This is a genomic window from Brucella pseudogrignonensis (assembly GCF_032190615.1).
Lineage (GTDB): Bacteria > Pseudomonadota > Alphaproteobacteria > Rhizobiales > Rhizobiaceae > Brucella > Brucella pseudogrignonensis_B.
Genome location: NZ_JAVLAT010000004.1, coordinates 1 through 57,517, shown reverse-complemented (window position 1 = coordinate 57,517; position 57,517 = coordinate 1). Strand labels below are relative to the sequence as shown.

Here is a 57,517-nt window from a genome sequence, read left to right as displayed (position 1 = left end):
GTGCCGGGCGCACCCCGAACGTCGCGCAAATCACTTTGTTTTCTGGATTTTCCGCACTTTTTGTGCTAGGGTTTATCTTAACAGGAGTTTTGAAGATGAACTCTCATGCCCCCCGTCCGGATCGATCTCCGGAAGCTGTTGCCAAGCGCAAAAAGGCTACCGATCAGGCACGCGCCGCAAATATGCGTCAGGGTTATGTTTACGATCCATTATTGGAAGCGGCAACCACTGCTTATGTCGCTGGCGATATCACGCGTGACGAATACAAAGAGCGCGTTGTCCGCAAACCGCAATAGTTCAAGCTCGTCCTTGTTAGTTTGATGCCGCCTGCCCCGGGCAGGCGGCTTTTGTTGGTCTTCGCTATGGCTGAAACGGAACCTAAAGGCTCCTATATCTATCCGAACACATCGGACGATCCCGACCGCAGGAACGTGCTGCACAACAAACTCGGAATCCAGTCCCATAAGGAACTGCGCGTCGAAGAATATCGCGCGGCAGCATTCCGGATGGCTGAAATTGCCGAAGGAGACGGACCGAAAGGCGCTTTCGACGCGAAACATCTGAAGGCCATTCATGGTTATATCTCCCAAGATATTTACAAATGGGCCGGTCATACCCGGGATGAAAGCCCAGTAGTTGACGGCCAGAGAGTGGAGCCGATTGGAAATCTGTCGAAAGGCGGAACCTCGTTCCTGCACGGTTCGCGCATCGAGATGGGCTTGGACGAAGCCTTTAGACCAATCAGGAATCCCGAGATATTGCGGGGGCATCGGTCGAACAGTTCGCCGAAATCGCCGGTAAAGTTTTGGCAGAGTTGAATTATGTGCACCCCTTCTGAGAAGGTAACGGGCGGGCCCAGGAGGCACTGCTAACAGCCATCGGTCGCGAACATAGTCATGAGGTTGACTTCACGGTCATTACCAAGCCGCGCATGATCGAAGCGTCGATAGCGACGACCAACGATCCCTCCAGTCCGGCGATGAAACATATCTTTAAAGACGCGATCGATCCAAACCGGCAGGAAGCCATAAGAGCTGCATTCGTCGATCTGGAAATGCGCGGTGAGAATGCTTTCGAGCACAACGTGCGCACCGCCAGGCTGGGCGAACAGATTTCAGGTCAGGTTCTCGGGCACGATACACGTGTAGCCAGCCTTGTTACCGACCACGGGATTGTCGCCGTCGATCGCACCGACCTTCCAGAGCGGTTGCCCGATGACGATACCGTAATCACATTTACGGCACGTTCTGACTTCTCCCGCCTGTCGCGCCCGGATCAGGTCAGAAATGCAGATAATCCCGCCGTCGAGCGAATGTCACCAGAGCAGAAAATAGCCGCGGACCCATCCCGGCTTGCGGAACTATCGGCGCAAATGCAGCCCGAGCGGGATTCCGACGACCGCGAACGATAAGAGATGCAACCCTCTGCGCAGAGAGCCAGTCTGTGAGCTTCGGTGAGTGACATTTGGGCCACCCCACTCGTTGGCTGATTGACGGACAAGCTGCGATAGCCTCTCCCCCATGCAACCGCTTCGCGGTCCTCCACTTCTGTTGCGGCCCAAAGGGTGCATGGGCTCGTCTCGGCTATCTCCGTTTCTTGCCGTCAACCAACGAATGGAGACGGCCATGAACAACGTCAGCGACACCTATCAGCGCATCACAGACCTCATCATCGAGCAGCTGGAAGCCGGCACCAAACCTTGGGTGCAGCCTTGGCGCGGAAATACCCGCCCGACCTCCATCATCCCCCGCCGATCCAGCGGCGAAGCCTATCGCGGCATCAATGTTCTCATGCTCTGGATTGCATCACAGATGAACGGCTACGAGGAGACCAGCTGGATGACCTATCGTCAGGCGAAGGATCTCGGCGGTCAAGTCCGGAAGGGCGAACGTGGATCGCTCGTCGTCAAGTATGGCACCCTTACGCCCAAGGATCAGGACACAGATGACGACCGTTCAATCCCTTATCTCAAGGGCTACACAGTATTCAACGTAGAGCAGATCGAGAACCTGCCTATCGAATATTACAGCCCAGCTGAACCAATGCCGACGACGCCCGTGCCGCACAATGAAACCGTCGATACCTTTGTCCGCCAGGCGGGTGCTGTCATTCACTACGGCGGCACGAAGGCTTGCTATCGTCCTGGATCTGACGACATTCTCATGCCCGACCGCGAGCGCTTTTTAAGCGGCGTCCACCTTTATTCGTCACTTCTGCACGAAATTGGTCATTGGTCAGGCGCAAAACATCGCCTTGATCGCGACCTGTCAGGCCGCTTCGGTACCGACGCTTACGCGGTCGAAGAGCTCGTCGCAGAACTGTCTGCAGCATTTCTCTGCGCTGACCTCGGTGTTTCCCATGATCCTCACGAAAACACAGCCGCCTACGTTGATAATTGGCTGGCCGTCCTGAAGGCTGATAAACGCGCCATTATCACCACTGCAGCCAAAGCCCAGGCTGTTGCCGATTATCTGCACAACCTCGTCTCGGACCAAACAAAAGAGGTCGCTTAGGCGACCTCCAAGGTAATGAACGGTCGTATCATTGTCCATCCTTACCGCCCCATGCAAGCCGGACAACTTCTGGAGAATTTATTGGGTCCTGGAGCGAGCGGTATTATAAACATCGCCACGCTCACGTTTTCCAACGGCCACAACCAACACCGTCACAGTGTCGTCATTGACGGAGTAAACAAGTCGGTAGCCCAACTGGCGAAGCTTGATCTTATAATGATCGGGCATACCATGAAGTGAAGCACTCACGACGCGCGGCGTTTCCAATCGTTCGCGTAGTTTCTTCTTCAATTGCTGCTGGATCGTCGCGCCGAGTTTATTCCATTCTTTGAGAGCCGATGGCAAGAATTCAAGCTTATAAGGCATCGATATCGACCGAAATTCCTTTTTCGTCGGCTCGTTTCCGGATTATCTCAGTGAGGCGAATATCATCCAGCTGTTCGAGCATGGCTTCATAGACGCTAGCTGGAACCATATAAGCCATAATTCGATTATGATTAAGAACAGCCACAGCCTCGCCGTTAGCCTCGTCCATTACTGCGGACGGACTTTTTTTCAGGTCAGAAACGCTGACCGCTATATTTGCTTCCACACGTTGCATAACAAGTCCATATCAAATTAGGTATGAAATTTAGTACCATATTAAGTGAGGGAGTACAATAGCGAACCCGATCCTCCAATTGATGATTGGTTCTTAGATCGCGCATTTCGAGCAATTGTCGGCCATTCGCAATAGCCATTGCTGGCTACGACTGTTTAATTCACTCCTTGCTTTGCGGTTTGGCGTCGACTTGGCTTTGTAGGTCAGCCATTTTCTTAACCAACGAAAGCAAGTCACGCGTTGTACTATGCGGGAGATTAGCTACGAGTTTCGCAAGTTCGACGCGATCCTTGGCTTCCTCCTCACTTTTGCCCCACAAATGAGGTGCTGCCTCGTAAAGCATTTCGATGGGCATAATGTTCAGCACTTCGCAAATATGCACCAAGCGAGTGACATGCAGCTTTGAAAACGCGCGTTCATAGCGACCATAAACCGGCGTAGAAAGTCCCATGAGCGGAGCAAAATCGGCTTGTTTCAGGCCTGCCTTATCGCGTGCTTCACGCAGGTATTTCGCAAGCCGGTGATCGATTTCTTCAAAGGTACTTATTCCGTTGAAGCCTGGACGCCTAAAGACTGGCTTATCGATCTCGGGATCATTGGTTTTTTCCAAAGAATGTTCATTAGCGAAATCCAATGCCTCACTGTTCACGCGGAAACCCCTTTTGCCTACCGTGCCACAACAGCGATCATTATCACATTTTCTGAAAATAGCAGCACTCCAGAGGTGGTGTTCGCTAGTTTCAACGCGCGTTTATATCGAAATAAAGTAGGAGAACGATTTCGGCGTTATGTGTTTGGGACGCCGAATGCCGACGTTGTCACATCGGTTATCTGGATTTCACCGCCACAAGGCGCCAATCATTGTCCGCGCCCTCGAAGACTGCTTCGATAACTTTGGTCTCGTTCAGCCAGCTTAGCGATGCTGACAATTCGCATGCAGCGGTCTGCTCTTTGATTAGAATGCAACGTAGCACTGACACTTTGGAAGAATGACCGTATCCGGCGTAATTCCAGTTCGATAATCGAAATAGCTCTGTCTTGGCTGTTTCGTCATCAGGCCAGATGGCATCGTAGCTTTGCTTTGCCACACGAGCGATCATCGGTTTGTCATTATGAAGATCTGGTTTGGTCTGTAGCGATGGAGCAATATAGATTCCAATGGCAATTCCGAGCGCTATCCCGATGAGAAAACTTCGGCCAAAAACGGTCAGTATCCATTATCTTTAAGATATTGATCAATGGCATCACGAAGAATGACCGTCATCTTCAGACCATTGTCATGAGCAGCGTTCTCAAGACGACGTTTGGTCTCATAATCAAGCGATACGTTGACGAAATGTTTGCTTTCACGTTCACGGGCCTTGCGAAGCTCGCGCAGTCGGTTACGGGAGTCTTCTCGACGGTTGGCATTTTCAATTGCACTTGCGCGGTGTTGTTCCGGCGTTGTCTCGAGATGCTTATCCTGCTTTTTCTGACTTGCTGTCGCGCGCGCCGATTCATTTCCAACGTTTGCAGCGCCATCTTCTTGCACGTGAGGAATAGGCGGGGTGGCAGTGTCTTTATCCAGATCAACTGAACGTTTTCGACGTTCCGCGACAGGGAAATCAGAAAGAGAGATTTTTCCCTTAGCCATTGATAGTCTCCCTGCGGTTTTCGTTTTTAAGTTGCTCCAACTCCTCGACGAATGCATTCACCTCCGCTCTGGCCTTGAGAACCGGTTCACTCGGTTCCAGCATTTGTAGTGTGCCAAGACCGCTGCGGATTTCTCTATAGCAATTTCGTTCGATTAATTCCGTATCGAGAAGTACGGAATTGTATCCGTGTTCGCTCAAATTTTGGACGAAAGGGCGAATGATCCGGTATTCTTCGAGGTGCCGATTCACGATGGTGATGCGCGTTCGCAGAACTGCTTGAGGGATACTACGGTCAAGAAGGTCCGTTCGTGTCGCAATTGCCTCTGCTGCTTCACCAACTGCTTTAATTTCATCCTGGGCGGGCTGAATGGGCGTGATGACGATATCTGAATGGTCGATTATCGTATCCATCACAACACTATCGACGCCCGGCGCGTCGATCAAAATGGCGTCATAGTTGTCCTCCTGTGACGCCATTAACTTTTCTATATTGTTCTGACGAAGTGCCGTCGCCAGTGAAATCGACGCCGGTACATTGTCCTTTGCCTCGCACCGCTTCCACCACTCGGCTAAGTTCTGTCGTGGATCGGCATCAATTAGCAATACTCGTCGATTTTTGAGTGCGAGTTCACCTGCAGTCAAAATGACTGCGGTCGTCTTCCCCGCTCCACCTTTGCCGCTTACCGAAGATATTCGAAGTGTCACGCTGGCCCTCCAGTACCTGGATAATGCTGGTTTTCTTTGTGTCGATTTATTGCCCGAAGCGTCGGCAAATGCTGCCCACACGACGCAAGAATAGATGTCAAGATAAGGTAATTTCACACGATGTGACAACACTCATTGCAGCATCTGACACACCATGTGTTCACATCAAATAATCACATCACTTAATGATTAGAGTTTGGGAACATGTTTCTCCCAATCGAGTGTGAACCCCGGAGCCGCGCAAGAGCCGTCTGTGCCGCTCGCACGCAGTCCGGCAAGGGCGAAGAGCGTAGCGTCCCTTGCTGGCGAGTACGAGGTGTACATAAAGGCGATTAAGGCGAGTCTCGAGGTGAACCCTGGTGAGCGCAGTTCCTTTTAAACGCCGGGGCGTAGCCTCGGCGTAAGGGGTGAGCGGAGCGAGGCCATGTTAGACGAATATTTGATGGTTCTCTTCGTGTTTTGTTAGGCAGGATACGGAAAAATGTGCTACGCTTTTCCTGATCAATCGCGAAACATGTCCGCGATTGTCGATTGCTGCGCTGAACTGGAGCTAACAAAGCCTATGAATGAAGCAATTTCTGATGATGTGGCGGCTGTAAAACCCAAACCGCAAACCATTCATAGCCGGGTGTCCGCAGACGAGTATGATGCAATCGATGCAGCCGCAAAGGCGGCTGACATGACGATGAGCGCATTTTTCAAGGTGGTATTGCTGCAAGGGTCTGGGGTGAAGCCGGTCTTTAATGCCGAAGACAGAGCGCTTTTGTCCCTTTTGCTTGAGGACATGCGTATGATTGGCGTCAATCTCAATCAGGTGGCGAGGGCGCTGAATAGTGGAAAGTCGGTTTCCGATAGCGAGATCCGCATAGTGGTGGGTGACGTGCAAAAGATGCAGGTTGCGGTTCTTAGTGAGTTGAGGCGCGTGACCAAACGGTCTGGGTATAGACACCGCAGCAAGGATTAGCGGCTATGGAATTCTTTCTCGGTGCCTTTGAGAGCGAATGGGAGCAGCGCCGTGCGGCGTTGCTGCATGAGCTTTCGCTGGGTTCGAGTGCTGCAAGCAGCGCCGAGGAAGAAATGCGGCGGAGGTTGCGCGAATTGCAGATTGCGGGTGGGTCGGCCGGAGCAAGTGGTTTCTCAATGCCAAAATTTCGCACGCGATCCTCAAGAGCGCTGACAAGCGCAGGTAGTGCGTCAAACAAACAAGTTGCTATCGCCAGGCCGATGGAAACACGTTTGGCCGCAGTGGCAGCAGGTAGTCAACCGGCTGTAGTCAAGATGGCGTCGTATGGTGGCGGTGCGCGGTTCGGCGCGATGGTCAATTACGTTTCGCGAAGCGGGGAAATACGCGTCGAAAAGGAAAACGGTGAACGTCTTCAGGGTCGCGAGGAGCTGGCACGGTTGCGCGGTAGTTGGGAGCCATTGTTTCAAAATCGGGCTGAGAGCAGGGATAGTGGAACCTTCCGGGTGACGATCGAAGCTGCCGGGTTCGCAACAGAAGAAGCTTTGCACCAGCTCGTGCGCGATAGCCTATCGAGCGCATTCGGTCATCGCAGCTTTGCTTATGCCGTTTCGCAACCATCACATGGCGTTTTAAAGGTTGACGGTGTGGTGGTGTTGCGCAGCATGGAAGGGGAGCGGTTGACCGGCGACTCCAAGGCGGCGGACATTATTCAGAGGCGTTACAACGAAAGCGCAGCGTCCGAGCTCGGGAGGGCGCGGTTCCGTTTTACCGGGTATGGAAATGGCGTTGAATATGGCGCCGCCAAGCTGAGAAGTCTGGTCGAGGATCATAAGGGCGACGTTCGTGATGATAAGGGGCGCGTTGTCTCAGATGTGCGTTCCGCCGGCGACCTGGTGCAAAAGCAGTGGCGTCGGGAGTTGCACAGCCGCAAGGGCAGGGATGTGATGCATGTCATCATGTCTGCCAAAGCTGGCACCAACGTTCAGGCTTTTGAAAGTGCTGTTCGGGATTTTCTGGCCGCGCAGTTTGAAGGACACCGCTACATATTTGCGATGCATGATCCATTCAGCGACCCGAAGGAGATGGGGCAGGGCGGAAAGCGACCGCATATCCATGCCCATGCCATTATCGCTATGCGTTCGGATGCCGGTGATCGGGTAGAAACCTCGCCACAGGTTTTTCGCCAATGGCGCGAGCTGATGGCTGAAAAGGCGCGCGAGCACGGAATCGCTATGGAAATGACGGACAGGCGCGAGTTTGCAAATGCTCCAGCCTACACGCGCAATCAGGTGCGGCCGGTTAGTTGCGATGGACGAACGGAACATGAGGGGACGAGTGCGGCAGCTCAGTCGCGCTATGACGCAAAGCGCTCAGGTCGGCGGAGTATGGCGCGAAGCGTCCGAAGTCGTGAATATACCGTAAAGGTAACTCATAGTTGGGAGAAAATAGCAATGGCTAGCGGCGATCACCAGATTGCCTCATACGCCATACAGCAGAGAGATATAGTTGTATCAACCAGTGCACCTCAATCTGAAGTTAAAACTTCTAACATCGTTCATGCAGATTTCGGGTCACATTACCGTACCAATTTGGTAAAGTTGCAAAACATCATTTTGGAGGGTGATAAAGTGCGCGAAATGTCGAGAAGCGATTTTGAGACATATGAGAAAGAAGTTGAAACAGCTTTGTTCCGGCTTGGCCGCAATCTCGGACCGGAAGAGAAAGCCGATCTGGATCAGGTAGCGCAGTATACGCGCGAGCATGTCAATCTAATGCGCGAGCATATGGAATTGACTGAACAGCGTGGATTGACCATTGAAACCTCATCTCGTGAAAGCGAGCAAGATAGCTCGTCAATGCAGATCGCTCGCGAAGCCGATTCCGAAATTGCCAAGCCAGCGCATGTTATCGTGGAAGCAGAGCAGGGTCAGCCATCGGCAGATAATGCCAACGAACCTCGTTCAAGCATGGATGACGAGGAGAAGGCAGCTGCAGCATCCTATCAGGCCGAAATGGATCGTTCATTCCCGGATGAGATCATGAGGCGATATTATATTCGTGAGGATCACGGGGGGACGCAGCGAGTCTTTGCCGATTCAAAGGGTGAGCGCGAAGTGTTCCAGGACAATGGAGAGAAGCTGCGCGCTAAATCGTTCGATGCTCAGGGCGTTCGGTTGATGATCGAAACAGCAGCGCATCGAGGCTGGACGAGCATCGAAATAGCGGGGAGCAAGGAGTTCCGCCGTGAAACTTGGTTGGAGGGCCAGGCGCACGGTATTTCGGTCAAGGGCTATCAGCCGACGGAACTGGATTGGCAAGAACTGGCGCGGCGCGAACAATCATATTTGCGTAATGAAATTATGCCGATGGAGGGCAGGGCGCTGGATGCGGCTCAGCGGGATCAGGAGCAATCTGCAGGTTTGGACCAGTCGAGCAAGGTCGTTAGAGAGCCCAAGAATGCAGATAATTCTGTAACGTCCCACTCCAAGATCGTCGACTATAACGAGGGGGTGCAGGGCATCCTCGTTGAGACGGGCGAAAAGCCTTATCAGGATAATGAAAAAAATGAGCCTTCGCCATTTGTCGTTATTGAAACGGCCAATGGCAATCGCACGGTATGGGGTGTCGGATTACCGGATTCGCTGCATCATGCTGGCGCTGAAATCGGTGATGAAATTCATTTGCGGTCCACTGGGACGGAACGCGTTTTGAAAACCGTCATTCAGGAAATCGATGGTCAGAAGCAGCGTGTCGAACAAATGGTCGATCGCCGGGCATGGGAAGCAAACGTGCTTGAAGAGAAGGATCGGCCAGATGAAAAAGGTGAAGGTTCCAAACAGCTCGACAATCAGGTTAATATGGAAGTGAAGGGCATGGCTCGCGATGGAGAAACCATGCGCACCGATCCACCTCAGCAACAAGTTCCGCGATTGCAGGAACTAGAACAAGAGCAGCAGCAAAAGAAGGAACGCGACGAAAACGAGCGTTAATCGGCTATGCGACACGATTACATTTATAACTCACCTCCCGATCCGAAGGCCGACGATGCTTTTGCAAAATTCTTTGCAATTTTGTTCTGGCTCGTGCTTGGACTGGTTGCAATCGTGTATGTTGCTACTGTCATTCAAGGTTGGTTTAATGCCGCCTTCGCATGGATAACTGATACCATCAGTTTCATCGCTAGTTTTTTGCCGTTCTGACTGGATCGTTGAAAATAGCCGAAGCCCTGTAGTTCGGCTGTATTACAGGTTAATGCTGCGATGCAGCTAAATTTTTGCGCGCCGCTCAAGGGAAGTTTGGAGCAATTCGACCAGAGCAGAGCGCTGATCATGTTTGAGTTTGTTGAGATTGCGCTGCCGCCAGCGAATTGCCGGAAGCTCTGCCACATGAGTGATCTTCAGCAAGGACCAATTCGGTTCACCACGCTCGAACCCGATGAGAAATTCGCGGTGCTCATTCGGCATTCCGCCGATGAGGCTATCAATCATCTGCTGCTGAGCTTCGATGAGTTCCTCTATGTGAACTTCCTCCTCGGTCATGCCTTCGAAACCATTGCGGTATTCATTCGCGAGGTCTTTGACCCGGCCCGAAAGCACCTCGCCCATGGGGCGATTGTGGCTGAGGAGATAAATTAGAAAAGCTTCGCGTAACGCGTCGCTCAGCCCTTCATGGGCAAACAAACCGCGCACATCAAAGAGATCGCGTGGATGCTGGCGATCAAGCGCTGCAACCAGCTTTCCTGCAAATAGGTCTTCAAAGGAAACGACGTTGGTTTCGGCAAAACCGTAGGCCTCTTCGACCGCTTCGGTAACAGGGATCACAGAAGGTTCGTGCACTACACCGCGCAAGACAGGAGAGACCTCAATCTTCACCTGTGTTCCCTCGGCCATGACAAGAAGCCGCAAGATCGCGCCATCGTGGACGTTTTCGGCGACGCGAGCGCCAGGCACTTGCGCTAGAACTTCCGCTCTAATCCGCTTCATGGCTGCATCAATCTCGGCCAGTGCCTCTGGCCTGTCGTTGACAGGTAAATACATGAGGTCGATGTCAACGGAGAGGCGTGGCAGGTTGCGTATAAATAAATTGATCGCGGTTCCACCCTTGAGCGCGAAACACGTCTCGCGCGCCACAATAGGAATCAGGCGCATAAGCAGCCTGACCTGGCTCTGGTACTGATCACGAAATGGCATCGAAGTCCCCCGGTACGGTGATGAGATAAACGGGATCAAGCTTGCCACCGGGCACAAGCATGCGCTTACCCTTCCCGAGATCGATTGCGGTTTTGTCCAGTCGCTTAAGCCACGCATGGCCATGACGATCAGCGAAATAAAAGAACAGACGTTTAACCTTCACGCTTTCGCAACCCAGAAGCAGTTTTTGCAGCCGCCTCGGGCTGAAATTTGCCGCACTTTGCATAATCATATCGGCCTGGTGGAAACTTTCATGGCGCGGCAGTTCATCGAGCATTTCGAGATAAGCGCGCTCTGGCTGTGAAAGCGTCATAGGCCAGTCCCACTGCCCCCATGCGACGCTGCCAAGCCCTTGTGCGGTTGGTTCATTACGAAACAAGGTAGCGCTGTTGTGATAGACAAAGCGCTGTGGCAGTTGCAGCTTGTTCAGCCATGCAGGCGGTTTTTCTGGTCCGTAGAGATGAACAATTCTTGTCTCGTTAGTAAGGTAATGCGCAAAGCCCTGCAATTCTAACGCCGTGCGTCCGCCGACACTAAGCGGAGCGTGTGAAAGCAAGGTCTGAAGCGATATGATGACTTGCTGCCAACTCAGAGTGCCGCGCGGTTTTTTATAGATGCTACGTACCGGCTGTTCCAGCCATCCGTTCTTAACGTAGTAAGCGCGCAGGTTACTGGCTATGCCGCGCTCTTGCAGCCAGGCAGCGTCCACGACTAACCCTTCTGGCAGGTCTCGCTCGAGTTGGTTTAACAGTGAGGCGTTTTGCTCAGTCATGTTGAGCATAATAAACAACTCTTAAACCGCTATCAAGTTTGAGTTCACCATCATTTACTCAGCGGAATTGAGTAAATAGAGATAAATTCAAACCTTCCCTATATATTTGCTGTCGCTGCTGGGATGCCTGACGTATGTCCCCAGTCAACCTTAACTCTCTAACATCAGCATGACCGGCAAATATCCATTCCACGCTGCACTGCCATAAAAGCAACCTTATCATCGACGGTTCTCGTGCGGTTTAAAGACACCAGCCAGAACGTCTGCGCGCCGCGGTTATTTTCATAATAGGACACTGCTTATCAGCCCAATATCCTCCGGATCGGGGACAGTAGCATCAAATATGTCGAGATAACTTTTCCGCTTACGAGGCGATATGCCAGCGGCTTCTACTTTCTCGTTAACGGCATTCAATAAACGTTCCGCGCTTGGTTTTAGCTTAGCTTCGACCTTTTCTATGTGGTCATCGATATCCGCGGGTTGAACGTTTGATCTGCTCGCTGTTCTTACTGGTAATTTCACACTCAGGCTGACTTCTTTGGTGAGCGGGTCTTCTCGTCCAGTTGTTCTTCCATTCAGTGCTGAACTCGTCGATTCAGTTTTCGGTCCGCGTTCCTCATATAAGCTCGATGGCGAGGGTGGGCGAGTAATGACATGTTTAACGGCTTGTTGTCCGCCACTCGCATATTCGTCTGTCAGCGCCGGAACCGGCCTATGAGGTATATAATCAATCGTCGGCACATCAGGAACGTGCGATTGCGAATAAGCTTCAGCGGCTTTGAAGGGTTGGGTATTGAAAAACCGCAGCTTGTCGCCATAAATTGGCCGTTGTCCTTCGACCAGCAAGATCATCTTGCTTTCTGGCATTTGCCGCACTTCTTGCGGCATCATCAAATCACGCTCGCGGATTTGCTCAACCTTTGTACGACGGGGGAAACCGAGAATTTCGATGGTACGGGATTCCGACTGGTAGCGGATAGTTCTTTTCCCGAGTGCACGGGATGCATATTCCGCTGTGGCTTGGTCGTTGGCACCCAGCACCAGCTGATAACCACAGTTGCCAAGTAAGGAGTGGCGCGAAGTCTCGCCATAAATCTCATCGAGATTTTTGAGATCCTGAATGATGATAGCAAGCTTGATATTATAGCCGGCCACATAGGGAAGCTTGGTCATAATCTCGTCCATTTTTTTAAGCTGTCGAAATTCATCCAGCAAGAAATAGACGGGAAGGGAATTGGCATCGTGTTCCAGTGTCAGAATGTTCATGACCTGCTGCACGAACAATGTGAGAAGTGGGCGCAGGATCGTAATATCGGTAATATTGGGTGCGAGATAGATCGAGATAGGCCGCCGTTTCATGGCGCCGATATCCATGTCGGTTACTTCCGTTGCGGCAACGATACGTTCATTTCTAAAGGGTCTGAGCGCGTTTTGGATATCGAGCAGCGCGGATGCTGCGGCGCGCTCTGACAATGCCAGAAATGCGTTGAAGCTTTCGACGGTATATTTTGAAAGGTTCGGCTCTTTTTCTTTGATCAACTTGATCTGCGCCTGAAAATCAACGCCACTGTTCACGAAAGAAACGACTTCGCCGAGGTTGCGCCGTCCATGATAATAAGGGCTCTCCAGAACATAGCTGATAATCCCGGCTATGACCTGTTGAGCCATGCCCTGCCAAACTGAGTTTTCAGAGCCAACATTTTCGGGAACCAGAATGCTGGCGATATTCTGAATATCCGTCGTGCGATTACCACGTTCGGGCCGCACAAAATCAAGAGGATTATAACGATTGGTCCTCTCTGCACCGGGGGCGAAGAGGAAGACCTGACTACCGTTTTGCTTCCGATATCCTGCTGTCGCCTTGAAAATCTCACCCTTCAAGTCGGATACGATCATGGACCCTTCATGCTTGAGAGCGTTTGGAATGACATAGCCCGCTCCCTTACCCGATCGTGTAGGACCGATAATCAGATGATGGCGACTGTCTGCCGCTCGCAGCACATTGCGGCCGAACCGCCCGAATATGTGCCCGTTCTTTCGGAACCACTTGCCGCGACGAAGGCCCATGACGTCCTGAAAAGCCGCATCCCCCAAGGGGTTCTCATGACGCCTGAGACCAAGATAGCCCGCAAAAACGGCGGCGGCGATGGCAGGTAACAAGGCACCGATGGCAACTCGTTTCAGAGTTGAGTTGGTTGCGTAGGCCCAGACTTGCTGAAGCGGAGCAAAAGGATTTTCGGTGATGGTGATATTCAAAATTCGGCTGTCTTTATAAACTACCCCGAGTACGACCCCATAAGCCAGGGTCCAGACAAGGAAGGCTATGCCGACACAAAATATCAGATAGACCGCTTTGTAACCCTTGCTCATGGCTCTTCACTTCGTGCAAAAAATATCTCCGATACGCCACGTTTTCCGCCGTCGCGACGCAACTGGATGACGATGGGAATGACCATCCGGATATACGACATGAGATCATGCTTTGAGTATCCGCCAGATAGCCCCGCTTGCTGCATCATCATGGCGAGCTGTTCATAGGCACCTTGCGGCGTATCGGCATGAACCGTCGACATAGAACCGGGATGACCGGTATTAATTGCGCGAAGAAAAGCAAACGCTTCAGCGCCGCGGATTTCGCCAACGAATAGACGATCCGGCCGCATACGAAGGGATGATTCAAGCAAGTGCTGAATTGTGACGTCAGCGGTGCCCTGCCCACCTTTCGAAGCTACCAGATGAATGCGGTTTTCCTGGGGGGGAAACAGTTCGCGGGTGTCTTCCAGCGTGATAATCCGTTCCTTCGGATGAACCGATTTCAGGCAGGCATTCAGAAAGGTTGTCTTTCCCGATGACGTGCCGCCGCTGATCAGGATCGACACTCGTTGCGTGATTGCTGTGTTGATGAAATCGAAAATTCTGTTTTGCTTCAGATGTTCGATCAGCAAACGGTCAATGTCGCTCAGTCCTCCAACAGCAACAGAAACCTTGTCCAGTGAACCGCTATCCCTGTATTCCTCCAAGCTAAAATTGCTAACGACCTGCTTGCGGATCGATATCGATCCGCCGTCCGGTGCAGCGGGTGGAAGAACGACCTGAATCCGCTCGCCAGTCGGTAACGCAGCGCTCAGGATGGGCGCGGATTTACTGACGAACTGATCGGTCGCGCCCGCGACCCGTTCACCGATATTCTGAATATCTGCTGCTGAAAGCGCATGAACCTCGTGGAATTCCATGTGGTCAGCACCAAGTCGCTCAACATAGACGTGATCTGGTTTATTGACCGAGATTTCAACGACCTTTGGATCGTTGAGAAATGGCCGCAGAGGCTCAAGTGCCCGATCAAGAAAGTAATATCTGCTTTGTGTGGCTGTTGCCGCACTATTTGCCCCTGCGTTCACGTTGAATTTCCTTCATCGCCTCTGTTACAGGATCGTCGTACATCGCTGAGAAATCGAGGTCCTGACGCACAAATATGAAAATACGTTCGCCTTGATGGACGCTGATTGTCGGCTTGATGCGCAGGTTCTCGTTCAGAGCGGTATTTGCCATCTGAGAGAAAGTGTTGGCGATTGTCTCGCGGGCTAGTTCTTCTCCGCGTTTTGCATCATCATTATTACGACCGAAGGCTTCAACGCTGCCGAAACCTGTCAGATAACTTGCGCCGGCGCCCACCACGGACAACATGATGGATGCATCGAACCGTTCACGCCATTTTTTATCGACGATGCCAGTGAGACCTGAACGCCCCAAGCTGTCAGTACCCACGGAGTTCAGGCGCACGCTTACACCATCATCACGCAGTAAGCGGGTCCAGACTACGAAAACGCGGGTCTGGCCTGTCATTACGTCGCTTTGATATTCACCGATGAGCCGGGTGCCGATCGGGATCAGAATGCGACGGCCATCAAAACTGTAGACATCTTCTGACGTGATGGCGCGAACCTGGCCTGGCAGATCGCTCACAATCGAGGTTTCGAGAATACCGGGTATCATCGTGCCTTCAGGCACAACCGCGTCGATGCGCTTGATTTTCGTAGCCTTGGCATTCCGATCCGCCATCACCGAGGCCGTCGCCAGAAACTTACTGTTTCGGTCTTCGCCAGCAACATTCGGTGTTCCATCGCCATTATCGACACCCGGACCGCCATTCGCTCCGCCTGATCGCGCGTGATCCATCTGGATCAGCTTCGATTTGAACCGGTCTGGAAATTCTTCAACAACTTCCGGCTCGGGTGCCTGAGTGGGTTCGTTCACGGCGACCGTCGGTGGAGGAGGGGGAGGAACACTAAATGTCGTGGTGTCGACCTGCTCCGGCTCTGGTGGCGGTGGAGGCGGAGGAATGTTGATGATATTTGGTTCGAGCTGTGTAGGCGGCTGATCCTGATCGCGCACGAATGACGGCGGTCTGAACGACGTCGTGCTAAACTCCTCATCACCCCTCACGAGATCTCGCGGCTTCTCGGAGGGCTGTTTTAGAACAAAATAAGCCATAGCTACACCGGCCAGCAGAAAGACGGCCATCGCAGCTGTTTGATTCCGTTTTGCATTCTTGTTGCTGACGCCGGAGTCATCAGCCGCCGCCAGTGCTTCCAATTCGGGAGACTGTTTCATCCGTTGCCGCTCCCTCTTCTCTTGGTTGCCGCTTGATCAGGTACGGGGCCCATGATGTCAGGATCGGGTGCGCCAAAATCTGGCTTTCGAAGATTGAAAATGCAGATCCACTGATCGCCGTCGCGAAGCGTGTATTGTGTTGCCGTTCCGTCCACGACCAGATACTCGCCTTCTTTGCGGAAGTTTCGGAGTGTCTCGGAAAAGTCACCGTTTACTGCAAAGATTGCAGGTGTCCGACCGGGGAATTTGAAGAAGGTCTTCTTGCCGTCATCGAAGATCATCGAGGGTTTGAGTTTCGTATCTCCCGAAAAAGAATAGTCAATATTGACGTTGGCCTTGTCTATTTTGGAGACATTGGGATTGGCAGCACGATATTCGGCCTCTTTGAGCATCGCTGCATTCAGATCCTTTTCGGGATAGATGAAGCGAACGCCAAAGACCTTCTTGCCAGCATCTGGCGCGTAGTCGTGCAGCTCCAGAAAATAGATGCGCTTGGTCGTGACAACGTTCATGTTGGTGACGACGTTCTTAGCCGTCGGCTTAACGAAGAGGATGTTTCCTTTTTCGGTTGGAGCAACCTGCCAACTCTCTGTATCCCCAAGCGAAATGGTCTCAAATTTTTCATCCTCATCGAAGATGATCATTGTCGATATACCGTACGTCGCAGAGATTTTGACGACATTGTTGGGTTGATAGACGACACTGGTCACACGTGAATCCAGCGAGCCAGCCCTGGGCGTCTGGGCAGCGTGGGCGTGTGAAAGGAGGACGGCCGAGAACGCCGCCGCTAAGTGCAAGCGGTTTTTCATCCCTTGCTCCCTTCCGTGACGGTTTCCTGATCCCGCCTGTAATTATAAACCTGGAATCCGAGTGGATTTTCAAACCGCCATTCATTGGTGGCTGGTTCGTCCGTATAGCGATAACGCACGACACCAATATAGTGTCTGGTGATGGCATCGGTATCGGACTTTTCAGTCGTTGAAAAACGGACGAGAGCGGTGGAACTGTTGGGGAAGGTGACAGACTTCACATCGACAAGTACACGCTTGTTCTTGCCGTAAACCTTAGCCGGATTTTTCGGGTTGGCAGTGCTATATTGCTCCTGTAATTCGCGAGCGGCATCACCTGTCGATAACAGTGCTGCCGTGCCGAAGTTTGCATCAATCGCGTAAGGATCATAGCCTTCACGTGTCCTGATATACCGAACGACGTTTGCTTGGGTAATTGCGCGTGAATCCGTCAGATTTTGCGCTTTTGTCAGGCCGCTTTTGGTTTCGATGTAACCCGTAGCCTTGTCTACGATGACAATCACAGGCTCGAAAGATTTTAACGGAACCAGCATAACGAGTGCCAGCAACGCGAAAAGCGCGACGAGCCCGAATATGATGGTTACGAACCATGCCACGGCTTTTGAACGTTTTGCTTTCCGGACGATTTCGTTCTCCCAACGATCACCGTCCTGAAAATAACTTCTCAATGCAGCTTCTTTGGAATCGGTCATGATCCAACCCTTTACCTCTTATGAACCTGCAGCATCAGCGAGGCAGGCTGTTGCTGCTTATTCGGTTTTGCATTGCTTCTTTTGCGCCCTGACTTGTCGGGGAAATCGAACCTCCATCGCGGCCGCCGCCAAAGCGATTGTAAAGTGATCTCCCGCCATGGTAGCTCGCACCGATCCCCTTGAAGCTAGCTCGCGCAATTTGCGTTGGAGTGGTGACACCTGTCATGTGAGAAACCCGTGTCGCGGCAGCGCCAATACCAAGGGCAAGACCACCTGCGATGCCCTGAGCAAGGACCTGGATGTTCAACAGCACAAAAGCGCCTGCGAAACAAAGCAGAAGGAAGGCTGAAATATCACTCAGCGTAAGGCGTCGCTCTATAGCGGCAGCGGATACCTTCGTCAGCTCAGGGTCCATTGCGGCGATAAGGAAAGCGGCGACGACAAACACGAATAACGGGATCAGAGCGTATAGAAGAACTTGTTGGAACCACGCCTGCCCAAGGCTGCGCGATTGTTCAAACAACATGCAGGCGATGAAGATAGGTGCGGTCCCGATCAGGACCCATAGCATCACCTTGGCAAGCACAAGTATTGCGAGAGCAACAGCGATGAAGATTGCCACGCAGGCCATGATGAGAAAGCCCACCATAGAAGGCAAAACGGAAAAATAGCCGGATTGCTCGGCAAACGCAGAAGCCGCCTCATTCGCGGTTTTCCAGATCATGGAAAGACCATTTGTCGGTTCGGTAATTCCCGTCCCGGTAGCGGTCAGGATGGCGCGACCTACATCTTCGGGGGTATTGTTCAGCCACTTATAGAAAAAATCGTTGAAGTATCCCCAATTGCTGATCAATGCCAGAATGAAGACCATGCGGAATACGCGTGTAACAATTTCTGCCACGCTAATCCGCGAAGTCCCCATTATTACCTGGATGCCGTAATATCCAACATAGGCGATGAACATCACCTTGAGCAGCGGCGTGATTTCAGAGCCAATAATATTGTAAGCCTGCGATGAAAAATTCTCGCCTGAATTATCTATTCTCTGTAAAAGATCGCTCAGGAAATCATGCATAGCGGCCCCCGATTATTCCGTTGCTATCGAATTGATCGCATCAATGGCAGTCGCTTGATCGCCATTAACAAAGGCCATAGGTCCACAGTCTTGCCGAATGTCTTCGGCAAATGACGTGAGATTTGCGGGACGTTTGCAAGGAGCAGTCTTTTCCTTGACCGTTCCACAGCCGGCAACGCAGGCTGTGATGGCGGCAAAGATAAAACACTTCAGGAAGGTGATAGCGATGTTAGTTTGCACTGTACGTCAACACCTTCTTGGAATTGGAAATGTCGGTCAGGCGGCGCTGATTATCGGCCTGTAATGACGACACCGCACCGTTCATCACGCCGATAAGTTCGTTGATGGTCAGTCCTGCCTGCACTTGCAGCTGCGTGTTTTGGTCGATGGAACCTTTAATGTCCTTTGCCTGACCGATACTCTGGCCGGCCTGTTCAAAAGCACTTCGCCGCGTCGTTACCGCCTGTTGTGAACCATTTACGAGTGCGGCGACACCAAGGACAGTGTTGACCATCTGTTCATAGGACTTGTCTCCGCTGAAGCTGCTATTAGCTTGCCCAGACAAATTCTTAACGAGCTGAAGCCCGTTGATGAAAGTGGACGCCACCTTGGCGATGTCACTGCCCATACTTCCAAAATTGGGCACTCCGCCGGACATAAGGCTGTCAAATGAGGGCATTGACGATACGCTAAAGCCATTCCCGACGGCCAGGTTTTGCATCTGGTTTGCATCGCCGCCGCGATCACCGGTCACGGCCTTCAATGTCTCCTCGACCGTTGTCAGGATTTCTTTGTTTGTCCCAAGGATTTTCTCCGTTGTTTCGGATGTTTGCTTGGCCACTTTATAATTTGATTCATCGATTACCGGCACGCCTCCTGCCGCATGAGCAGCAATGGAAGCAAACGATGATAGAGCCACGCCAGTCGCTGAAGCCAAAATGGTCAGTCGTTTCATGTTAGTCTCCCTTATTGCGGATTTAGCTTCAACTTGATGTGCGCCTCGCGTTCACGCTTTTGAACGCAAGCCTTCTCTTCAGCATTCCATTCCATGCCGGTACGGGGATCGCAGACGCCGGTTGTTTCTCGTGGCTTATCGTCATTTTTCTTAAACGAAGCCGATTGAGACGCGCCCGAACTAGCGGTGGCTGAAACTGCATTGCGGCTGTTGAGCAGGTCGGCAAACGAATTGCCCAACAAAATCGCCTGATTGACCATTTCGAGGTTCGCGTTTCGAGCGGCAGAGTTGTGATCCCAGCTGTCTTGAATGGTGTCGGACTGCACACCGCCGAGCTGGGTGAGCCATGAGGCGACGTTGGCTGTGCTTTCTTTTGTCGCCTGCGTGTTCGCCATTGAATTAATGGTGGAATCCCGCATGCCGGAATATGCAATATCACCACCGCCGTAGTTCATGGGCAGATCATTTGAACCGCCGAATGCTGGAGTCCATTTCTGCGTGATATTCCGCACGTACCCCTGCGTTTCTTTGAAGGGTGGAATGCCGCCGTATTTATTCACGTTGCCTGCGCCCGCATTGTAGGCTGCAAGGGCGTGGTTAGCGTTGCCGTTATATCGCTTGAGCTGTTGTTTCAGATAACGAGCACCACCGCGCAGGTTCTGTTCAATGTTATGGGGATCTACGCCCAACTCTTTTGCGGTATCAGGCATCAACTGTGCCAAACCGATAGCTCCCACGCCCGATTTCGCGCATGGATTAAAGCGGCTTTCCTGATAAACGAGTCCCAGAAACAGATTTTCGTCTACACCTTCTTCGCGCGCCACTCGTTTGACCAACCCGGAAATTTCCGGATTGGCTTTGGCGGCTGCGACTGGGTCGTCTTTTCGCCCCGGTCTGTAGACGGCGCATGTTACGCTCTTATTGAGGGAAAACCGGTTTTTATCCGTCTTCTCGATATCTGACGTTTTTTGGTCACGAACCGTTCTTTCGGACAAATTCGACCCGTCAATGACAGGAACGCCACCCGCCAATGCTGATAAAGGCATGGTAGCTGATGCCAAAAATATGCATAGAGCAGTTTTCCTATGCATTATGGCTCTCCCATCCGCAGAATTCAGCCAACCAGTTTTCAGGCTCATCGCCATATCGCTCCCGCAGCACAGCACATTCTTCGATGGTCTCTTTTCGACCCGATAATACTTTGACGAGATCAGGCATTTTAGAGAGATCAAGGCGGGCAATGACGGAGTCGTTCCCGTGTTTGATTAGAAACGTGCGCTTTTCAGGCGGGGTGTTTTTGATGAAATTGAATTCCTTAACGCTCAATCCAAAGCGTTTGATGTAGCTCTCTTCGTCAGCTCGCGGGTTTGGGAAATGGATATTCGTGGCTGATTGCTCAATAAGGGTGTGAGACGCCTTTGCTTTGGCAATATCGGCGGCTGACTGCGTTCCAAAGCCTACAATACCGTTGAGCTTACGAATGGTTTTCATCTTATCGATGATAAAATGACTGAATGTTTCGTCCGTGAGCAGTTGCCAGCCTTCGTCCATGAAGAACATGACAGGATCGCCGTTCAGAAGTTCATCGAGACGGTGATAAAGGTACATTAATGCAGGGGTTCGAATATCCTCGTTGCCGAGGATGCTGGTCATATCGAAACCGAAGACACTACGTCCGGAGAATGAAAGCACATCATGTTGTGCATTGAACAGCCAGGCTTTCTCGCCGTCGATCCAAGGACGCAGTCTTGATGCCAGGTCGTTCGCATCTGCCCGCGATCTGCCTAACAGGAGGCCCGAAAGGTTGGGTAAATTGCGCTGAGCTGCCGGCTCTTTCATAATACGCGCAATCGCCCGTTCCAGCGTATCTGCGTCCTCCTGGCTGAAGTCGCGGTGATCGCTTGATCGCAACATTGATTTCAGAAGACGAAGCAGAAAATCACGATTAGGGCCGGAGTTTTCTAGCTGAAGCGGGTTGAAACCAGTAGGTGTTCCCGGTGAGAGGACTTCGTAAACTCCTCCCATCGCCCGCACGAAGATCTCGGCACCTCTATCTTTGTCAAAAAAGACAGCTTTCGGCATTGGACTGACACGCATTGCCTGGGCTAGCAAGAATGTCAGAGCAACGGTCTTGCCGGAGCCAGTTGGCCCAGTGACCAAAAAATGGCCAATATCGCGACGGTGAAAATTGAACCAGTATGGTGTTTGCGAGGTCGTTTCGAGTATCGTTATCGGCAAGCCCCAATGAAGATTATCCGATTGCCCAGTCGCGAAATTATGCATCGATGACAAGCCGGAGAAATTAGCCGATGACAGCATGGCCTTACGCGCACGATAGCTGTGGTTGCCTGGCAATTGCGCCCAGAAGGACGCTTCAAGGTTTATGTCCTCCCGAAGCCAGTTGATGTTCATATCGGTCAGGCAACTACCGAGTTCGGAAACTGACTTGCTCAAACCATCAAGGTCGCGTGAGAGGCAAAGCAAAGAGAAATGGTGGATGCCAAAAACAGCCTCCTGGTTCATGAGACTATTGAGAGCAAAGTCGATATCGTTCTCGACTGCACTTCCGGATTCATCGGAGGCGGCAATCTGGCGCTGAAGTCGGGTGATACGCTCCTGCGCTATCGGTTTGTCGGAAATTGTGAAGCTCTGCGTGAGGATGAATTCATGGTTCACCTGCAGTAGTCCATCCAGCATTCCCGGACCGGTGTATGGCGGATACTCTTTGATGGAGAGCATCGCGCCATAGCGATTGTCGTCATCGGTGGCAGCTTGCGTTTGCATCGCTCGCTTACCGAAATGCAGGCGTGACGTTCCTACGTAATTTCGAATTCCCATCCGCGGCAGGCGCATTTTGCGCGGCACGCCGCAGGTCAGGATTGTGTTGATGAATTCGCACGGTTCGGAATATGGCTCCCCATTGCGATAGGTTATACCGAGCTCGCGCGCCCCATATTTCTGCAGCTCACGGGTCACGTTGGTGGCGAGCTCTTCGAGCTCGGTTACTATTTCCCCCGTTTGCTGATCTCGAACCTCGGTTCCGCCGGATAGCGTGAAAGCACGGCTTACCACGTCGCTTAGGCCGAGGGCGCCGCGCATATTGGTTCGCACGATGGAGAGATAAATTTCGTTGGCGAACATGCGTTTATGACGCAATTGGCTCATATACCGGCTGTTTAGTTGATCACAAAACGGGTCATCGAAAGCGCCACCAATTTCGGAATCGACCTGTCGGCGAATAACAGTCGACCAGACAGAAAAACGGCTCGATCCAAGCGCTCGAATGATCGTATTCTGAACATTCGAGCGCATATTGAGTTCGGCTTGATCTTCTGTTTGGAAAAAGAGGCCATCTAGCTTAATCACCGACATTAGAGCGCCGTTTTCCAAGCCAATCACAGTATCGGACAGATGCCGCAGATACGGGATATGTGTTGCCATAGGCCGCTCATTGTGAGCGACCTTGCCAAATCCGAGTTCTTCCCTGACGACTTTCAACATTTGCTATGGTCCGTACGAATTCGTTCCCCAGAAGGACTTGTTGCGTGTGCGGGGCGTTTTGCGCGCGGTGACTTCGAATACATCGAGGATTTTGTTGTCCCAGGCGCAAAGGGAGAACAGAACCAAATAGCTGATCGGAGCCAGAAGCAGCGTCCAGAACGACTTGCTGACCAGCCATGCGATGATTGTGATGCCGATAACAACGACGACTGCCATATACGGAACGCCCCACATGGTCGGAGATCGGGTCAGCCCGATTACCAACGGGGTCAGTTGCGGCTTTACATCCTCGTACTCAGCCATCGCTAGTTTCCAACCGTGCTAATCAGCTCGTCGACGATTGATGGAGCGCCGAAAACAAGACCGATTCCGAGGATCACGCCGCCAGCAAGAAACCAGGAGAGGCGGCCAGCGAATGCGAGGAAACCGAGCGCCATCACGGCTATGATTGCAAACAGACGGCCAATAGGGCCGCTAATGAAATCAACGATAGCTTGAAATACTGTCTGAACCGGCGCGAAGGCACCACTAACGCCACCTGACTGTGCTAATGCCAAATCCGCACTGACTATTTGCGCGGCAGCAAGCAATCCAAGGAAAATTGCCAGCTTTGAAGCGCTGATATGCCAAACCTTATTCTGTGCGCTGATCATCCCTCTCTCCTTAAAAATGCATCACGCCACCAACGAAGGTGCCGGATTTCTTGACTTCAATGACCCCGGATTGAGTTTTAGTCGCTACCACCGGCGAGGATCTCTGACCGCCGCCAACGAGCTTCTTTCTCAGTGCTGGCCTGGTTACACCGAGCTGGTAATTGACGACCTTAGCGATGTATCCGACGGTTTCCTTAAACGGTGGAACGCCGCCGTACTCATAGATGCGGCCTTCGCCTGCGTTATAAGCAGCCGCAACAAGCAGGGGGTTTTGGAACTCGTCCAAAAGCACCCGCAGATACTTAACGCCGCCTTCAATATTTGACGCCGGATCGCAGACGTCGAGGACGCCGAAGCGCTCAGCGGTTCCCGGCATGAGCTGCATCGGCCCGCGTGCGCCTTTGTCTGAGTTGCGAGAACGATCGAATTGGCTTTCTGCCCAAGTAATGGCGGTAGCAAACAGAGCATCAACTTGATGTCGGCGAGCAGCCTGTTCGACCAGAGTTTTGATTTCCTCTGGTGTTAGCGGGGAGGGGCCGCATTCGGGAGATGCAGGGGCCTTTTTGTTGAGAGGTAAATGACCAAAAGGGATATCTTCACTCTGATATAATGTATCCGATTTGATAATATCAGCTAGTGAGCCCGTGGATATAGAGGCGCTCATTGTATTACCAATATGATTATCCACTCTAGTATCGCTTTCACTTTTATCCTCAGCTGCAACGACGCCATCAGTACCCACGACAAATTCTTTGTTTTCGCTTGCCAAGCGGCTGTTGAATACTGTCACACCCGAAGGCGAACCGGATCGGTTCTGGGTCGTGGAATTGCTGTCGCTATTTCTCGAAAAAGGCTCGATTTTACCTGTTTCATCTGCGCACGCGACGGTAATCCCAAATGGGGCGAACAGTGTGGCGGTAAGCAATAGCGTTTTGACTGATAACTTTTCCATTCTAGCCCTCCAGCACCTTTCGCAGGCCTCAAAAACACTGTTGAGGTTGCAGCGAAAACAGATTAAGTTCGCAAGAATATAATACCGATTTGGCTAAGTCATACATGCTTTTTTGCAAATCAAAAACCCCTTATTAATAAGGTGAGTGAATTATCAATATGGTTAGGGTTAGAAATTGAAGAGAACCATAGCAATCGCAATGAGCAGTTGTTTGTTGGCGACATCTGCAATCGCAGCGCCTGCAATCAATAAGGATTACATAAAGTCGCTGGCGTCACCAGGGAAGACCGTGCTTGTCATTGAGTATTATGACGGAGACGGAAAAGTTACGGCTCGAAAGGGGTTCGCATCGGCTTCCGGCTATAAGGCGACTTCACCGACCGAATTTCGGGTTGATGATAAGACCGTCCTTAATCTGTATGGGCTGGAAGCCTGCAAAGGCGAAATGGTCAACCGCAAGGATGATTTTGCTGGCTCTTGCACAGACTACGCCAAGCAGCAGCTGCAGATCATGTTGCAGTCACCGAAGGTTCTCTTTTGTCGGGCATTTGTAAGTGAAGAGAGCGCACCCAAACAAAATGTGACGTGCTACGGCTATTACAATTACCCTGGGAGCCTGGACACCGTTGATATGCTCGAAGAGCAACTGCTTTCTCTCGGCGCGCTGCGCATTGCGAAATCGAAAGACGGGAAGCTGGAGCGTCCCGATCTGGAGAACGCGCAGAAGATTGGAGAAGACGGCTCCTATGGAATGTGGGCCGATCCGCGGGTGAAGGCCCAATGAAGCCAGCCCTAATATCGTTATGTATGGTCCTTTTTTCGCCAACGGCAATTGCTGCGCCAGAGGGATATTTCGACCTCCAGCCGGGCGTTACTTTGGAATCTGGCGATACGTGGGTCTTAGAAGGTCGGCGCTATCGTCTCTATGGTGTTCAGTCATGCCTTCGGGGAACTGCTTTCACTGATACGACCGGAAGAAAGAAGGACTGCGGCGAGGCATCGCTTGCCGTACTCGCCGCTTACATCAAAGACACCAAACCTCTGTGCGCTCCGGTAGCGCACACAGCCGATACTTCTTATGTCATTTGCTACGCCACAATCGGCGGAAATCGTCTCGATCTAGCGACAGTGTTGATAACGAGCGGTTATGCATTTGCCGCGCTGAAGGCTGACGGTCTCCCCTATTACCCCGCATACGCGGTGGCCGAACAGGAAGCTCGTGAGAAGCGGGCAGGCCTCTGGCAATTCGAAGACGTTCAGCATCCTGCCATCCTGTTGAGCAAATCGGCAAACGAACGGACGAGGAATGCCCAACAATGAAATATCTGATCGTCGCAATGTCATTTGCCCTCGCATCGACACCAGCATTCGCAGCTGATGCTATTAAACACGCGTCCGCTGCCAACCTATCGGTTCAACCTAGCCAGCCGGAACCGCTTCCAATCTTCAAGGGTCGTGTCGCGGTTATTGATGGTCGAACTCTTTGGTTTCCCGTTTATGCCCAACGAGTTCGGCTCGCGGATATTGACGCGTGCGAATTGCCTCAATGGGCACTTGATCCGAATTGGACCAACAGGGACGTTACAAAAGCACCGCCGCCTGTACCCTGTGGCCCCATTGCAAAAGCCTGGCTCAAAAGAACGATCGGGGCGTCGGCCGTCGCCTGCGGTGTCGTCGGCTATGATGCTGAAGGCATGGCACGAGCAAGATGCACATCACGGGGACGCGACCTGGCTCTCGAAATGCTTCGCGTGGGTTGGGCGAGGGTGGATTCACCCAACCTCAGCCATCCTCAATATATAGACTATCAGCGCGCCGCAATATCTGCGCGATATGGCATGTGGGCGACCTATGTCCTGGACATGAACGAGTGGCGGCGAAGGGCCGTCGATAAAACGCTCGATCGTCAGCCAATTGCAGATTTCAACTTACTAGTAGAGCGGAAAAGCGAGATATCTCCCCCGTTTGCCGACGCGCACAGAAAGCCAAAAAGGACAGACAGATAGTTGTTGGAGATCGCTCATATGGTGCTCAATTTCGCGCGCGATCCCATGGCCTGTCTGTTGCTGACCATCTTGTTATCGTTTTTGCTTATCATCCCGTCGTCCAAAATCTGGTGGGTCCACGGCATAATCGCGGCGCTGTTAATGACGACGTCGCTCTTTTCCACGAGCAGCGGCAAATGTCAGTCGACGCATTCTTGATCGGCGTTTTTGCTTATCCCGCGGTATGCCGCGACATTCCAAATCAGCTCCTGGTCTATCGCGTTGGAATCTACTGGTTCTGCGCATTCACACTTATCGCCCTGTGCAGTTATGCGGCCGGAGATCTCGTCACAGGGTCGCCCTTACACGATCAAGCCATATTGCCCACACGGCACCATTCAACCGCTACAATATGAGGATGATTTGATATGAAACAGCTTCTGTTTGCGCTTGCTGGCCTGGGCACCGTCGTCATGTTGCCATCCAATGCTCTTGCACAGGACAAGGGAGGGACGCCATCGTGGGGCTGTCAGGTGCTCTTGTGCGCAGCATCATCAAACCCTTCGTGGCATGGTGTCCCTTATTGCGTCCCGCCAATGACCAAGTTGATCAAGGCCATGGCAGAACCGGGTTTCTCATGGCCAATTTGCATTGAAGCTAAGTCTGGCAAACCCGGATATCAGCCATACGAGAATTGCCCATCTGATTTCAAGGAAGCCAGCATTATGAGTGATCGCGGCGCGTTGCTGTCCAACCGCTGCGAAAAGACAATCAACACCTGCACCAACAAGATCAGGGAACAGAACAAAGAACTTCAGCAGTACAAGGATGTTCAGTTTCGTGAGCTTGGCAATTCGGATCGCGGAAATAGTTGTCGAAAGGTGGTCTCCATTGCTCGTCCAATGCGAAAAGCCCCCTACTTTTTTGACATTCCCGATTATCAAGGTTTGAAGGGGCGCTATTGGTTCAACTTGAAACTTTAAGCAGCTCTAATGAATCAGAATGCACTTCTCCCACTGGCAGCAAGCGCCGGCATCGCAGTCGTGTGGGCGGCACTTGGTTCCCGGTCTCCAAAGTTTCGATAAACGTGAAAGCAGTCCAAAGGGCAATATCGTTGCAGTCAAAGCAATCCCGTCACGTTGTCTTGTCCCCGATGATCCAGAGCTGAGCGCCAATCTCGATATTCCAACCCAGGCTGAAGCAAAGGATGGTTGAATTTGCCAAAGATCAATCATCCAGCGAATGGATTGCGACTGACCGGAAACAACAGAAGCCCAGTCACGGGCTTCTAATGCAATCAGATTTTCTTATCAACGCTTTTCAGAACAGCCACCACTTCGCATTTCGTCAGCGTTATCCGCCCGGAGATAATGGAGGCCGCGAGGTAGACCAGTTTTCCTATAGCGTCATCAACATCTTGCGGCTCATAATCGACCAACTTGCGTGGGTCTCCCGTCAACGTGGATAGTTCCAGCAGCCGTGTGGTCGGGCTAGCGTCGCATGACTCATCCGCGCCTTCTCTATCCCGCCAGTTCACCTCATCACCAATGACAACCATATTTACCTCCAAAAATAATTTTCAGAAGATAAGGGACGATTTGAAATGCAAATATTTAAGCGGATGCGAATGATGGTAGATCGAATAAGGATATTCACTAGATCCTTATGATGAGCCGACCATCGTTCGTTTTTTCCCTCCTCAAAGCGCTATTAGTGCAAAACTGTCATCCCAAAATCTAACCGATAAAAGCATTGATTATCGGATGACGTGCGTTAGGATACGAAACACTACGAAGAGAAACGAAATTTAAATCGATAAGATATTGATAAAAAACGGAAAGTTTTTTCTCGCTCCTCCAAATGATGGGAGTGATTTAAAAGAATTATTCAAACGTATCGTCGCGTCAGGTGCTGGTCGCCGGCTGGGCGCGGACGATTTTCCAGCAGGTCCATGGTCGCCCGAACTTCTTGCCGAGGCAATTACCCTTGTCGATCCCAAGCGAATGGGCGTTGATCTTCGAACGGTACAGATCTGGTTTCAGGAAAATGAAAAGGGAATTAGCACTACCAATATCGGATTGCTGGCGAGGGTTTTAAGTTGCGGTGATAAGTCTGCAACAAGTGCATGGGTTATTGAGCTCAGCGCTGCTCAATCGCGTTTGGTTGCCAGAAGGCGTGAGCTGAAAAAAGCGGATGTCATTACAGCGACCGAGTTTACCCAAGACGTCGCCGAAATCGCCCCCGCTCTAGTAAAAACGCCGATCAAAGGCGATAACCAAATTCAGCGATCAACACTTGCAAGACGAACGGAGAGGCTTTTTAGCGAGGGGTCTCCTCTCAATTTGGCTGCTTTGGTTTTTGCTGGAATGTCCGCTCTTGGGTTCCTCTCGTACATCATCGGCATTCACAACGTTAAATTCACCCGGTCCGATGGCGTCATCAAGCAGGTGGGCTTCCTTTGGACGGCGAACTGGACACTGGTGTTCATGGTGTTCCTCCCGCTATTCCTGGCCTTCGTATTTGAGCTCATACATACGTGGAAGAACGAAGAACGAAGGCGGCTTCTCGATGACGCACACGAGGACAGCAATTGTGCTTGGTGGCAAATTATAGACACCTCATCAGGTTCTTTTTGGGCGGTATTCCTAATTTGCCTGCTATTTGCTGGTGTGTTTCAGTGGATCGGCGTTTGTTTGGTACCCCTAATGAATGGGGGCGCCAATTACGCAACTGATTGGGACACTATCGCCATAATACGACCTGAAGTATTGACGATACCTGTCGCGATCGCTTTTACATTATTTGCTTATCTTTATATGTGTCTTTCGTTTTATCTCTTTTTCGCCGGTCTCATTTTGCTTTATTCCGTCATAAATGATTTTGGGAAACTGAGCGAAGCTTCAAAAACACAGACACATGCTGGACATGATACCGACTTAAACAAAGCCGCTTTCTGGGTCATGCGTTGGGTTTTTCGCTGCTCAGTTTTAGGAATTTTGATCGCGACCGTGATGAAACTACAGAGCTCCTATCTTGCCTCAAATGGCACGAGTGTGGTGGCTTGGGTAATAAACGATCTGATGTCAGGTTTTTCCGAGCGCGCCGATGTGCGAAGCCGTATTAGTTATAGAATGCCTACGCATTTCAGCAGCTTACTTATCGTATTATCGACCTGTTTTGTCTATTTTTATGGATTGATCCGTGTGCGAGCGGGAGGTCAGTACCAAGTGCCTTTGTTGAAGATGACTGCGGTAGTAATGCTTTTACTTGTAAGCTATTTGTCGGTTGATGCATTCACCGGCTTCTCGGTTCTGATGTTTTCCGGACTGCTAATTGCTATTTATGGCCTTTTTGATCCAGCCTTTGGGCCGCGTCGCATGTGTGAGGGAAGAAATCAAAGTGTTTCATAATTTGCTCGACCGATGGGATGAACAGCGGGTACGACGCGGAGAAGAAGCGAAGAAGATGACTGCTGTCATTCTTGATGCAGAACGTGCATTTCCGAATGCTGCCAGCGTTCACAGCATCGATCAATTTTGTAGTCTTGCTGAACAGACTGCTGTCACTCCATCATTCTATAGAGCACCAAATAGCATCGATAATCATTTTGACAGGCTAGGGGATTTCCTAAAATTTTCATCAGACATATCAACTGACATTGAGCAAAATACTCAGGTAACGGCTAAGATAACCGATAGCGGCTCACGCAACAAAGTCATGGTGATCTTTCACCATTGGAATGCAACAACGCGAAATCGACAAATCGCAAAGTATTTCTCGAAGAGAGGAATTACTGTTGTCGAGATCGCTATGCCTTATCATTTTGAGAGAAGCCGTCCGGGATCAGACTATGCTGATCATATGCTAAGCGCAAATCTTGGACTAACAATCCAATCGATTCGACAGGCCGTTTGGGATGGACAGAAACTCATTCGATGGCTGAAAAGCGAAGGTTATCAAGAAATCTCGGTACTCGGAATGAGTCTTGGTTCATGGGTCGCAGGATTAGTCGCTGCACATGATATCAATGTATCGAAAGCCTCTCTGTTTCTCACAGCTGGAAGCCTGGCCGATATGGTCTGGACCGGTCGAGCAACGCGAACCATACGCGAGAGCCTAGAGACTACGATTGACCTTACTCATCTTCGTAAGGCTTGGGCACCGCTTGATCTTGGAAATTATACTTACAGTCTTGCACGTGCTAATTTAGATATTCAAATTGTCTTGGCAAAAAGGGACAAGGTTGTGCTCCCTGAATTATCGGCTGTGCTTTTGGAGAGACTTTATGATGCAGGCGCGCAGCCCAATGTGTTGCAATTAAACTGTGGTCACTATTCACTGGCGATCCCACCGTACATATTAATGGCAGGGATAAATCTGCAGCGATTTGTGGCTTTACCATCGGAAATTGATCCCTAGTTTTAACAAGCTCACTCCGCCTGACGTCTACTTGGGACACGTCCACACCACTTTATTACCACGTCAAAGGATCAAACGAGACTGGATTTCCCCTTCAAAAGTGGAGGGCTTTAGTTAGATAAAATCTGACAGAAGACCTAAAGTTGACCCATAGGTATAAACAAGGGGTCCGACAACGGTGATCAACGCTTGATTGACGGTGATAGCTGTCGATAAGTGTGCCATCGCACCCCTGCGAGAACTCCGCGTTTAGAAAAAGGCGGAGTATGCTGCGCACCAAGCTGGGTCTCAACCTGTAGGTTGTTTCGGCCGTCCCGCTGGATACGTTGTAACTGATCAGGGCCTTGGTAGTGGTTCTGAGGCGAAGAGACCGCCTACAAAGTCGATCCCGTCGCCTCCGCTCAGCGACTCCAAGGGCCTGAAACCAACGGCTCGGTTCCCGCGCGAATGAGAAATCGGCTCGTAGCCAATCTGCGTGGTCGGCCGACGCGCAAGAAGCGGTTGATCGCTGTTTGAAACGCCATTCACAATCTCATAATTCAGATCTGTAGCAGTCATGCCCTGATCGACGAGCGTCACGAGGTCTTGTCCGCTGATCCATATCCGTTCACGCCTTCCATCGACGATTTTTGGATCGGCATTGCCGATGCGGATAACTAGCGTACGGATGCCGAATTTCAGCGCGTACATAGCGCAGGCGGCTTCGCCGAACGCTTTGCTGAGGCCATAGAATCCATCGGGTGCTAAGGTCGCATTCTCATCCCATTCTTGATTGGACGGATGCATGCCCACGATATGGTGGCTGCTCGCGAAGATGAACCGTTCAATGCTCTTCGTCCGGCATGCTTCGAGAAGGTAGAGGAGCGCGTTGTAGTTCGGTCCAATCGTTTCCTCATATGTCAACGATTTTCCCACAGCGCCCGCCAGATGAAGAATCCCATCAACGCCGTCCGTAATCCGATCGACGAAATCCCGCGAGGTGATGTCACCTGCCACGGCATCTTCGCCAACTTCTGTCTCTATAGGCTTTCGGCCGGTGAGGATCAATTCGTACCGCTCGCGAAGGAGTGGTCGGAGAAGAGTGCCAACGGCACCGGTAGCTCCAGTTATGAGAAGTCGTGGTTTTGGCATTTTCTCGTATCCGTTATATTGTCGGCGAGGATCTCTGACCCGCATTGTGGGTGACGATTTAGGCTTCAGAGTTCGACCAGTATCCCCTTGTCTGCGGTGACGCGTGCAATCGCTCTTTCGGGTACGAAAAGAGACGTGAGACGGTCTTCGATTAGAGCTGGGCCACGGAATGCGTCGCCGGGATTCAAATCGGTGCTTGCGATCAAGGAGATGGATGTTTCGGACCGCGTAACAGGATCAATCGTGGTTCGCTTCCGGTTAAGACTGAGCAGATGCAGTTCGTCACTCTTTGAGGGTATTGTCCGCGCGCTCTCGGTTGAAACGCCTACCGCTTCCACTGACCACGCCACGAATTCGATCGTATCCTCGGGCGCATGTACCGAGTAATTTTGCTGGTGCTCGGCATGAAATTCCTCAACGAGTGTTTTCAATCCAGCCGCATCGCTGGGGTAGGAGGGGACATCGACGGTCAGATAAGAGACCTGTCCCTGGTAGTGAGCGTCGACGGTGAAGCGGAGTTCCCTCTGAAAAGGATCGACGCCCATGCGATCCAGAAACGCCGTTCCTTCTTTTTTCAGGTCGTCCAACGCAATGCGGACCGCGTTGAAATCGAAGCTTCTGCTACTCGTAACGCGGGTCACTGAAAAGTCGAACTTGATGTCACCTGTCGCGGTCCCATAAGCGCAAAGAACACTTGCCGCATGCGGGAACAAAACCTCCCGCATTCCAAGTTCGCGAGCAAGACGTGCCGCATGCAAACCGCCGGCGCCACCACCGGATACCAAAAGAAACTCGCGGGGGTCGAAACCACGTTTAATCGCGAGTTCCTCGATGGCTGCTACCATATCCTGCTCGGTAACTGCCGCTATAAGGCTGGCTGCTTCCTCGATGGAAACGCCCAACGGCGTCGCAACGTCTCGTTCGATCGCTGCGCGCGCTTTTTCCACGCTGAGCGTCATCTGTCCGTCCGCGAAGGTCGTCGGGTCGAGAAGGCCGCGTACGAGATTTGCGTCGGTCAAGGTGGGGCGGTCGCCGCCGCGGCCGTAACAAGCGGGTCCCGGGAATGAACCCGCGCTTTCAGGTCCGACGCGGAGCATCCCGCCCGCATCGACCCAGGCGATGGAGCCACCGCCAGAACCCACGGTCGCTACATCAATGGATGGCACGCCGAACACGTGTCCGGCGATGGAGCCTTCACGGTGCATCGCCACACGGCCACCGCGTGCAATACTGGCATCGAGGCTTGTGCCCCCCACGTCGATGGTGATGATGTTACCATGCGTTACACCAGAGCGGGCCGCAAGCCGACAAGCGGCGGCCGGTGCTGTCGAGGGTCCGGATAGACACAGGTAGACAGGCTTTTCGGTGATTTCCTTGCTAGACGTGCGTCCGCCATTCGAGCAGACGAAGGTCGGTTGCCCGGCAAAGCCGTTCGCGGAGAGCCGGTCTTCCAAGGCAGAAATCTGAGTCTTGAGGACAGGCTTGAGAGAGGCGTCAATCGCGGTGGCAGATGTCCGTTTGTACTCGCCCATGACGGGATTGACTTGGTGGGAAAGACTATAGGGAACGCCCGGCAGAATGTCTGCGATAAGCATGCCGAGCGCGCGTTCGTGCTCCGGATTGATGTGGGACCAGAGAAGAGCGACAGCGACTGCTTCCGGCTGATGTTTCGCGCATGCGGCCAGTTGTTCTCTCGCCTGGCCAAGGTCCAGTTCGACCTCGACCTGACCCTCTGCATTCACCCTTTCGCGGATCGGGAAGGTCAGGGATCGTGGAATGTAGGGCAGGGGAAAGTCTTCCTGGATCGAGAAGCCATGCCGTCCGCCTGACCGGATGGACAGGACGTCACGGAATCCTTCGGTACATAGCAGTGCGGTCTTCGCGGTCTTACCCTCAAGGATGGCGTTCGTCGCAGCGGTCGTCCCACAGGCAAAGGCCGAACATGCGGCGAGCATCTGCTGGATTGTCATACCGACGGCCTTCGACATCAAGTCGAGGCCGTTGAAGATGCCCTCGGACAGGTCGTTGGGGGTCGTTAGCGATTTGAACAGAAGCGTCTCGGATTCGCTATCGCGCAGTACGAGGTCCGTAAAGGTGCCCCCGACGTCGACGGCGATGTTGAAGGGAGGTTTCGAGGACTTTGTCATCTTAGTTTGCCTGATAGGTTTTCGCTGAACGCAGAGCGCGCGTGGCGTCAATGTCAATTGCGAAGCCGGTGCTCGTTGCGGTGATTTCGACAAGGTAAGTTTCCCTTGCGCTCTCGACCGTGATCAATCCGTCCTCAACGGATCTTAATACCTTTGCTGGATCGCGTTCCGTGGGTCGTCCGTAGCCGCCGCCACCGCATCCTTCCGAAACGAGCCGTTCGCCCGGCTTGATCTCGACGTCGAAGAATATCGGCAATTCAACCAGCTGTCCGTCGCTCGTCTGCTTCCAGGCGAGATTGGGTGCTCCAGCCTTGCCTCCGGCAGTGCCGGGTGGTGGAAACGCACGAGCTCCACTGTTGCAGGTGAAACGCAATGTGTCCGCTCGAGCACGAAGAACACAGGAAGCGCCTCCCCCTCCAATCCACTTGCCAGGCCCAAACGAGTCAGTACGGATTTCGAGCTTCTCGACGATAACGGGTTGCTGATATTCGACGACCTCTACACTCGATTGCCACAGCATTCCCTGCGTTGTGCCGCTGCCGTAGGTGAGCCAGCCGTCGTAACCGGACGACGCCGGGCCGCCCCAGTAGCCGAGCATAATCTGATTCACGAAGGTTCGATGTTCGAAGCGAGAATCCGAACCAGAGACGACGGGTGCGGAAGCCGGATGACCGATCGTGCCATAGGCAGTACCAAGACCAGGACGCAGGTCTGCGAACATGGACTGCAGATGCTCGATCAGAATATGTGCCAGATTGGTCGTCGATGCGCAGGTTGCGGCCGGAAATTTTGGCTTTCCGATCGCACTGCCGTCGCGCATCAATATGGTCACGCGGCGTAGGGCGCCGGCGCACCGCGGAACTTCTGGGCCGAGAATATTCATGATTGCGGTCGCACAACATGCGAGGACTGTCGCCTCGTTCATGTTGATCCCGAGCGGCAGGTTGTCGATGTTATCGCGGAGATCGATTTCGATCTGCCTATTTTCAGGATCCACCGACAATTTCGCCCGCACGGGAATGCCGACGGGATATTCGGGAAGCACCGAGTCATGGAAGAACTCTTTTGAGACGCATCCGGCGGGCAGCTGAGCAATTGCCTCACTGGCCATCGCGTCGGCGTAGTCCTGGTACTCAGTCAAGAACTGCTTTACGACCGAGACCCCGAACTCCTCGCAGATCTCAAGGACACGACGCTCGCCCGTCCGAACGGCGCCCAGTGTGGCGAGATAATCTCCATAGAAGATTTCGGGCGCGCGAATATTGGCTTGGCAGATGTCGATGACCTCGGGAACATCGACGCCTTCCTTCTGAATCCGCACGCAAGGAAGCATAAGGCCTTCCTGATAATAATCCTGTGCGAGTGGGGCGTAAGTGTCGGGAGTCGGGAAACCCATGTCGCTGAAGTGGGCCCGCGCGATCGAATAGAATACGATCTCGCCGCCATAGAAGACAGGCGAGCAGAGCGTGAAGTCGGCGCAGTGCGTATTTCCGTGATAGCTGGAATTGTTCACGAAGCAGTCGCCTGGCTTCATGTCCTCGCCGAACTTGTCGACGACAGCTTGCGGGATAAGGTGGATCGCCCCGGTATGAACAGGCAAACCTTGTCCAGCGCTCAGCGATTGGAAGCGACTGTCGGTCACGGTGCAAGAGAAATCGAGGGCCGTGTTCAAAACGCCCGATCGGCCGGTCTTGGCGAGTGTGTTTGACATTTCGCGCACGACCGACTCGAACCGACGTCGCAAGACGACGACTTGGAACATCGAAAGTTTGGTAGCTGTTGAATATGCGGTGGCGTCCACGACATTCTTTCCAGATTTTGGATGGGATGACGCCCCCAGGCAAACGCTGACCTGGGGGCCGCTTCTTACTTGCGAGACCAGAGGTTCTCGAGCTTGTCGACGTTTTCAGGCGTGGCGATGCGTCCAGCGACCAGACAGCCTTCAGGACTGCACTTCGGGTCTTCCTTCTTGATCAATGCGATCGTGACGCGGATCGCTTCCTGGGCATGCTGGTACGCGTCGAAGGTGGTACCCACGTCGATATACTTGTCTTCCATGGCCTTTACAGCGTCGGGAAAGAGATCCTGGGTTGCGATGTAGACGTGCTTTGGGTCGCCAGCCGGAGCCCATTTGTCCATGCTTTCAAGCGCAGATTTCACTGCGGTTATGGCGAAGTCGCTGCCTAGGAAGATGCAGTTCGCGTTTGGGTTGGCGCGGAAGGCGTTGACCGTGCCGGATCGGAAAAGCTCCGGGTTCCACTCGGTCGGGACGGTCTGAAGCGTGGTGACAACTCCCGACTTGTCAGTGACTTCGTGCCATGCCTTGGAGCGGTTGACCGCGTTCACGTCCTTGAGCGCCCCTTCGAGCTCGATGCACTGGCCTTTGACGCCCTTCTCCTTCAGCAGTGCGACGAATGCCTCCGCAGTGGTCTTTGCCTGATTGTAGCTATCACCAGATACGTGCGCGTCCGGCTTCTGCGAGCTGGAGGAGTGGTCGAATGTGACAAACGGGATCCCGGCCCGCTTGGCAGCGCGGATTGACGATCCGATGGCTGCCGAATCCTCGCCGCGGGCGATAATCGCATCTACGCCCTGATTGATCAGATCCTCGATGTTCGCAGCCTGGCGCGTCGGATCATTGTCAGCGACGTTGATGATGAATTTGAAGTTGATGTCGGCTTCCTTGCCCTGCTTTGCTGCTTCACTTTGCAGGTATTCTTCCCACTTGCCGACGATCTCGTTCTCCTTGGAATTCCAAGAAAGGCCGATTGTTTTGTCCTCCGCGTGTGCCGCCGATGACAGTGCGGCGGTAGCAAGGATAGATGCGAATGCCAGTTTAAACCTCATATCTGTTCCCCTTTTCGGTTTGTGAGGTCGACGTCTGAAGTTGGGGTCAGCGGGTAGCAGGACGCTTGAAGGCGTCCATGTACATCGCGACGAAAATCACTGCGCCCGTAACGAGCTGGTAGATGTAAGGGTCAGCGCTGATTTGATTGAGACCATTGGAGATCACTTGGAAAGCTGCCGCGCCGATCAGAACGCCCGGCACGATCTTCCCGCGGCCTCCGGCCAGAGAGATCCCACCCACAACGGCGATTGCAATTGCGTTGAACTCGAGGCCTTTACCAAGAAATCCGCTGATGGATCCGACCTGAATGAAGCTTGTGGAAGCGGAGCAGGCTGCCAACAAACCGGCCAGTGCGAACGTGGAGAACACGGTGCGTCGAGTATCGAGCCCGATCTTCGCCGCTACGTCCTCGCCATTGCCTACCGCCGTCAGGGTCCGGCCATAGCTTGTCAACCGATGGACAATGTGCACTGCGCTAACGATAGCGAGCATGATGATCGTCTCAAAGAAGATTGGCCCGATCATCAGATTCGAAAGAGGGCTAACGGACTCGGGTAGCGCAATCACACGAGCGTTGGTGAGCATGAGGCCCAGCCCCCTGAACGCCATCATGGTGCCGAGAGTGGCGATGAGTGAGTTGATACGTAAATAAGCAACGAGAAAGCCATTGATTGCTCCCAGCAAGGTGCCGGACGCCAGGATCACAGCGAATGAAAGGAGGGGCGAATATCCTGCCTCCATCATCAACGCGCCGAGGGATGCAGATAAAAATGCATTGGAGCCGATCGAGATGTCGATTTTACCCGTGAGGATGACGAGTGCCATGCCAACCGCTGCAAGTGTCGACGGACCCATTGCATGCAGCATCGCAAAGAGGTTGCCAGTCGTCGCGAAGCTTGGAGCGGCCAATGCGAAGCCAGTTCCGACGATAATCAGGGCAATAAGAAGGCCGTAGCTTCGATGAGCTTGTACGATCCGGCTCAGAATGGTTCCCGTTTCCATCAGGCTACTTCCTGCTCTTTGATCTCTTCCGAAACTGCGTTCATCAGCTCTTCGTGCGTCGCCGATCCTGAAAACTCGTGCGTGATGGCACCTCGGTTGATGACGACGTACCGGTCGGCAACACGCATTAACTCTTCGAGCTCCGATGAAATGAACAGAACTGCCGCGCCTTCTTCGGCGAGCCGCACGGTGAGTTTCAGAATTTCGCCTTTGGCCCCGGTGTCCAGTCCACGCGTTGGTTCATCGAGAATGAAGAATGTCGGCTTCGCCGGAAGCCACTTGCCGAAGACGACCTTCTGCTGATTGCCGCCTGACAAGGTACCTGCGGTTTGAAGCGCTGAAGTCGATTTAACCCCTAGTTCTGCCGATAGACGCTGCGCAAGCGACAGTTCGGCTTTACGATCGATGACACCGAGACGGTTACTTAGAGAGCGGAGGTTCGGCAGTCCGATATTCTGGGCGATTGAAAATGGAAGAATGACGCCTTCCTTTCGCCGATCTTCCGTAACGAGACCCGTCATGGCACGCAATTCGGCTGGCTTTGCGTTTTTAAGCCCGTGCGCTCCGGCAATCTGCAAGTTGCCGGCGGAGAGATCGTCAAGGCCGATCAATGCCCTGACGAATTCAGTCCGGCCCGAGCCAAGGAGGCCCCAGAGTCCGACAATTTCACCGGGCCTGAAGTCGATAGAGACACGTCGCACCAAGTTGCCGGCAGTCAGGTCACGGGCAGTGACAAGCGGCGTGAGTTCGCACTTCTGGGGTTCCCGGATCCTTTCGGTCGCAGTCACACTTCCCAGCATTTCATGAACAATTTCCGACATGCTGGTTTCGGTTGAAAGCCAGGACCCCACGGTGCGTCCGTTACGCATGACTGTTATCTCGTCGCAGATACGGAATACTTCGTCGAGGAAGTGGCTGATGAAGACGATCGCGGCGCCGCTTTTCTTCAAATTATCTATGACGGCGAAGAGTTTTTCGCGTTCAGGCCCGGATAAGGAGGATGTTGGCTCGTCCAGAATGATGATGCGCGGCGACTTGCGGATGGCTCGAGCAATTTCGACCAACTGCCGATCACCGGTGCTCAATGTTTCGACAAGCGTGCGGGGATCGATTTGGCATCCCACGCAATCAAGTAGAGGCTTGGCCTGTGCGTTCATTCTGCGACGATCGATGAGGAAGCCGCGCTTCGGAAAGTCTCCAAGGAAGATATTCTCGGCGACGCTGAGCGTCGGCATCGTTGTGAGCTCCTGGTGGACGAAAGCTATGCCGAGGGATGCCGCATGAGCGGCATTGCCAATTTCGACCGTCTGGCCGTCGATGGCGATTGTTCCGCCGTCCTTGCTGAGAACGCCACCCAATACATTCATCAGGGTGCTCTTGCCGGCGCCGTTCGCGCCCATCAGCGCATGGACTTTACCGGGCTGGAGGGTGAGACATCCGTCTGCGAGTGCAACGGCGCCGCCGAAGGACTTGGAGATGGATTTCATTGCGAGACGCTCGGACATCCTACGCGCTCCTTCTGACGAACTTGTCGAGATAGACGAAGAGGACGATGATCCCGCCCTTGATGACCAGGCTGGCAAAGTAGGAGACGCCCAACTGATTCAAGCTGTTGCTGATGATCGTTACTGCAATCGCACCGAGTGCGGCTTGCAGGGGGCTTCCGACGCCCCCGTAAATGCTCACGCGACCGATGACGCATGCGCTGATGATGTCCAGAAGGAGGCTGTCGCTGGCCAGACTGGCAGACGCCGAACCAAGACGGGCGACGAGGAGGATCCCCGTCAGGGCAGCGAGCAGGCCGGAGAGCGTATATGTAAAGCACAGCACTCGTTGAACTGGAACCCTCGCCAGCGAGGCTGCCACGGGGTTGAATCCAACGGCCCGTACGAAGCGGCCGAACACGGTGCGTTCCATGACGAAGTACCCGATCAGCGCAGACGCCAGGAAGAGCCAGACAGAGACAGGTAGTCCAAACAACTTGACGAGGAATAGGTCTTCGAAATCGAGCGGGTAGTCTGAAATGCTTTGCGAGCCAGTCACCCAGACCGCGGCTCCGCCAACGATGGTCATGGTGGCAAGTGTGACGACGAAGGGCGCCATTCTCATGAAGGCGACAGCTATTCCGTTGAAGGTGCCAATGACTGCGCCAGAAGCCAACATGACGAAAGGGCCAATCCAAGCGCTCTGCGTGTACTGCATGGCGAGTGCCCCGAGGATGCCGCTCAACGCCAGAGTTGCGGGCATCGAAAGGTCGATTCCGCCGCCGATCAGTACGAAGGTCAGTCCGATTGCCAGAATACCGACGATCGAGGACTGCACGAGGATATTGATCAGGTTGTTGAACCGGAAAAAGGTCGGTGCATGCGTGTACAGAGCCAGGAGGAGAACAGCGACCACGGCTGCCACAGCTGTTGCTATGATCATATTATAGGATAGACGCGACCCGCTCGGGAGCTTGCCACCGGTTCCGTTCGAGATCTGACTTGTCAAGCGACCCTCCTTCCATCGCTGAATGAGCGACGCAAATGTTCATTGCGTGAGCACGGATGCACTCCCGTCGAACATGTTTTTGAACTGGACTGTCGGACATATGAGCGTAATTGCTGCTCACGTCCCCCATTTATCTTTTTCGTTGACGGGTATGTAAGCGCAATTTTATTGGTATTGCAATACTCCAATATATCGCGAACGAAAAAAGTTTGCTCGCTATTATTCGAAGACCAAGAATACAGAAAATCCCGGTCAGTTTCCTGGCCGGGATCGTTCAGAAAGTCCGTTTGGTTTGGTTATTCCACGGTCTCGCCGGTCACGAAACGATAGAGGAGTTCAAGCTGTCCATCGAGCATCTCCGTTCCGGAGTGGGTGATGGCGCCCAGCTTCTCGGCCGCTGCCATAAACGGCGTCACGGCAGGGTTCGTTATTACGTCGGCCACGAGCGTTCCCGATTTCAGGGTTTCAAGGCTCATCGGGAGAGGGTCGCCAACTCGAAGGCCTGTCGAGGTCGCATTGATGACGATCTGGAACTGCGACAGTTCCGGCTGCTCTTTGGCGTGCACGACGCGGCGTGGATAGAAGTCGAGAAGCCGACCCACGAGTCCTTCCGCAACCTCTGTTTTGATGTCAAAGATCGTGAGCGTATCCAGGCCGCTGTCCAGCATGCTCACTGCGATCGACGAACCTGCCCCTCCGGCCCCGGCCATGAATGCCTTCTTCCCTTTGATGTCGTGACCGCAGTTAGTCAGTCCGTGTACGAAGCCAGGTCCGTCAAAATTGTCTCCGTACCAACCGCCGTTCCCGTCCCGCCTCATAACGTTTATAGCGCCAAGCTTCTGCGCACGGGACGACAGCGACGTGCAATTTGCCACGCAGGCGATTTTGTGGGGCACCGTGATGAGGACGCTATCGAGATTCTGGATCGAATCGAAGCCGGTCAACACCTGCTCCAGATCCTCTGCGGCGACATGGAGAGGCAGCATGAGGCCATTGTAGCGGTTCTGAGACATACGTTCGGAAATGAGCGTCGGCCCGATTACCTGCGCTATGGGATCGCCTATCAGAAAGTGAACTCTCGTGGAGCTGTCGATGGTGGTGCTCATTTTGTGAACCTTAAGATGGAGAGTTTGTTCGTATCGACGTTACATCTCGACGTGGGAAATAGTGAATGGCTTCAGGATATCGTGATTGAGCGCTAGTCCGATACCGGGTAGATCGGGAACCTCGATACTTCCGTCGTTCCCCGGTTGGACAGCGCCGAAAATGTCCAGTAGGCGGTTTGGTGTCGGGTCGATCTCGAACAGGGGGAAGTCGAGGTCGTAGCCATGCCGAGCTGGAGTCATGGACGCAAGTTGGAGTGATGCTGCGTGGATGATGACGGAACTCCAGACATGGGGTATCACGTCGACGCCGAAGGCCTCGCCGAGACTGACGATGCGCTGATATTCTGTGACGCCGCCGCAGTGAGCGACATCAGGCTGAACGATCTGGAGAGCGCCGCTTGAAATGAAGTCTTTGAAGCGGCGGATGCCGGCCAGTGATTCCCCACCGGCAATAGGGATTGAGCTGAATTGCGCGAGGTCGCGATATCCATCAATGTCATCCGCCTGAAGCGGTTCTTCGACGAAACGGATACCATAATCTGCTAGCTCCTTCACCGCTAGGCGCGCCTCGAGCCTTGACAGACCTTGGTTGAAGTCGACCATCAAAGGGACTTCCCCGAACCGCTTTCGAATTGACGCGACCGCATTCAGGTCTTGTTTGACTGTTTTTCCGAGTCGCAGCTTTAGAGATTTGAACCCGCGTTCGAGATAGCTCTCGATCTCGGCGATCATATCAGAATACGGGTCGTCCTTGACTTTAAGAAACGGTCCGCTGGCGTAGGTCGGCAATCGATCGTTAAGAGCCCCGCCAAGCTTTCTTGCTAGGCTTACTCCGTCAAGTCGGGCACTGAGGTCCCAGACTGCCATATCGATCGCCGATGCCGCCATGTGGGTTATGCCGCTACGGTCGCGGCCCAGGCGGTTCATCATGGCGTCCCAGATGACCTTTGGGGTCGATGCGTCGGCGCCCAGCACAACGGGTGCGAACTTTGTTTCGATGATCGTTTGGGATGCAACGGGCTCCGCCCAACATTCACCCCAGCCTGTCACGCCTCCAGAGGTGATTGACACGACAACCGTCGCCCGCTCCCGGAAAACGGAGATTGAGTTTGCGAGCGGCTCTGGCATAGGCCAACGAATCTGTCGGCATTCCAGCCGTTCGATCGGCGCAATAGGACGCATCTGATTTCCTCCCGAGAAATCGAGCTATCTGATATCTTTGATCCCTATGTCGGTTTCCCCTGCAAGAAGATCGGGCCTTTTGTCGAGAAGGATGTCGATTGACGAGAAGGTGCTGTCCAGCTGCACTTGGAATATCGCAGCGACGCCATCCTCGTCGTTGATCTTCAACGCCTCGTACATCTGGCTGTGCTCTTCGTAGACGACATCGTAGTGTCCCTCCAACGGGAACGCTTGCCGACGAACCCGGTCGAGCTGACCGGTCGCGTTGTGGATGGTCATCCACGCATCGGGAAAACCCGCGCAGGAGCAGATCAGCTTGTGAAATTCATTATCCAGCGCAAAGAACTCGTCGACGTCGCGGCGCTTTGCTGCTGCGTGCTGCTTGAACAATGCTAGTTCGAAATCCTTTTCGAACTCAAAGCGAAAATTCCTCGCAGCGAGGCGGGTAAGGCGCATTTCGATCGTGTCGCGAACAAGTTGTCCTTGCAAAACCTCGCGGACCACGATCTTGTTGACGAACGTACCGTCGCTGGGCGCGATTTTGACCAAGCTCTCGTTTGCGAGCTGAAGAATGGCTTCACGAAGCGGAGTACGCGAAATCCCGAGTTGGGCACAGATCTCTTTCTCGTTGATTGCACTCTCGGGCTGAAGTTGCAGTGAAATGATCGCATTCCGCAACAGCTCATACACCTGTGCGGACTTGGAACCTCTGGCGTCCAACTGATTCGGACTAAACAATGCTACTTGGTCCATCGGTAATCCCCGAAAAGTCGCCCATTGAGAGGGCGCCGCGCTCAATATACCAATACATTGGCATTCCTTCTCATTTGTAAACCAGCGACTCTCGTAGGAAAACCCCTAACTAAAAAAATAATTATATACCGGTATATCGCGACAAGGTTTGTAAGGCCGTCATATCCAGCAGGTTCACAAATCGTCCGTTCGTTGCGCTCTATCTGCCAAGTCAGAATAGACTGTGGCAGAAGAAGCGGTGGATCATGCCGCTGCAGCGGAATGCCTGAAACCTTGAGGGGGAAGTCGACTGGCCGGTATGTCTCAGGAACCCATGGGAGCAATTACTGGGCTTGACGATGCCTTGTTCGCCGCAAGGTTGCCTTTCAGCTCTGCGCGCGCCTTCCACAGGCGTGCGATTATCTAATCTGTTCGACGCGGATGCCTGCAGAATCGTCGATAATGTCGGAAGCCTCTTGACGGAGTTGCTCGAAGACGGGGATCACGGCATCAAGTTGAATCTGGAACGCTGCAGCGGCAGCTGCTTCGTCGCCCGCCTTAATGGCGGCATAGATTTCCTGATGCTCTCTCGAAACGTCGTCGAAGTGCGATTTCATCGTGTAGGAGTGTCGACGTACCCGATCAAGCTGACCGGTTGCGTAGTGGATTGTTTGCCAAATCTTCGGAAATCCGGCGCAGAGGCAGATCAGCCTGTGAAATTCATTGTCCAGCGCAAAAAAATCATCAATGTTCGGGTTGCGGGCCGCCAGTTCCTGAGTGAAAAGCTGTAGCTCGAACTTTTTGTCGAACGACGGATCGTAGTTGCGCGCCGCCAAACGGACCATCTTCATTTCGAGGGTCTCGCGCACCATTTGTCCCTCGAGCACTTCGCGCAGGACCATTTTGTTGACGAACGTACCTCCGCTTGGAACGATGGTGACGAGACTTTCGTCCACGAGCTTCTTTAGCGCATCTCGAAAAGGGGTCTTCGAAACCCCGAAATGCGCACAAAGCTCCTTCTCCGGCAACGCTTCTCCTGGGACCAGCTTCATCGAGATGATCGCAGCGCGCAGATGCTCATAAAGCTGATCCGATTTAGGAAGGCGGACGTCAATTTTAGCGTTATCGAATATGTGTTGCATCTTCGCTCCCAGAGGCTCCCTGGAAAAGAGCTTGGCTTGTACGCCTATCGTCGTTTTCTCCAATGAGCGGCCTTCCAAGAAGGTTGAGAGCTACACGCAGTTTTCGAGACTTGGCCATTTATGCGACCTCCTTTGGGTCCGCGAACTTTTTCATAAGCATCGTCGGTTTATTGCGCGCATCCGGGAATGCAGCTTCGATCGCTGCAGCAACCCTTAATACCGAAATGTCATCAAAAACACGACCGATGATCTGACCGCCGACTGGCAAGCCGTTAACGAAACCGATTGGCACCGATGCCGCGGGCTGGCCAGTTAAGTTGAAGGCGAGGGAGTGTCCGGCCCAATCCAGCCAATCAGCGAACGCGTCGTTCGGGACCGTAACCCCGGCGGCAAACGGAAGAACCGCGACGGCCGGCGAGAGGATCACATCAAAATTCTCATAAACACGGTTCATCGCCGTGCGAAGGCCAATCCGATGCATCTGGGCATCAAGATATTCCTCCAAAGGCACCTTTGCACCTTGGTCAGCAACAGCCACAAACCCTTGGTCGACAAGGGCCCGGTCGTCCCGAGACAGTCGACGAAGGGACTGATATGCGCCGACGCTCCATATGCTCCGGTAAGCAGGACGCCAGTCCTCGAAGGCGGGCAATTCTTCTACGACGGCACCAAGTTGGCGCAACACGTCGGCGGTTTGCCCAATTAAGCGGCCGATCGCGATATCCGTTGGCATAAAGCCGAAATCTCTCGTTACCGCGATGCGCATTCCTGCAATCGGGTTGGATAGCTCATTATAGCGGCCGCCATCAATGGCAGGGATCGTGTCAGGATCGAGGCTATGGGTACCGTCCAGGACCTTCAGTATCAAGGCGGCGTCTTGCACGCTGCGCGTCACTGGCCCTTGATGAGAGAGGTTGCCGTAGTGAGGACCGAGCGGGAACTGAGGCACGCGACCATATTGCGGCTTCAATCCGAAGATGCCGGTAAAACTTGCGGGAATGCGTACGGAGCCGCCGCCATCGGTGCCGAGCGCCAGCGGCCCCGCTCCGCTTGCGACAGCTGCCGCGGCCCCACCGCTGCTCCCTCCTGGCGTAAGCGACGCGTCATAGGGGTTTCTGGTAATGCCGGTTCGGCGGCTATCCGTCACGGCCTTCCAGCCACCCTCGCATGTTGTAGTGCTGGCAAAGAGAACGGCGCCAGCGTTTCGCAACCGCTCGACACTCGGTGCGTCTGCCGGTGCAGGCGGGTTGCGATCTGATAGAAGCGAGCCTCGACCGAGTTGCCAGCCCCTCACGGCTACGACATCCTTGATCGAAACGGGAATGCCCTCCAAGGCTCGGACGCTGTCGCCAGCCATCCAGGCCTTTTCAGAAAGGCGTGCCTGCACCAGGGCACCTTCGTCGTCGATATGGCAAAAGGGATTAAGTTCGCCCTGAATTTCATGGGCACGTTTGAGAACCGCTTTGGTCACATCTACGGGCGATACCTGACGTGTCGCGTAGAGTGGCAGCAATTCGGATGCGGTAAGATCGCATAGATTATTCAACTTTTATGCTCCGAACTTCGAATGAAAAAAACTCAGGTTCTGCTTGCCATGCGTGGATCGATCGCGTCACGCAGGCCGTCGCCCAGCAGGTTCACGGCAAGCACGGTCAATGACAGAAAGGCAGCGGGGAACAGAACGATGTAGGGTTTCACCTGCCAGAGGGCGCGGCCCTCCGCCATGATATTGCCCCAGGAGGGGATCGTGGGTGGAGTGCCTGCACCAATGAAGGAGAGGATTGACTCGATCACCATGGCGCTGGCGCAAATGTATGTGGCCTGCACAGTCATTGGCGCGAGTGTATTGGGAAGGATGTGCCGCAGGAGTATCGTCGAGGTGCGCGACCCGCCTGCAAGCGCAGCCTCAACATATGTGGCTTCCCGCAAGGATAGAACGACGCCCCGGACGAGGCGGGCAACGCGCGGAACCTCCGCGATCGAAATTGCGATGATGACGTTATAGACACTACCGCGCGTGAGTGCCATCAGAGCGATTGCAAGCAGGATCGGTGGCACAGACATGACGCCGTCCATGAGGCGCATGACGAGACCGTCCACACGACGCATGAAGCCTGAAACAAGTCCGATCGCCAGACCTATGGCTGAGGCGACAATCGCCACAGTAAACCCGACCAGGAGCGAGATGCGAGCTCCGTAGATCACGCGTGAATAAAGATCACGGCCTAGCATGTCGGTGCCGAACCAGTGAGCCGACGAAGGCTCTCGCGTTCGATCGGCAGGCGAGATAGCGCTCGGATCCACAGTGCCGAGATAAGGCGCAAGCAGGGCCATGAACAACAGCAGAAGAAGAATTGTGCTGCCGAGAAACATCATCGGATTCCGAGATGCCTTGCCGATGAAGTCCGACCGTCGTCGGAACGCGGCAAGACGACCTGCTCGGGCAACCGGTGTATCGTCGAACACGACGTTTTCAGAAGGTAAAATGGTCAATATCGTATCCTCGGATCTACGACGCTGTAGGCAAGGTCCACCAGCAGGTTGACGATGACGTAGACGAAGCTGAAGAACAGGACGACGCCCTGGATGATCGGGTAGTCGCGACGAAGAATGGCATCAACGGTAAGTCGGCCGATACCTGGGATCGCGAATACGCTTTCGACTACCACTGCGCCTCCGATCAGGAGTGCAATTCCGATGCCGATAACCGTAATGACAGGAACAGCCGCATTTCTGAGGGCGTGCGCGAAGAGTATTGTTCGCTGTCGAACGCCTTTTGCTCTCGCGGTGCGGATGTAGTCTTGCGACAGAACCTCGATCGTTGCTGCTCGTGTTACTCTGGCGATGAGGGCAATGTAGACGCTTCCGAGCGCTATGCTTGGTAGAATGAGTCCTGCGAGCCAGGGGCCGAAGCCGTTGGCAATCGGTTTGTAGCCCTGGACCGGTAACCATCGAAGTTCGAGTGCAAAGACGTAGGACAACAGATATCCGATCACGAAGACCGGGACAGAAAACCCCAGAATAGCAAAGCTCATGATGATTCGGTCGATAAGCGTACCGGCTTTCCAGGCCGCCAGAACACCAAGTGGAACAGCGACAGAGATCGAGATGACCAATGTGATGACCATCAGTGACAACGTTGGCTCCAGACGCTGAAAGATCAGTTGAGTGACCGGCGCCTGGGCAAAAATCGATACGCCCAGATCGCCGTGAAGGACCCGCCAAAGCCACCCGGAGAACTGCACGAAAAATGGCTGATCAAGTCCGAGCGTTTGCCGGATTCGGGCAACATCTTCTGGCGTTGCTGCGTCGCCTGCGATCACGGCCGCCGGATCACCGGGTGCCAGATAAAGCAGGCTGAATACAAGAAAGGCGACAAATAGCATCACCGGGATCGTCCCGATGATGCGTCGCGCGATGAAGGCCGCCATGGCTCTCTCCGCTTTTATTGATGGAAATAGAGCTCACGCCCGGCGAACATTGTAAAAGATCGGAAAGCCCTTGAGCATGTTCTGCAGGGTTTTCGAGTAAGTCGTCGACTGCAGACCAATGCCAAGAGGAATGTAGGGGAGATCCTCGAAAGCCGCTTTCTGCAGTTGGCGACAAATCTCCTGCTGCTGCGCGAGATCGGGAGAATCAATCCATTTACTGCGCAGATCTTCGATTTTCGTTGATCCTGGCCAACCCCAGATCGATCCATCGCCTGTCGCACGTAGATAGGTATGCGCCGCAGGTGTCATCGCTGCAGCACCAGAAGCGTAGTTGCACCAGAGCGACCAGCCCCCGTTCTCTACCGGTTCTTTGGAATTAAGGCGCTGCACCTGGGTGCCCCAATCCATGGCTTGGAAGTCGACGTTCATGCCGATTTTGCGCAGCATATCGGCGGCGACTTCGCTCATGGCATTCAGAACCGGGAAATCTGTCGGTACAAGCAGGACGACCCTTTCACCGTTGTAGCCAGCGGCTGCCAGATCGGCCTTGCTCTTCTCAAAATTTCGATCGCCTGCAAAAACGTCGAGATTGACATTACTGGCAAGGTTTGACTGGGGCTGGAAGAAGCCGACATTGTCAATCCACATGGTGGGATCAACCCCCATGGCTGCAATAAGGTAGTCGCTCTGTTTAATAGCGCCCAGTATGGCGCGCCGAATAGCAGGGTTGTTGAATGGAGGCTGAAGATGATTCATGCGGATCATCATGAGGAGACCGCCGGGATCGACGACCTCGGTGACGAAATCGGTGTTATCCTTGAATATCGGCAGAAGGTCCGCCGTCGGCTGTTCCCACCAGTCGACTTCGCCATTCTGAAGGGCAGCTGCAGCAGTTGCAGCGTCAGGCATCGTAATCCATTCGACGCGATCGAAATGTGCAACCTTGCCGCCTGAGGTGAAGTCAGCCTGTTCCTGACGCGGCACATAGCCGGCAAATTTCTCGTAGACGTTGCGCGATCCTGCGACGCGCTCGGACATGAGATATTTGAACGGGCCGCTTCCGACAATTTCGGCGACCGCCTTTGCGGGATCGGTCTCTGCCAGACGCTCTGGCATGATCGCAGGCATGCTGCCCCCCGGTTTTCCGAGCGCATCAGCAAGCAATCGATAGGGTCGCTTGAGTTTGAACACAAGTTCCTTATCGGAAGTAGCGGAAATTTCGTCGACCAAAACGGCGACATCCTTGCCCCAGGAATCCCTTGCCATCCACCGCTTGACGCTCGCCACCGCATCGCGGGCGAGGACCGGTGTATCGTCATGAAACTTGAGACTGTCGCGCAGCGTAACACGCCAGGTTTTGTCGTCGTTCTCAATAACGTGGCCGGCGGCCATCTGAGGTTTGGGATTAAAGTTGCTGTCGACGCCCCACAGGCTGTCGAAAACCATGGCGGCATGGTTTCTGGTCACGAAAGCGGCTGACATGATCGGGTCGATGACAGCCAAATCCGCCTGTGGGACGAATTTCAGGACGTTGGTGCCCTGAGCGCGCGAGATTGCAGGAAGCGAAACACCGGTTGCAGCGAGTGAAAGCACGCCGCCGATACCTTTAAGAACATCACGTCTCTTCATTGTTGGTTCCCCTAGTTTGCGAGCTTGTTTACCTATCAAGCTCAGTTTTTACGATATCAATATATCGGCGTATTGCAATACCGGCATTTTTGGGGTGAACTGGGAGAAACAAATGATGGGAACTCAGAAATGAACTGTCTAATCCACGACGCCGACAATCCACCTGTTCTGGCCGTAAAAAATCTTCGAACGTCATTTTTGATCAACGAGGCATGGAGTCCCGTCGTCAAGGACATCAGTTTCGATGTCCCACAAGGCAAAACGGTCGCAATCGTGGGCGAGTCTGGGTCAGGCAAGAGCGTCACCTCTCTGTCGATTATGCGATTGCTTGATGCGGCAAAATCCAAAACGGTGGGATCCGTCAAATTGGAGGGGAAGGAGCTTCTCTCGCTTGGAGAGGAAGACATGCGCCAGACCCGCGGTCAAAAGCTGGCAATGATTTTCCAGGAGCCGATGACGAGCCTTAATCCGATTTTCTCAATCGGCCACCAGATTTCAGAGGCGATGTTGTGTCATGGCGACATGTCACCGTCGGCAGCGAAAGAAGAGGCGATCCGGTTGCTGGAAAAGGTTCGCATCGCCAACGCAGTGAATCGCTACGACGAATTTCCACATCAGTTTTCGGGCGGGATGCGCCAGCGTGTTATGATTGCCATGGCGCTCGCTGCCAAACCGAGGCTACTGATTGCCGATGAGCCAACCACCGCGCTCGACGTTACCATCCAGGGTCAGATCCTCGACCTGATGCGGATGCTTCAGGAAGAGAACGGGACCTCAATTCTATTCATCACCCACGACATGGGTGTAGTGGCGGAAATCGCCGACAAGACGCTCGTGATGTATAAAGGTCAGATCGTCGAGGAAGGTTCTTCGTCCGATCTGTTTTCCAGGCCACGACATCCCTATTCAAAAGCGCTTTTATCGGCCGTTCCCCGACTGGGGGCGATGACGGGCAAGCCTACGCCGGCCCACTTCCCGCTACTTCATTCAGAAGCAGCTGATATTGTGGCGCCCTACCATCATACTCCTCGGCCAACCAAGGTTTTGGAAGTGAATGATCTGGTAACCAGATTCGCGGTCCGGTCGGGATTTTTCAACCGAATTTCCGGGATAGTGCATGCAGTTCAAGACGTCAGCTTCGACATTCGCGAAGGGGAAACACTCTCGCTTGTCGGGGAGTCCGGGTGTGGGAAATCGACTACGGGACGCTCTATTCTTCGTATGATTGAGCCAAGTGCGGGTAAAGTTACCCTTGACGGGTATGATGTCCTCGATCTCGACAAGGAGAACACACGGGCAATGCGCCGAAGCGCACAGATGATATTCCAGGATCCGTTCGCCTCCTTTAACCCGCGGCTTAGAATTGAAACGGCTGTGTGTGAACCGTTCCTTGAGCATGCTTTAGGAACAAAGAACCAGGCCCGGGAAAAAGCGGCAATGCTGATGGAACGCGTCGGACTTTCTCCCGACATGCTCCGACGCTTTCCCCATGAGTTCTCCGGCGGCCAGCGGCAACGCATATCAATCGCGCGAGCTCTGATGGTCGACCCCAAGCTGATCGTGGCGGACGAGTGTGTTTCTGCACTTGACGTGTCGATCAAGGCGCAGGTCTGCAATCTGCTGCTCGAACTGCAACAGAATTACAATCTGGCGTTTCTGTTCATATCCCACGATATGGCCGTCGTTGAACGAATGAGTCACCGGGTCGCCGTCATGCGTCTAGGCGAAATCATGGAGATTGGGACAAGGCAGGCCGTCTTCGAAAATCCTCAACATGAATATACAAAGACATTGATGTCCGCAGCTCCCGTCCCTGATCCCGACCGACGACCGCGAAGGCGTGATCTTTCGACGGACGAACTCAAAAATCCGATTCGTCCGCCGAATTATTCTCCACCGAAGCGTCAATATCGAAGTGCCGGTCAAGATCATCTCGTGACTGTCAACTGAAGCCATGTGTTGCGCCGGGTGTTAAAAAAAGCAACGGCGCCCAACTCAACCTCCAATATATTGTGAGGTATTGCTAAGTATGGGGAGGGGGCATGAAGGTTTGCATGGTTGAACACGGCCATGATGGGCGTGTGGCACTTCGACAGCCTGAAGGCTGAGGAGAGCGCCGTCCAGACGTTGGTCGGGCACGAACCCGACCACACTGCGAAATTTGCGCAGAAGTTTGATTATCAACAGTGGACCGTGAACCTAGCTTTGGCGCTCGCGTCTGATATCGATGTCGTCATTACTGCCCTGCCGAGTGCGACACATGCCAATGGCTCTTGAAGCGCTCGGCGCGGGAACACTTGCTCGTGTAGATCCGGCTCGCTTTAAACGACAAAGACGCCGAAGGCTGAACGAAAAGAACTAGCACTCGGTGTGGTGCACCTCTTGTGCCTTTGAATCGAGCATACTGAACGCTGCAGAACCGATGCTGAGGGTAGCGAAAAAATCCGCTATGTTCAATCGCGGGGTTCTCCAACGACTTGAAAATATCGGCTCCACCGGTCTTCGCAGAACGTGGACAGACAACCTCCTTTAGCACCACGGCGCTCATCTGATCTATGTCGGCCTGTGGCTTCGCCGTGGAGGTGATCCCTAAACTACCGCCCGCAGGATTTCGTGTTCATTTGCCATCATGCCACTACCCCTTCCTCAAACTGGCATTTCAATGGGATTGGCCGCAATTGTTGAGTCGGAGGTGCATCAATCGATCGTTTGCCCGGGATCCTTATGGTGACTCGACCGATGAGGCTGCCAATTTCTGATTGTAGTTCCAATCGGCTTCAGCTGTCGCCAACAAACCAGAGCAATCCTTGCGCGTCGAGCGCCGGATCGAGTTGGCGGAAGATTTGTCTTCATCCTCCGAGGCGGGGGAAGCCTGACTATAGTTCATTGGTCAGAAACTGCGCGCGTCCGTGACCAAACGACCAGTCCGCATCGGAATTCTCCACCACGGAAATCATGACGTCCGTAGATGAAATGCCACACTTTTCGAGCAAGTCCTTACACAAGTTGGAATAGAATGTCTGCTTCTGCTCCGTTGTTCTGGCTCGCGACACTACCTCGACCAGGACGAACCGGTCAGTTCTGGGAATTTCGAGACCAGTATCCTGGACGATCATCGTCTCAGACGAATAGGTGTTGAGTATCTGATAGCGATCGCGCAGCGGCACATTAAACGAACGTACCATGGCCTCATGCGCTACGTCTAAGAGCTTCGTGATTTCTTCCTTTGGCCAGCCGACATAAATATGGAATTTCATGAGAGGCATGATGAGATCCTTCTGTTGATCATTTGTCTCCTCCCAGATCGAAGGTTACCAAAAGGTCCTTCGCATCGATCTGGTCGCAGGGGCGCACGATTGACCAGCTTTTCGAGATAAACTTCATCCTTGCCGAAGGCGGCCTTTGCCGAGTGCTTGATTTGCGTCACCGCACGGGCAAAGTCCTCCATCTTGTGAATAGCGCGCATACCGCGTCCACCGCCCTCCCGGGAAGCCTTCAGTATGACCGGATAGCCGATCTCCTAGGCCATATGCTCCACTTCCGCCAATTCATCTGGCAGCGGATCGCTAGCGGGATCAACGGAGACGTTAACCGATATCGCCAGCTTGCGGGCAGCCACCATGTTGCATCGTGCCGAGCTGGCGCATGGTTCCCTCGTTTAACCCGACCTGGTTAGGCTATGGTCTCGAACAGTGCCTTCGAGAATACAGCTGGCTCCTCCCACATGGGGTAGTGGCCGCAGCCGCTCAGAACGCGGAGTTCGAAATCAGGGAACCAGGAACCGATTGTTTCGCGCAGCCGCTCTGACACCGCACCCGGATCCTTCTCGCCGATGATCACACGAACTGGCACGTTTACGTTCTGGATTTCGTCGGCAAATCCTTTGCCTGTCCACGAGTTAATATAGGCTTCCAGCACATCCGGACGGGTGCCTGCCAAGCTGGTGTCGCGCAACTTTTCGAGCCAGTCATCGGAACGGATGCCGCCGGTGTTGGCCTTAATAAGGTTCTTTCTTGCGTCAGGGTCGCGAACCGCCGCCAGCAAAAGGTCCCGTCGCTTGTCGTCGATTTTGGCACCCGAAGCTGGCACAGGTGCAAGCAGGACCGCCGAAAGAAGTCTCTCCGGGATATCAATTGCCAGCCGTTGCGCCGACATCCCGGCCATAGAGTGTCCAATCATGTGAAAGTGGTCCCAGCCGAGTTGATCGGCGCAGGAGACGACATCTTCCGCGATCTGCTCGACGGTATAAGGGCCGTCTTCCTGTATCCGGCTGCCGTAGCCGCGCGCATCGAGAAGCGCAAAGCTGTAGCGCTCCTTGTCGATGAGCGGCAAGAACGGTTCGAACAAGCGGTGATCGCCCATCCACCCGGTCACCGCGATGATCCTCGCAGGGCCATTCCCGACAACCAGTGCTGGCGAAACAATTAATGTCATTTTGATTTCCACCCGTTTCAGTATGCGCTTTTGTTGCCCAATTGCTTCGTCGGCGCGGTTGTCCCGTCAGGCTTTGATGCGCACCTCAGATCACGGAACGTTTTGACACTCGCGGCAGCTGCGCCCGTCAGCAACCTAACGTCATTCGAGACGGTGACCATGTCGAATCCCCATTCTGCTGCTTTGGCCGCATAGGTTGGCGTTCCGCAATGAAGTGCGGCCTTAATCCCGGCGCCATGCGCCGCGCTCAGAATCCGCTTGATGTTCTCGACCAGTTCCGGTTCTTCTCGATCAAAACCGGTTGGGTATTTCATGCCAGTGAGACCGATCGTAAGATCGGCAGGACCGATATAGATACCGTCGAGGCCCGGTGTCGTAACGATCTCGGCGAGATTTTGCATCGCGTTCGCTGTTTCAATCATTGCGAAGCAAAGCACTTGGTCGTCGGCTTCCTGGCCATAGTTGGCACCTGCCGAAATAGCGGCGCGGGAAGGTCCAAAACTGCGAACCCCTTTCGGGGGATAGCGAACGTACGAAACTAACGCTTCAGCTTCGGCACGCGAATTAATCATTGGGCAGACAACGCCGTAAGCGCCCGCATCGAGCGCCTTCATGATCAGGGCAGGGTCGAGCCAGGGAACACGAATAAGCGGGACGATGCCGCTTGCTCGCATCGCTTGCAACATAGAGACCGCCGCCTGATAGTCGACGATGCCGTGCTGCAGGTCGATGCCTATGCTATCGTAGCCTTGTTCGGCCATGATTTCGGCCGAAAAGGCATTGGCGATTGACAGCCAGCCGTTGAGGACACAGCCACCCTCCGACCAGACCTTTTTGATATTGTTGGCCTTCATTGATTGCGACTCCCTAGCACGCGACCGTATTTCTTGATGACATCCAGATCCGGCTCGAAACCGATGCCGGGTTTGTCCGAGACGCGGATCATATCGCCGTTGCGTATGCCCTCGACGTCCGCAAGCCAGGCGTCCGGTTGAACAAAGTTGTACTCAAGCGCGGTGATCGATGGACGGGCAGCCGCAACCTGCAACGACGCGTAAAAGCCGGGGCCGAAGTAAGGAGAATGCGGCATTAGCGTTGTATTGGCGGCATCTGCCAGATCTACAATCCGGAGATATTCGGAAATGCCACCAACCTTGGTCATGCTCGGCTGCAGATAATCGACGGCGCCGGCTTTCAATGCCTGCTCGATCTGGAAGCTTGTGCACCAATTTTCACCAGCTGCGATGTTAATCCCTCTGCCCCGAAGAGAAGCTAAGGCCGCAAAATCCTCGGGTGGGTAGATCGGCTCCTCAAGCCATGTAAGAGCGAGCGCCTTCAATTCGGCATGATTGTTTTCGATGAATTCGTGTGACCATGCGCAATTAACATCGACACAAATATCCGTGTGATTTCCCACCGTTTTGCGGCATGCGGTGATCGCAGGCAGCGTAATCTCATGCAATTTGATGCGGTTAAAACCCGCATCCCTAACCTGCTTCGAGGCGTCGACAACCAGATCATGCTCCGCATACCGAACAAGGCTCGCATAAAAAGGAATTTCATGGCGGATCTGACGCTCGCCAGCAAGTAACTGATAGAGCGGCTTTCCAGCACGTTTCGACGCGAGATCCCACAATGCGATGTCGACGCCGGAGATGGCAAAGATTGTAACGCCGTAACGTCCGAACATATGCAATTGCCGCTGCGTCTTGGCGTTCCACGCCGGGATATCGTCGATTTCTGCCCCAACAAGCAATGGCAATATCAAGCGATCAATCACGGACTTGGTCGCGTCGATCAGAGAATATCCAAATCCTTCACCCCATCCCACATTGCCAAGCTCGTCTTCCAATCGAACCAAAGCAAATTCAAGGGTCTTCCATGCGGTCGGCATGATGCCTACGCCCGAGCCGCGCAGCGCAAAGGGTATTTCGACGAGGATGACCTCTGCTGATATGATTTTCATCAATTCCTCCCAATATCGTCTTATCGCTTTTGTAAGGCCCGCCATTGAAAAATTGAACTGTTTACTTGCATTCAAGCAGCGTTCTGTCTCACATAATGGGAGTGATGATGTATTCAGGTGTTTGATGCGCGACTTTGATGAAAAGAGTGGACGTACTGGTGGCACTGCTTTGCTGCAGAAGGCCTGCGATTTGATTGACTATGTCGGCTCTTCCGAAAAAGCACTCACAGCGACAGAACTGCTGCAGGCAACGAATCTGCCCCGTGCGACCTTCTACCGGATAGTTAAGGCGCTGACGGAGAGAGGATTGTTGCGTTATGGTTTAGCTAACCAGTCAATAGAACTTGGTTTTCACTTCGTAGAGCTCGCTCAAAATCTCTGGTCCTCCTCGGGGCTGGCTTCTGTCGCTGCTGGAGAAATTCGGCGTTTGCGCGATATGACGGGCGAAACAACCTATGTTGCCGTATTGCAAGACGCCAGCGCCCGAATACTCGGCCGTTTTGAGGGAGGACACACACTCCGATCATCCGCGGCTGTCGGGCTCGACAGACCCTTGCATTGTACTTCTCAAGGTAAAGCAATGCTTTCCTATATGTCTGAAAAGAAAGTGAGATCATTACTTGGTGACACTTTGGAGCCTCGGACAGTAAAAACGCTGACAACATTTCAGCATCTACTTGCAGACTTGGAGGTATCCCGTGCACGTGGGTTTGCAATTGACGATGAGGAAATCGTTCCATTGCGACGCTGTGTTGGAGCGGCAATTTTGGACGATGAAGGGCAGCCGATTGCTGCCATCAGTGTTGCCGGTCCCAGTTTCAGAATGACACCACGCAGAACAGAACTGCTTGGACCGGAAGTCAAAAGCGCTGCGGATAAAATCAGCTATGAAATTAATCGCGCAAGACTACCGACAATTTCTCTTCCCGATACACGCCCGGAAAGTTCTCCCCGGGGCTTTTTTGGAGCATGCGCTTTATGGGACTGGCGAACCAGCGAACTTGTGTGGATCGACCGTATGGCACCTGCCGTACACTGGGAGACGTCAAATGGAGCCGTAACACGCCCCCTACAAGAATTGGGACGTAAGGTTGATGCTGCCGTTTTATGCGCTGAGGGTCTGGCACTATTTGCTGCGAACGAATTGATTATCCTCAATAAGGAACGCATAATTCGCCGCGAACCTATCGCCAACGACAAAGAAATTACTGCGGCTCGCGTTCATCCAAATGGAACACCGTGG

At 53.3% G+C, this 57,517-nt stretch carries 57 protein-coding genes and 1 pseudogene; 16 read left to right on the top strand and 42 right to left on the bottom strand.

Going from position 1 to position 57,517, the window contains the following annotated elements:
- Nucleotides 1-95: 95 nt before the first annotated feature.
- From RI570_RS20670 to RI570_RS20660, 4 genes are all read left to right on the top strand, one after another.
- Nucleotides 96-296, top strand: a complete 201-nt coding sequence (locus RI570_RS20670; RefSeq protein ID WP_313830735.1) for a hypothetical protein — start codon at nucleotides 96-98, stop codon at nucleotides 294-296.
- A gap of 66 nt (nucleotides 297-362) precedes the next feature.
- The gene (locus RI570_RS21750; protein WP_409558718.1) at nucleotides 363-818 is read left to right on the top strand and encodes a hypothetical protein; all 456 of its coding nucleotides are present in this window, start codon (nucleotides 363-365) and stop codon (nucleotides 816-818) included.
- Nucleotides 819-931: 113 nt separating this feature from the next.
- Nucleotides 932-1,411: a hypothetical protein gene (locus RI570_RS21745; RefSeq protein ID WP_409558717.1), complete on the top strand. Its 480-nt coding sequence runs from the start codon at nucleotides 932-934 to the stop codon at nucleotides 1,409-1,411.
- A gap of 214 nt (nucleotides 1,412-1,625) precedes the next feature.
- Nucleotides 1,626-2,513 carry an ArdC family protein gene (locus tag RI570_RS20660; RefSeq protein ID WP_313830734.1) on the top strand — a complete coding sequence of 296 codons (888 nt, stop codon included), beginning with the start codon at nucleotides 1,626-1,628 and terminating at the stop codon, nucleotides 2,511-2,513.
- 78 nt (nucleotides 2,514-2,591) lie between these two features.
- Here RI570_RS20660 and RI570_RS20655 read toward each other — a convergent pair whose 3' ends face one another.
- The 6 genes from RI570_RS20655 to RI570_RS20630 form a co-directional block, all read right to left on the bottom strand.
- Nucleotides 2,592-2,879 carry a type II toxin-antitoxin system RelE family toxin gene (locus tag RI570_RS20655; RefSeq protein WP_011982866.1) on the bottom strand — a complete coding sequence of 96 codons (288 nt, stop codon included), beginning with the start codon at nucleotides 2,877-2,879 and terminating at the stop codon, nucleotides 2,592-2,594.
- Nucleotides 2,869-3,114, bottom strand: a complete 246-nt coding sequence (locus tag RI570_RS20650; RefSeq protein WP_128095071.1) for a type II toxin-antitoxin system Phd/YefM family antitoxin — start codon at nucleotides 3,112-3,114, stop codon at nucleotides 2,869-2,871. The genes RI570_RS20655 and RI570_RS20650 overlap by 11 nt, the downstream gene beginning before the upstream one ends.
- Nucleotides 3,115-3,274: 160 nt before the next feature.
- Nucleotides 3,275-3,763: a helix-turn-helix transcriptional regulator gene (locus RI570_RS20645; protein ID WP_313830733.1), complete on the bottom strand. Its 489-nt coding sequence runs from the start codon at nucleotides 3,761-3,763 to the stop codon at nucleotides 3,275-3,277.
- Between the two features lie 178 nt (nucleotides 3,764-3,941).
- Nucleotides 3,942-4,214 carry a hypothetical protein gene (locus RI570_RS20640; protein ID WP_313830732.1) on the bottom strand — a complete coding sequence of 91 codons (273 nt, stop codon included), beginning with the start codon at nucleotides 4,212-4,214 and terminating at the stop codon, nucleotides 3,942-3,944.
- A 107-nt stretch (nucleotides 4,215-4,321) separates the two neighbouring features.
- Nucleotides 4,322-4,747: a hypothetical protein gene (locus RI570_RS20635; RefSeq protein ID WP_313830731.1), complete on the bottom strand. Its 426-nt coding sequence runs from the start codon at nucleotides 4,745-4,747 to the stop codon at nucleotides 4,322-4,324.
- On the bottom strand, nucleotides 4,740-5,453 hold the full coding sequence (locus RI570_RS20630) for a ParA family protein (RefSeq protein WP_313830730.1): 714 nt from the start codon (nucleotides 5,451-5,453) through the stop codon (nucleotides 4,740-4,742). The genes RI570_RS20635 and RI570_RS20630 overlap by 8 nt, the downstream gene beginning before the upstream one ends.
- A 562-nt stretch (nucleotides 5,454-6,015) precedes the next feature.
- Here RI570_RS20630 and RI570_RS20625 point away from each other — a divergent pair.
- Nucleotides 6,016-6,417 (top strand): plasmid mobilization protein, encoded by a 402-nt coding sequence (locus RI570_RS20625; RefSeq protein WP_313830729.1) that lies wholly within the window; start codon nucleotides 6,016-6,018, stop codon nucleotides 6,415-6,417.
- Between the two features lie 5 nt (nucleotides 6,418-6,422).
- Nucleotides 6,423-9,407: an LPD7 domain-containing protein gene (locus RI570_RS20620; RefSeq protein ID WP_313830728.1), complete on the top strand. Its 2,985-nt coding sequence runs from the start codon at nucleotides 6,423-6,425 to the stop codon at nucleotides 9,405-9,407.
- Between the two features lie 276 nt (nucleotides 9,408-9,683).
- Here the strand turns inward: RI570_RS20620 and RI570_RS20615 are convergent, their stop codons facing one another.
- The 15 genes from RI570_RS20615 to RI570_RS20545 form a co-directional block, all read right to left on the bottom strand.
- Nucleotides 9,684-10,607 carry a nucleotidyl transferase AbiEii/AbiGii toxin family protein gene (locus RI570_RS20615; protein WP_313830727.1) on the bottom strand — a complete coding sequence of 308 codons (924 nt, stop codon included), beginning with the start codon at nucleotides 10,605-10,607 and terminating at the stop codon, nucleotides 9,684-9,686.
- On the bottom strand, nucleotides 10,594-11,379 hold the full coding sequence (locus RI570_RS20610) for a type IV toxin-antitoxin system AbiEi family antitoxin domain-containing protein (RefSeq protein WP_313830827.1): 786 nt from the start codon (nucleotides 11,377-11,379) through the stop codon (nucleotides 10,594-10,596). Before RI570_RS20610 ends, RI570_RS20615 begins: the two co-directional genes overlap by 14 nt.
- Nucleotides 11,380-11,661: 282 nt before the next feature.
- A complete protein-coding gene (locus tag RI570_RS20605) occupies nucleotides 11,662-13,749 on the bottom strand; it encodes a type IV secretory system conjugative DNA transfer family protein (protein ID WP_313830726.1) in 2,088 nt (695 codons plus the stop codon).
- Nucleotides 13,746-14,777: a P-type DNA transfer ATPase VirB11 gene (gene virB11 / locus RI570_RS20600; protein WP_313830725.1), complete on the bottom strand. Its 1,032-nt coding sequence runs from the start codon at nucleotides 14,775-14,777 to the stop codon at nucleotides 13,746-13,748. Before virB11 ends, RI570_RS20605 begins: the two co-directional genes overlap by 4 nt.
- Nucleotides 14,758-15,990: a type IV secretion system protein VirB10 gene (gene virB10 / locus RI570_RS20595; RefSeq protein WP_313830724.1), complete on the bottom strand. Its 1,233-nt coding sequence runs from the start codon at nucleotides 15,988-15,990 to the stop codon at nucleotides 14,758-14,760. Before virB10 ends, virB11 begins: the two co-directional genes overlap by 20 nt.
- Nucleotides 15,987-16,799 (bottom strand): TrbG/VirB9 family P-type conjugative transfer protein, encoded by an 813-nt coding sequence (locus RI570_RS20590; RefSeq protein WP_313830723.1) that lies wholly within the window; start codon nucleotides 16,797-16,799, stop codon nucleotides 15,987-15,989. The genes virB10 and RI570_RS20590 overlap by 4 nt, the downstream gene beginning before the upstream one ends.
- Complete coding sequence (locus RI570_RS20585) at nucleotides 16,796-17,491, bottom strand: type IV secretion system protein (RefSeq protein WP_313830722.1); 696 nt, start codon at nucleotides 17,489-17,491, stop codon at nucleotides 16,796-16,798. The genes RI570_RS20590 and RI570_RS20585 overlap by 4 nt, the downstream gene beginning before the upstream one ends.
- A gap of 34 nt (nucleotides 17,492-17,525) precedes the next feature.
- On the bottom strand, nucleotides 17,526-18,566 hold the full coding sequence (locus RI570_RS20580) for a type IV secretion system protein (protein ID WP_313830721.1): 1,041 nt from the start codon (nucleotides 18,564-18,566) through the stop codon (nucleotides 17,526-17,528).
- Nucleotides 18,567-18,578: 12 nt separating this feature from the next.
- Entirely contained in the window at nucleotides 18,579-18,806 is a 228-nt protein-coding gene (locus RI570_RS20575; RefSeq protein ID WP_313830720.1) for a hypothetical protein, read from the bottom strand.
- On the bottom strand, nucleotides 18,796-19,521 hold the full coding sequence (locus tag RI570_RS20570; RefSeq protein WP_313830719.1) for a type IV secretion system protein: 726 nt from the start codon (nucleotides 19,519-19,521) through the stop codon (nucleotides 18,796-18,798). Before RI570_RS20570 ends, RI570_RS20575 begins: the two co-directional genes overlap by 11 nt.
- 11 nt (nucleotides 19,522-19,532) lie before the next feature.
- Entirely contained in the window at nucleotides 19,533-20,567 is a 1,035-nt protein-coding gene (locus RI570_RS20565) for a lytic transglycosylase domain-containing protein (protein WP_313830826.1), read from the bottom strand.
- 37 nt (nucleotides 20,568-20,604) lie between these two features.
- The gene (locus RI570_RS20560) at nucleotides 20,605-23,022 is read right to left on the bottom strand and encodes a VirB4 family type IV secretion/conjugal transfer ATPase (protein ID WP_313830718.1); all 2,418 of its coding nucleotides are present in this window, start codon (nucleotides 23,020-23,022) and stop codon (nucleotides 20,605-20,607) included.
- Nucleotides 23,023-23,025: 3 nt separating this feature from the next.
- Complete coding sequence (locus RI570_RS20555; protein WP_313830717.1) at nucleotides 23,026-23,325, bottom strand: VirB3 family type IV secretion system protein; 300 nt, start codon at nucleotides 23,323-23,325, stop codon at nucleotides 23,026-23,028.
- Nucleotides 23,326-23,327: 2 nt separating this feature from the next.
- Nucleotides 23,328-23,675, bottom strand: a complete 348-nt coding sequence (locus RI570_RS20550) for a TrbC/VirB2 family protein (protein WP_313830716.1) — start codon at nucleotides 23,673-23,675, stop codon at nucleotides 23,328-23,330.
- Nucleotides 23,676-23,685: 10 nt separating this feature from the next.
- Nucleotides 23,686-24,627 (bottom strand): lytic transglycosylase domain-containing protein, encoded by a 942-nt coding sequence (locus RI570_RS20545; RefSeq protein WP_313830715.1) that lies wholly within the window; start codon nucleotides 24,625-24,627, stop codon nucleotides 23,686-23,688.
- 175 nt (nucleotides 24,628-24,802) lie between these two features.
- Between RI570_RS20545 and RI570_RS20540 the strand changes: the two genes are divergently transcribed.
- The 5 genes from RI570_RS20540 (at nucleotide 24,803) to RI570_RS20520 (ending at nucleotide 27,827) form a co-directional block, all read left to right on the top strand.
- Nucleotides 24,803-25,411 carry a hypothetical protein gene (locus RI570_RS20540; RefSeq protein ID WP_313830714.1) on the top strand — a complete coding sequence of 203 codons (609 nt, stop codon included), beginning with the start codon at nucleotides 24,803-24,805 and terminating at the stop codon, nucleotides 25,409-25,411.
- Nucleotides 25,408-25,947, top strand: a complete 540-nt coding sequence (locus tag RI570_RS20535; RefSeq protein WP_313830713.1) for a thermonuclease family protein — start codon at nucleotides 25,408-25,410, stop codon at nucleotides 25,945-25,947. The genes RI570_RS20540 and RI570_RS20535 overlap by 4 nt, the downstream gene beginning before the upstream one ends.
- Nucleotides 25,944-26,633, top strand: coding sequence for a thermonuclease family protein (locus RI570_RS20530; protein WP_313830712.1), 690 nt, complete (start codon nucleotides 25,944-25,946; stop codon nucleotides 26,631-26,633). Before RI570_RS20535 ends, RI570_RS20530 begins: the two co-directional genes overlap by 4 nt.
- 407 nt (nucleotides 26,634-27,040) lie before the next feature.
- Complete coding sequence (locus RI570_RS20525) at nucleotides 27,041-27,595, top strand: hypothetical protein (RefSeq protein WP_313830711.1); 555 nt, start codon at nucleotides 27,041-27,043, stop codon at nucleotides 27,593-27,595.
- 73 nt (nucleotides 27,596-27,668) lie between these two features.
- Nucleotides 27,669-27,827 carry a hypothetical protein gene (locus tag RI570_RS20520; protein ID WP_313830710.1) on the top strand — a complete coding sequence of 53 codons (159 nt, stop codon included), beginning with the start codon at nucleotides 27,669-27,671 and terminating at the stop codon, nucleotides 27,825-27,827.
- Between the two features lie 82 nt (nucleotides 27,828-27,909).
- Here RI570_RS20520 and RI570_RS20515 read toward each other — a convergent pair whose 3' ends face one another.
- A complete protein-coding gene (locus tag RI570_RS20515) occupies nucleotides 27,910-28,170 on the bottom strand; it encodes a hypothetical protein (RefSeq protein WP_313830709.1) in 261 nt (86 codons plus the stop codon).
- A 265-nt stretch (nucleotides 28,171-28,435) separates the two neighbouring features.
- On the opposite strand from RI570_RS20515, the gene RI570_RS20510 reads away from it, so the two are divergent.
- The gene (locus tag RI570_RS20510; RefSeq protein WP_313830708.1) at nucleotides 28,436-30,022 is read left to right on the top strand and encodes an RcgA family putative transporter; all 1,587 of its coding nucleotides are present in this window, start codon (nucleotides 28,436-28,438) and stop codon (nucleotides 30,020-30,022) included.
- Nucleotides 30,012-31,031 (top strand): RcgR family putative quorum lactone hydrolase, encoded by a 1,020-nt coding sequence (locus tag RI570_RS20505; RefSeq protein ID WP_313830707.1) that lies wholly within the window; start codon nucleotides 30,012-30,014, stop codon nucleotides 31,029-31,031. The genes RI570_RS20510 and RI570_RS20505 overlap by 11 nt, the downstream gene beginning before the upstream one ends.
- Before the next feature lie 336 nt (nucleotides 31,032-31,367).
- Here RI570_RS20505 and RI570_RS20500 read toward each other — a convergent pair whose 3' ends face one another.
- From RI570_RS20500 to RI570_RS20430, 15 genes are all read right to left on the bottom strand, one after another.
- The gene (locus tag RI570_RS20500) at nucleotides 31,368-32,162 is read right to left on the bottom strand and encodes an NAD(P)-dependent oxidoreductase (protein WP_313830706.1); all 795 of its coding nucleotides are present in this window, start codon (nucleotides 32,160-32,162) and stop codon (nucleotides 31,368-31,370) included.
- 65 nt (nucleotides 32,163-32,227) lie between these two features.
- Entirely contained in the window at nucleotides 32,228-34,309 is a 2,082-nt protein-coding gene (locus RI570_RS20495; protein ID WP_313830705.1) for a hydantoinase/oxoprolinase family protein, read from the bottom strand.
- Between the two features lies 1 nt (nucleotide 34,310).
- The gene (locus RI570_RS20490) at nucleotides 34,311-36,110 is read right to left on the bottom strand and encodes a hydantoinase B/oxoprolinase family protein (protein ID WP_313830704.1); all 1,800 of its coding nucleotides are present in this window, start codon (nucleotides 36,108-36,110) and stop codon (nucleotides 34,311-34,313) included.
- A gap of 65 nt (nucleotides 36,111-36,175) precedes the next feature.
- Nucleotides 36,176-37,156 (bottom strand): sugar ABC transporter substrate-binding protein, encoded by a 981-nt coding sequence (locus RI570_RS20485; protein ID WP_313830703.1) that lies wholly within the window; start codon nucleotides 37,154-37,156, stop codon nucleotides 36,176-36,178.
- A gap of 46 nt (nucleotides 37,157-37,202) precedes the next feature.
- Nucleotides 37,203-38,159 carry an ABC transporter permease gene (locus RI570_RS20480; RefSeq protein WP_313830702.1) on the bottom strand — a complete coding sequence of 319 codons (957 nt, stop codon included), beginning with the start codon at nucleotides 38,157-38,159 and terminating at the stop codon, nucleotides 37,203-37,205.
- A complete protein-coding gene (locus tag RI570_RS20475; protein ID WP_313830701.1) occupies nucleotides 38,159-39,664 on the bottom strand; it encodes a sugar ABC transporter ATP-binding protein in 1,506 nt (501 codons plus the stop codon). The genes RI570_RS20480 and RI570_RS20475 overlap by 1 nt, the downstream gene beginning before the upstream one ends.
- A 1-nt stretch (nucleotide 39,665) precedes the next feature.
- Nucleotides 39,666-40,652 carry an ABC transporter permease gene (locus RI570_RS20470; protein WP_313830700.1) on the bottom strand — a complete coding sequence of 329 codons (987 nt, stop codon included), beginning with the start codon at nucleotides 40,650-40,652 and terminating at the stop codon, nucleotides 39,666-39,668.
- A gap of 296 nt (nucleotides 40,653-40,948) precedes the next feature.
- Complete coding sequence (locus RI570_RS20465; protein WP_313830699.1) at nucleotides 40,949-41,758, bottom strand: shikimate dehydrogenase; 810 nt, start codon at nucleotides 41,756-41,758, stop codon at nucleotides 40,949-40,951.
- 39 nt (nucleotides 41,759-41,797) lie between these two features.
- Entirely contained in the window at nucleotides 41,798-42,940 is a 1,143-nt protein-coding gene (locus tag RI570_RS20460; RefSeq protein ID WP_313830698.1) for a mandelate racemase/muconate lactonizing enzyme family protein, read from the bottom strand.
- A 24-nt stretch (nucleotides 42,941-42,964) separates the two neighbouring features.
- Nucleotides 42,965-43,693, bottom strand: a complete 729-nt coding sequence (locus RI570_RS20455) for a GntR family transcriptional regulator (protein ID WP_313830697.1) — start codon at nucleotides 43,691-43,693, stop codon at nucleotides 42,965-42,967.
- A gap of 398 nt (nucleotides 43,694-44,091) precedes the next feature.
- Nucleotides 44,092-44,877 (bottom strand): GntR family transcriptional regulator, encoded by a 786-nt coding sequence (locus RI570_RS20450; RefSeq protein WP_313830696.1) that lies wholly within the window; start codon nucleotides 44,875-44,877, stop codon nucleotides 44,092-44,094.
- 55 nt (nucleotides 44,878-44,932) lie between these two features.
- Nucleotides 44,933-46,360 (bottom strand): amidase, encoded by a 1,428-nt coding sequence (locus RI570_RS20445; RefSeq protein WP_313830695.1) that lies wholly within the window; start codon nucleotides 46,358-46,360, stop codon nucleotides 44,933-44,935.
- A 32-nt stretch (nucleotides 46,361-46,392) separates the two neighbouring features.
- Nucleotides 46,393-47,280 (bottom strand): ABC transporter permease, encoded by an 888-nt coding sequence (locus RI570_RS20440; RefSeq protein ID WP_409558720.1) that lies wholly within the window; start codon nucleotides 47,278-47,280, stop codon nucleotides 46,393-46,395.
- 23 nt (nucleotides 47,281-47,303) lie between these two features.
- On the bottom strand, nucleotides 47,304-48,245 hold the full coding sequence (locus RI570_RS20435) for an ABC transporter permease (protein WP_313830693.1): 942 nt from the start codon (nucleotides 48,243-48,245) through the stop codon (nucleotides 47,304-47,306).
- 33 nt (nucleotides 48,246-48,278) lie between these two features.
- Nucleotides 48,279-49,874, bottom strand: coding sequence for an ABC transporter substrate-binding protein (locus tag RI570_RS20430; RefSeq protein ID WP_313830692.1), 1,596 nt, complete (start codon nucleotides 49,872-49,874; stop codon nucleotides 48,279-48,281).
- 129 nt (nucleotides 49,875-50,003) lie between these two features.
- Here RI570_RS20430 and RI570_RS20425 point away from each other — a divergent pair, with 129 nt between their 5' ends.
- Together RI570_RS20425 and RI570_RS20420 are read left to right on the top strand one after the other, a co-directional pair.
- A complete protein-coding gene (locus RI570_RS20425) occupies nucleotides 50,004-51,824 on the top strand; it encodes an ABC transporter ATP-binding protein (RefSeq protein ID WP_313830825.1) in 1,821 nt (606 codons plus the stop codon).
- Between the two features lie 108 nt (nucleotides 51,825-51,932).
- Complete coding sequence (locus RI570_RS20420; RefSeq protein ID WP_313830691.1) at nucleotides 51,933-52,151, top strand: hypothetical protein; 219 nt, start codon at nucleotides 51,933-51,935, stop codon at nucleotides 52,149-52,151.
- A gap of 599 nt (nucleotides 52,152-52,750) precedes the next feature.
- On the opposite strand, the gene RI570_RS20415 is transcribed toward RI570_RS20420, so the two are convergent.
- From RI570_RS20415 to RI570_RS20395, 5 genes and pseudogenes are all read right to left on the bottom strand, one after another.
- Nucleotides 52,751-53,140, bottom strand: a complete 390-nt coding sequence (locus tag RI570_RS20415; protein ID WP_313830690.1) for a tautomerase family protein — start codon at nucleotides 53,138-53,140, stop codon at nucleotides 52,751-52,753.
- Nucleotides 53,141-53,223: 83 nt separating this feature from the next.
- Nucleotides 53,224-53,499 (bottom strand): annotated as a pseudogene (locus tag RI570_RS20410) (hypothetical protein); the annotation flags it as partial.
- Between the two features lie 47 nt (nucleotides 53,500-53,546).
- Entirely contained in the window at nucleotides 53,547-54,308 is a 762-nt protein-coding gene (locus RI570_RS20405; RefSeq protein ID WP_313830689.1) for an alpha/beta hydrolase, read from the bottom strand.
- 17 nt (nucleotides 54,309-54,325) lie between these two features.
- Nucleotides 54,326-55,162 carry an aldolase/citrate lyase family protein gene (locus tag RI570_RS20400; RefSeq protein ID WP_313830688.1) on the bottom strand — a complete coding sequence of 279 codons (837 nt, stop codon included), beginning with the start codon at nucleotides 55,160-55,162 and terminating at the stop codon, nucleotides 54,326-54,328.
- The gene (locus RI570_RS20395; protein WP_313830687.1) at nucleotides 55,159-56,274 is read right to left on the bottom strand and encodes a mandelate racemase/muconate lactonizing enzyme family protein; all 1,116 of its coding nucleotides are present in this window, start codon (nucleotides 56,272-56,274) and stop codon (nucleotides 55,159-55,161) included. Before RI570_RS20395 ends, RI570_RS20400 begins: the two co-directional genes overlap by 4 nt.
- On the opposite strand from RI570_RS20395, the gene RI570_RS20390 reads away from it, so the two are divergent.
- The coding region (locus tag RI570_RS20390) for an IclR family transcriptional regulator (RefSeq protein ID WP_313830686.1) at nucleotides 56,249-57,517 on the top strand (1,269 nt) is incomplete at its 3' end. The two genes, RI570_RS20395 and RI570_RS20390, sit on opposite strands and share 26 nt — an antisense overlap.

Bases quoted from the DNA above. Each gene is read 5' to 3' on its own strand.
- RI570_RS21745 (WP_409558717.1), top strand. From the start codon at position 932: ATGATCGAAGCGTCGATAGCGACGACCAACGATCCCTCCAGTCCGGCG.
- RI570_RS20530 (WP_313830712.1), top strand. From the start codon at position 25,944: ATGAAATATCTGATCGTCGCAATGTCATTTGCCCTCGCATCGACACCA.
- RI570_RS20535 (WP_313830713.1), top strand. From the start codon at position 25,408: ATGAAGCCAGCCCTAATATCGTTATGTATGGTCCTTTTTTCGCCAACG.
- RI570_RS20550 (WP_313830716.1), bottom strand. From the start codon at position 23,675: ATGATCAGCGCACAGAATAAGGTTTGGCATATCAGCGCTTCAAAGCTG.
- RI570_RS20500 (WP_313830706.1), bottom strand. From the start codon at position 32,162: ATGCCAAAACCACGACTTCTCATAACTGGAGCTACCGGTGCCGTTGGC.
- virB10 (WP_313830724.1), bottom strand. From the start codon at position 15,990: ATGAAACAGTCTCCCGAATTGGAAGCACTGGCGGCGGCTGATGACTCC.
- RI570_RS20475 (WP_313830701.1), bottom strand. From the start codon at position 39,664: ATGTCCGAGCGTCTCGCAATGAAATCCATCTCCAAGTCCTTCGGCGGC.
- RI570_RS20635 (WP_313830731.1), bottom strand. From the start codon at position 4,747: ATGGCTAAGGGAAAAATCTCTCTTTCTGATTTCCCTGTCGCGGAACGT.
- RI570_RS20465 (WP_313830699.1), bottom strand. From the start codon at position 41,758: ATGAGCACCACCATCGACAGCTCCACGAGAGTTCACTTTCTGATAGGC.
- RI570_RS20395 (WP_313830687.1), bottom strand. From the start codon at position 56,274: ATGAAAATCATATCAGCAGAGGTCATCCTCGTCGAAATACCCTTTGCG.
- RI570_RS20565 (WP_313830826.1), bottom strand. From the start codon at position 20,567: ATGCCTTTATCAGCATTGGCGGGTGGCGTTCCTGTCATTGACGGGTCG.
- RI570_RS20650 (WP_128095071.1), bottom strand. From the start codon at position 3,114: ATGCAACGTGTGGAAGCAAATATAGCGGTCAGCGTTTCTGACCTGAAA.
- RI570_RS20670 (WP_313830735.1), top strand. From the start codon at position 96: ATGAACTCTCATGCCCCCCGTCCGGATCGATCTCCGGAAGCTGTTGCC.
- RI570_RS20640 (WP_313830732.1), bottom strand. From the start codon at position 4,214: ATGATCGCTCGTGTGGCAAAGCAAAGCTACGATGCCATCTGGCCTGAT.
- RI570_RS20570 (WP_313830719.1), bottom strand. From the start codon at position 19,521: ATGAAACGACTGACCATTTTGGCTTCAGCGACTGGCGTGGCTCTATCA.
- RI570_RS20560 (WP_313830718.1), bottom strand. From the start codon at position 23,022: ATGTTGAAAGTCGTCAGGGAAGAACTCGGATTTGGCAAGGTCGCTCAC.
- RI570_RS20590 (WP_313830723.1), bottom strand. From the start codon at position 16,799: ATGAAAAACCGCTTGCACTTAGCGGCGGCGTTCTCGGCCGTCCTCCTT.
- RI570_RS20405 (WP_313830689.1), bottom strand. From the start codon at position 54,308: ATGACATTAATTGTTTCGCCAGCACTGGTTGTCGGGAATGGCCCTGCG.
- RI570_RS20430 (WP_313830692.1), bottom strand. From the start codon at position 49,874: ATGAAGAGACGTGATGTTCTTAAAGGTATCGGCGGCGTGCTTTCACTC.
- RI570_RS21750 (WP_409558718.1), top strand. From the start codon at position 363: ATGGCTGAAACGGAACCTAAAGGCTCCTATATCTATCCGAACACATCG.
- RI570_RS20515 (WP_313830709.1), bottom strand. From the start codon at position 28,170: ATGGTTGTCATTGGTGATGAGGTGAACTGGCGGGATAGAGAAGGCGCG.
- RI570_RS20485 (WP_313830703.1), bottom strand. From the start codon at position 37,156: ATGAGGTTTAAACTGGCATTCGCATCTATCCTTGCTACCGCCGCACTG.
- RI570_RS20585 (WP_313830722.1), bottom strand. From the start codon at position 17,491: ATGACCGATTCCAAAGAAGCTGCATTGAGAAGTTATTTTCAGGACGGT.
- RI570_RS20525 (WP_313830711.1), top strand. From the start codon at position 27,041: ATGAAACAGCTTCTGTTTGCGCTTGCTGGCCTGGGCACCGTCGTCATG.
- RI570_RS20425 (WP_313830825.1), top strand. From the start codon at position 50,004: ATGAACTGTCTAATCCACGACGCCGACAATCCACCTGTTCTGGCCGTA.
- RI570_RS20580 (WP_313830721.1), bottom strand. From the start codon at position 18,566: ATGCATGATTTCCTGAGCGATCTTTTACAGAGAATAGATAATTCAGGC.
- RI570_RS20415 (WP_313830690.1), bottom strand. From the start codon at position 53,140: ATGCCTCTCATGAAATTCCATATTTATGTCGGCTGGCCAAAGGAAGAA.
- RI570_RS20495 (WP_313830705.1), bottom strand. From the start codon at position 34,309: ATGACAAAGTCCTCGAAACCTCCCTTCAACATCGCCGTCGACGTCGGG.
- RI570_RS20615 (WP_313830727.1), bottom strand. From the start codon at position 10,607: ATGCCATTTCGTGATCAGTACCAGAGCCAGGTCAGGCTGCTTATGCGC.
- RI570_RS20455 (WP_313830697.1), bottom strand. From the start codon at position 43,693: ATGGACCAAGTAGCATTGTTTAGTCCGAATCAGTTGGACGCCAGAGGT.
- RI570_RS20460 (WP_313830698.1), bottom strand. From the start codon at position 42,940: ATGCGTCCTATTGCGCCGATCGAACGGCTGGAATGCCGACAGATTCGT.
- RI570_RS20620 (WP_313830728.1), top strand. From the start codon at position 6,423: ATGGAATTCTTTCTCGGTGCCTTTGAGAGCGAATGGGAGCAGCGCCGT.
- RI570_RS20610 (WP_313830827.1), bottom strand. From the start codon at position 11,379: ATGACTGAGCAAAACGCCTCACTGTTAAACCAACTCGAGCGAGACCTG.
- RI570_RS20545 (WP_313830715.1), bottom strand. From the start codon at position 24,627: ATGGAAAAGTTATCAGTCAAAACGCTATTGCTTACCGCCACACTGTTC.
- RI570_RS20480 (WP_313830702.1), bottom strand. From the start codon at position 38,159: ATGGAAACGGGAACCATTCTGAGCCGGATCGTACAAGCTCATCGAAGC.
- RI570_RS20435 (WP_313830693.1), bottom strand. From the start codon at position 48,245: ATGGCGGCCTTCATCGCGCGACGCATCATCGGGACGATCCCGGTGATG.
- RI570_RS20660 (WP_313830734.1), top strand. From the start codon at position 1,626: ATGAACAACGTCAGCGACACCTATCAGCGCATCACAGACCTCATCATC.
- RI570_RS20555 (WP_313830717.1), bottom strand. From the start codon at position 23,325: ATGGCTGAGTACGAGGATGTAAAGCCGCAACTGACCCCGTTGGTAATC.
- RI570_RS20655 (WP_011982866.1), bottom strand. From the start codon at position 2,879: ATGCCTTATAAGCTTGAATTCTTGCCATCGGCTCTCAAAGAATGGAAT.
- RI570_RS20625 (WP_313830729.1), top strand. From the start codon at position 6,016: ATGAATGAAGCAATTTCTGATGATGTGGCGGCTGTAAAACCCAAACCG.
- RI570_RS20605 (WP_313830726.1), bottom strand. From the start codon at position 13,749: ATGAGCAAGGGTTACAAAGCGGTCTATCTGATATTTTGTGTCGGCATA.
- RI570_RS20400 (WP_313830688.1), bottom strand. From the start codon at position 55,162: ATGAAGGCCAACAATATCAAAAAGGTCTGGTCGGAGGGTGGCTGTGTC.